The following is a 46,727-nucleotide window of genomic DNA, read 5'->3' on the forward strand; positions in this document are numbered from 1 at the left end:
GTTGTCTTGCAGATGAAAGACAGCACCGAACGGGCCATTGGCGTGATCGATTCTGAGGGAACGGTTGTGGCCTGCAATGAACTCAGCTGCATCGGGGAGCATTGGCCCGGTGCGGTTGAGGCGGTGAACCGGGGCGAGGGCGATACCGTCCGCTTTGATGGCCGCACCTTCAAGGCGCTGGCCGGATGGGGGTCTCAGTTTGACTATGCGGTTTTTGCCAAGGGCGAGGACACCGAGGCAAACATGGTATGTTCCATGGCCGCAGTGGCCCTTAATGGCGCCAAGACCTATTATGAGGAGAAACACGACAAAGCCACCTTTGTCAAAAATATTATCTCCGATAATATCCTTCTGGGCGACATCTATGTCCGGGCCAAAGAACTGCATTTTGTTTCCGAGGCACCCCGGGCGGTCTTTTTGATCCGCCAGGTGGAATCTACCGATCCCGCCCTGATCGACGTTCTCCATTCCCTCTTCCCTGACAAGCAGGTGGATTTCGTCCTCTCCATCAGCGAGACCGACGTGGCCCTGATCAAGCAGCTCAACGATGGGGCGGAGACCCGGGATCTCCACAAGATTGCCAAGCAGATCGAAGACAAGATCAATGAGGAACTCCATATCCGTGTGGTCATCGGCATCGGTACCATCGTAGGCCACATCCGGGAACTGGCCCGGGCCTATAAGGAGGCCGGAATCGCCATCGACGTGGGTCGGGTGTTCGACACCGAGAAGAGCATCATCAACTATGAGAACCTGGGGATTGGCCGGCTGATTTATCAGCTGCCCACCACCCTGTGCGAGATGTTCCTCCAGGAGGTTTTCAAGAAGAATCCCATCGACGCCCTGGACCAGGAGACCCTGTTCACGATCAACAAGTTCTTTGAAAACAACCTGAACGTGTCCGAGACGGCCCGGAAGCTCTTTGTCCACCGGAATACCCTGGTGTACCGGCTGGAGAAGATCAAGAAGCTCACCGGCCTGGACCTGCGGGAGTTTGACGACGCCATCACCTTCAAGGTGGCATTGATGGTCAAGAAGTATCTGATCTCCCGGGGCATCGATAACTGAACAAACTGCGTCAGCCGCAGAGGCTGCCGGTAACGGCGGCTTCTGCGGCACGTGAGTTTGTACCCAATCCTATAAAAGAGGTATACAGCGTGATACGTCTGATCGACATTCAAAAGTCCTATGACAACGGAACCAAGGCCCTGAAGGGGGTCAATCTGCGCATTGACGACGGTGAATTCGTCTTTCTGGTGGGCCCCTCCGGATCTGGCAAGTCCACCATATTGAAGCTGATCACCGCTGAGATCGCCCCCACCGCCGGCCGGCTGATGGTCAACGGTTATAATTTGAACAATATTACGCCCCGCCAGGTGCCCTATATGCGGCGTACGCTGGGGGTCATATTCCAGGACTTCCGCCTGATCGAAAAAAAGACAGTGAAGGAGAACCTGATCTTTGCCATGCAGGTGGTGGGCGCCTCCTCCCGGGAGATCCGCAAGCGGGTGGCTTATGTGCTGGACCTGGTAGGCCTGCTGGATAAGGGCGATCAGCGTCCCGACCAGCTTTCCGGCGGTGAGCAGCAGCGTGTGGCCATTGCCCGCGCCCTGGTGAACAATCCCCAGATGATCATTGCCGACGAGCCCACCGGCAACCTGGACCCCATGCGCTCCCTGGAGATTATGATGCTGCTGGAGCGCATCAATGAGCTGGGCACCACCGTGCTGGTGGTCACCCACGAGCGGGAGCTGGTCAACCGCTTCTCCAAGCGGGTTGTGGCCATCGAGAACGGCAGGATCATCAGCGACGAGACAGGCGGGTATTACAACAATGAGACAACGATATAACTTTAAATATCTGTTTTCCGAGGGCTTTCACAGTATTTTTACCCACGGATTCATGTCCTTTGCAGCAGTGTGCATGATCGTGTGCTGTCTGCTCATTATGGGTTCTTTCTCCCTGGTGGCGGTGAATGCCCAGCATAATTTCAGCGACCTGGAGAAGGACAACCAGTTCTCCGCATACATCGACGAGACCCTGTCTCAGGAGGAGGCACGCGCCCTTCAGGATGAGATTGAGGCGATCCCCAATGTGGCTCGGGCGGAGTTCGTCACCAAGGAGCAGGCCCAGGCCGACTTTGAGGCCGACTATGAGGGCAATCCTCTCTTTGAGGACTTGCCGTCCACCGTCTATCGGGATCGGTTCCATGTCTATCTGGAGGATCTCAGCAAGCTGACAGAGACTGAGGCGGCGGTGAAGCAGGTGGCGGGTGTGGCCGATACCTACTCTGCGCCTGAGATCGCCGAAGGTTTTACCGTCATCCGCAACATTGCCGGCGGCGTGGCCCTGATCCTGGTGGCCATTTTGCTGCTGGTGAGTTTGTTCATCATCTCCAACACCATTAAGCTGGCTACCTTCAATCGGCGGGAGGAGATCGCCATCATGAAGATGTGCGGCGCCACCAACGCCTTTGTACGCTGGCCCTTTGTTTTTGAGGGCATGATCCTGGGCGTGACAGGCGCCCTGGTCGGGTTCTTCCTGCAGTGGGGGGTATACGCTTTGGTAGGCCGGGCCGTCGGCGGTACCGATACCATAGATCTCATTAAAGTGCTGCCCTTCCAGCCGATGGCGCTGTGGGTGCTGCTGGCCTTCCTGATTACCGGCTTGCTCATCGGCGTGGTAGGCTCTATGCTGGCCATCCGTAAGTTCCTGCAGGTGTGATACATCTGCCCCGTTAGAAAATAAGGAGTCCTTATGAAGCGGAAACATCCCAAACTCCGGCTTTTGTGCGGTATCCTGATTCTGGCGCTCTTCACATCCGCCGCCAGCCAGGCGGGGGCTGTGACCCAGAGCGAGATCGACGCGCTGAAGAAGGAACAGCAGGAGAGTCAGGCCAAGCAGCAGCAGCTGAAAGAGCAGCTGGCTGGCGTAAAGGAGGACCAGGCCGCCGCCCAGCAGAAGCGGCAGATCCTGGCTCAGCAGCTGGATGCCATTAACGCCGAGATCGCCAACATCGACGCCCAGATCGCTTACTACGACGGAGAGATCGCCTTGAAGGAAGTGGAGCGCGGGGAGGCGGAGAAGCGTGAGGCGGAGCAGTACGAGTTGTTCTGTCAGCGGGTGCGGATGATGGAGGAGCAGGGGACGGTGTCCTACTGGTCCATCCTCTTCAATGCCGGCAGCTTTTCCGACCTGTTGGATCGTATTGCCGATGTGGATGCGGTCATGGCTTATGACAATAAGATCATGGATCAGCTCATTGCCACCCGGCAGGAGCTGGAGCGGCTTCAGGGGGAACTGGAGAGCGCCCGGGCGGAGGAACAGGAGGCCCGTGAGCAGCAGGAGGCAAAAAAGGCTGAGCAGCAGGCTAAGGTAGCGGAAGCGCAGAAGCTGCTGGATCAGATCAACGCCGATGTGGCGGAGGTCAATCGACAGCTGGAAGCGGAGGATGCCGCCGCCGCCAGCTTGCAGGCGGAGATCACCCGGAAGCAGAAACAGCTGGAGGAGGAGCGCAAGCAGCAGAATGTGACTCTGCCCCCCACCGGCTCGGGGTACCAGTGGCCTCTGCCTGCCGGGAACCTGACCCTGACCTCCGCTTTTGGCTACCGGATGCACCCCATCGACCTGGTGCCGCACAGCCATACCGGCATTGATGTGTCGGCCGCCGGCGGCACCCCCATCTACGCCGCCAAGGGCGGACAGGTCATCATGTCGGAGTATGGCTCCGGTGTAAACTGGTCTTACGGCAATTTTGTGGTCATTGACCATGGGGACGGCACCACCACCCTCTACGCCCACATGAGATCCCGGGCGGTGAGCGAGGGCCAGCTGGTGACCCAGGGTCAGACCATTGGATATGTGGGCAATACAGGCAATTCCAAAGGCAATCACCTGCACTTTGAGGTGCGGGTAAACGGCCAGCGGGTAGACCCGGAGGGGTGCTTCCCCGGCCTGGACCGTTCTTTTGTACGGGCCTATAATTGGTGAGTGGCTGGCATACATAAAAAGGAGAAAAAACGTGGCGAAAAACGGAAAGAAACCCATTCAAAAAAATAGTTCCAAGAAGGTAGAGCCTCGGCGCATCGTAGTGGGTGTTCTGGCGGGATTGATGGCATTGCTCATGCTGCTGCCTATGGTCAGCATGATCATCGGCAGCGCCGACGCGGTGACCCAGAGCGAGATCGACGCACTGAAAAAAGAGCAGCAGGAGAGCCAGGCCAAGCAGCAGGAGCTGAAAGAGCAGCTGGCCGATATCGAGGAAGATCAAGCCGCTGCCCAGCAAAAGCGGGAGCTGCTGACCCAACAGCTGAATGCTATCAACGCGGAGATCGCCAACATCGACGCGCAGATCGCTTACTACGACGGGGAGATCGCCCAGAAGGAAGTGGAGCGCAAGGAGGCGGAGGAGCGTGAGGCGGAGCAGTACGAACTGTTCTGCCAGCGGGTGCGAATGATGGAGGAGCAGGGCACGGTGTCTTACTGGTCCATCATCTTCAATGCCGAGGACTTTTCCGACCTGTTGGATCGCATTGCGGATGTGGACGCGGTGATGGCCTATGACAACGCCGTCATGGAAGAGCTGATTGCCACCCGGCAGGAGCTGGAGCGGCTCCAGGGCGAGTTGGAGAGCGCCCGGGCGGAGGAACAGGCTGCCAGAGATCAGCAGGCGGCCAAGCAGGCCGAGCAGCAGGCCAAGGTGGCCGAGGCTCAGAAACTGCTGGATCAGATCAATGCGGATGCGGAAGAGGTGAACCGTCAGCTGGACGCGGAGAGCGCCGCCGCCTCTGAGATCCAAGCTGAGATCGCCCGCAAGCAGAAGCAGCTGGAAGAGGAGCGCAAGCAGAACAACATTGTGATCTCCTCGGAGACCGGCTACCTGTGGCCGCTGCCTGGATACTACCAGCTGACCTCTCAGTTCGGCTACCGGATCCATCCTATTACCGGCAAGCCTCACAGCCATACCGGTATCGACATTCCCGCGCCGGGCGGCACCTCCATCCTGGCGGCCAAGAGCGGCCAGGTGGTGACCTCCGCTTACCACTACTCCTATGGCAACTATGTGGTGATTGACCACGGCAACGGCAATTCCACACTCTACGCCCATATGAGTTCCCGGGCGGTGAGCGAGGGCCAGATGGTCACCCAGGGCCAGGTCATCGGCTATGTGGGCACCACCGGCAGTTCCACCGGCAACCACCTCCACTTTGAGGTGCGGGATAACTATACCCGTGTGGACCCGGAGAGTAAATTTCCGTCTTTGAATCTGACGCCTCCGTGGTAAAATCAAATAGGAAACCAGGGCGGAGGGGGTCACCCCTCCGCCCTGATCCATTTATTACGTTCGGAAAGGAAATGATCTGCTGTGCGTAAAAAACGCTTTTCCCTGCTCCATCTTGTCATTTTAGTGCCGGTCACCGCTGTACTGACGGCGGGTATCCTGCTGGGCGTGCTGTATGCGTTGGTAGGGAAGGAGGGGCTGTCCCTGCTGGAGGGACTCTACCTGGTGAACAGCCGGTTTGTGGGGGAGTACGACGAGACCCAGGTGGTAGACTCCGCCCTGTCCGGTATGGTGGATGGTCTGGGGGACCGGTGGAGCTATTATTTGACCCAGGAGGAGTATGAGGATCAGAACCAGCGCCGCACCAACAAGTATGTAGGGGTGGGCGTCACGGTGGACTATGGATCGGAGGAAGGGCTGCGGGTGGTCGCGGTGACTGCTGATGGCCCTGCTGAGAAGGCTGGCATCCAGGCGGGGGAACTCATTACCGCGGTAGACGGCTTTTCGCTGGCAGGTGAAGCCAGATACGAAGGGGCGGAGCGCATTCAGGGCGAGGAAGGAACTGTGGTTTCTCTGGAGATGCGCAGCGCCGATGGGCAGACCAGGACGGTGGAACTGACCCGTACCAGCCTGGACAGCGATCCGGTGACCGCAGAAATGTTGGAGGGCAACATAGGCTATGTGGCCCTGGCCAACTTTTACGACAACAGCGCGGAACGACTGGAGGAAGAGGTGACCCGCCTTCAGGAGGAGGGAGCCGTCGCCCTGGTATTTGACATGCGCAACAACGGCGGCGGATATCTCAGCGAACTGACCGATATGCTGGATTTCCTGCTGCCTGAGGGCCCTATTTTTATTACCAGGGATCGGGCCGGCAATGAGAAAGTGACAGAATCAGACGAGCAATGTGTGGATCTGCCGATGGCGGTGCTGGTCAATGCCAATACCTACTCCGCCGCCGAATTTTTTGCCGCCGAACTCCAGGAGCGCGGGGTGGCGGTGATCGTGGGAGAGCCCACCAGCGGCAAGGGCTATTCCCAGCAGACCTTTGCGCTGCCCCACGGCGGGGCTATGGCCATCTCCACCAGCGCCTATTTCACCGGCAGCGGTACCTCCCTCATTGGGACGGGGCTTACTCTGGATCGGGAGGTCTCCCTTACCGGAGAGGGGGACGCCCAGTTGGAGGCCGCACTGGAACTGCTGAAACAATGAAAGGGAACAGGGCCTGCTGCAAGCTGCAGCAGGCCCTGTTCTGAAGTTGAACTCAGGTATGATCTTTGCCACGCAGGTCGCGGAACAGCAGGGAAATGCACCAAATAGCCGCCAGACCCACCAGGGTGTAAATGATGCGGCTAAAGGTGCTGGCCTGTCCGCCAAACAGGAAGGCCACCAGGTCAAATTGAAAAATGCCGATGCTGCCCCAGTTCAGTCCGCCGATAATGGCAAGGACCAGGGCGATCTTATCCAGGAACATAGGATATGCTGCCTCCTCCAAATTGAGATACCGCTGTTAGCATATCCTCTTTTGCGCGCAATATACAAAAAATTTGAAAAGGAGGTCACTTGCCGTTGAGCAGCCGGCCCAGCCAATTGCGCTTGAGGTCCACCGCCTTGTGGGGGCACAGCTCATGACAGCAGTAGCACCGGATACAGGCGCGGGGATGGACCTTGGCTTTGCCGCCGGGGCCGGTCATAGTGATGGCCTTGCCGGGACAGGCGTTTTTGCAGATGGCGCATCCGATGCACTTGTCCGTCCGGATCCTGGGGGTCTGGGACAACAGCTGTTTGCACAACCGGCCCGCAGTACCTGTCAGCGGCCCCAGAAAGCCCATCAGGTTGTCCCGCACGTTGGCGGGGAACTGGTAATCAGGGATGCGCAGCTCTTCCAGCGTTGCGCCTACCAGTTCGATCTCCTCCCACCGGGTGGGAGAGAGTCCACGGGCCTGCGCGGCCAGCAGCAGGGCGTTGCGGTCCCGAGGCAGGCCCATGATCTCCCCAGCGATCACGTCCAGCGCCAGAGGACTGTCGGACAACAGCAGCAGGCCTACCTGCCGCGGGGTGCCCGATGCGCCGGGTCCTTCCCCTTCCATCGCCAGCACAGCGTCCATGACGCAAAGCCGGGGGGCCATAAAACCGATCAGATCCAGCAGCACCTGGGCGAACTGGGTCTTGTCCGGGTGGGAGCCGTGGAAGCCCACCTTGGTCAGGCCCGGGATGAGCCCGAAGCTGTTTTTCACCGCTCCGGTCATGCCCATAAAGACATGGGTTTTCATCTTGCACAGATCAAAGATCCCGTCGCAGTCCAGGGCGGGGGAGATGATCTCGGCCTGACGGAGTACCTGGCCGTCCGGCAGATTGACCAGACGGGCGGAGGGGTCCAGGCAGAGTTCCGCCTCTGCTTCCCTGGCGGCCTGGGCGGTTCCGGTCTTTTCATAGAGATTGCGCAGTACCGACTCCTTCTGTAAAGCCCCGCCGGGGCTGTCGGCGATCACAGCTGTGCCGCCGGCCTCCCGCACCAGCTTGGCGACTGCGCCTGTCACCGCCGGATGGGTGCATACCGCCGCCTCCGGCGGCGCCGGGCGCAGCAGGTTGGCTTTCAGCAGAATGCGTTCCCCCGGGCGGACGAATCGTCCCATGCCGCCCATGCGCTCCACCGTGTCCCGCAGGGCCGCTTCCGCCCCGGCGTAGTCGCCGCAGGGCACGGCATGAACCTGATATCCCATCAGTCAAGAGACCTGGGCCCGAAGCCGTGGGGAAGCAGCTCATGGAGAGAGAGCCGGACGAACTCCCGGTCGCCCCGGGCCACCAGCACCGTCAAGTCGGGGGCAAATTCATAGAGCATCTGCCGGCAGGAGCCGCAGGGCCAGCAGTAGTCGGTGGAATTGCCCACCACCGCCAGGCGCACAAGGTCGTCCTGATGACCTTCACTCACAGCTTTGACCAGTGCGGTGCGCTCAGCGCAGATGGTAGAGCCGTAGGCGGCGTTTTCCACATTGCAGCCGGTAAATACGGTCCCGTCGGCGCAGAGCAGGGCGGCGCCCACAGGGAAGTGGGAGTAGGGGACATAGGAACGCTCCAGCATGGTAAAGGCCAGATCCACCAGTTCCCGATCGGTCATAGCAATCCCTCCTGACAAATAAAAAAGGTGGTAAAACGAGATTGGGTTCTCATTTTACCACCTTTTTGAAAGAATGACAACCGAAATTCATACTTTGCCCGGGAAGGGTACCCGGTGGACCAGAAGGGTGGAAACTCCGCCGGTAACCGCGCCGGTGACCAGGGAGCAGAACAGCAGGGGGGGCAGATAGACCATGGGGGCGGGCGTACCCAGTACCACAATGGCGGCCAGGATCTGGCCGGTGTTGTGGGCGGCCGCGCCGGCAATGGATACCCCAAACAGGGACAGACCAGGGAGCCGCAGGAGCAGAGCCATCACTGCCAGGGCCAGCAGGCCGCCGGTGAGGGAAAATGCCAGCGCCATCAGATTGCCCCCCAGCAGGGAGCCCAACAGGCAGCGCGCCACCAAAATGAGCAGCGCCTCCCGCCCGGACAGGCGGCACAGGGCGTATACCGTCACCAGATTGGCCAGGCCCAGCCGCAGGCCGGGAAGGGGTACAAGGATCGTTAGCGGCGCCAATCCCTCCGCCACGGAGAGGGCCAGCGCCAGGGCGGTCAGGACCGCCGAGCGGGTGAGACGCTGGAGCGAAACGGACACAGGGCGGGCCTCCTTCCAGGAAAAAATAGACGCTGGTGGGGAACTTTTTAGCCTGTTACCGCGTCAAAGGGTTCAGGTTCCGAGCCGAACAGGGAGATGATCAGCCGATTGGGCAGGCAGATGATCTGCTGGCCCGGTTTGCTGATCCAGCCGGTGCGAACACAGTCCTGACTGGGACAGTCGCTGTGTTCGATGCAGATCCGGCCCTGTTCCGCCCGAATGGTCAGAGGATAGGTCCCCTCATCCACGGTCAGGGTGATGGGCTGATCCAGCTGGTCCAGCTGGTACTGAGCCACCTGCACGCCGTCTAGAGTTATGACGGCGGTGAGGTTGCTGCCCCCCGCCGGGCGCAGCAAAAATACCAGAAGGGCCGCCAGGGCCACCACGACCAGGGCCACCACCCCATCCCACAGGGTGGGGCGGCGGCGGTCAGCGGCGGGCGATCTCATAGGTATACCCCCGATCCTCACCCGCAGGGCGGTAGCCCGCCTCCAGACCTTCGGTAACGATGACCCTGTTATCCTGGGTACACAGCACCAGTTCAAAATCCTCCCTGCTCCGCCAGAAGTCCAGGGCTTCCTCCGGCCCGGCCACGAACAGAGTGGTGGAGAGGGCGTCGGCCAGCATATGGTCAGAGGAAATCACTGTCACGGACAAAAGACCGCTGTCAGCGGGGTAACCGGTTTCGGGATCGATGATGTGGTGATAGATCTGTCCGTTTTCCTCAAAATAACGCTCGTACCCGCCCGAGGTGGAGGCGGTCTGATCCTTCAGGGAGAGGACGCACAGCGCCTCCGAAGTGTTTTGCGGATCTTTGACCGCCACCTGCCAGGCTGAGCCGTCCAGCTTGCTGCCGATGGCGGTGACATTGCCGCCCAGATCCAGCAGGGCGGAGGTGACGCCTTCTTCCCGAAGGACAGCGTCGGCCCGGCCGGCGGCAAAGCCCTTGGCCACCGCGCCCAGGTCCACCTCCATGCCGGCCTGTTCCAGTCGGGCGGCAGAGGCGGCCTCGTCCACGGTCAGCTTGCCGCTGTCCACCAGGGCCATGGCGGCGGTCAGAGCCTCGGCTGTGGGGACGTGGCGCTCCTCGGTGGTGAAGCCCCAGGCGTCCATCACCGGGGCAATGGTGATATCAAAACAGCCGGGCAGCAGCTGGGAGACGGATTTGGCAAAGGTCAGCAGATCGGTTACCTGGGCGTCCAGAAGAACCAGGGTGCCGTCGCCGGCATGGCTGTTGAGAAGGGAGATCTGACTGTCCGGATCGGTACGGGAGAGGAGCTTGTCCAGCTTCTCAATCTCCTGTCGGGCGGCCTGGAGGGCATCCTCGCCGCCCTCGTTGTAAACGCGGATGGACATCAGGGTGTCCATGGAAAAGAACTGGGCCTGAGCAGGTTCTGGATTGGCTGCGGGCGCGGCGCAGCCGGTCAGAACCGTCAGGCAGCACAGAAGAAGAAAAAAACGCTTCATGGTAAACTCCATTCTGCAAAAAGTAAGCCTGTTCAAGGGCGGCAGAACTGCCGTCATACATCTGATGCGGATTTCATTTTAGCATAGATTTTGTTGCTTGAAAAGAGAAAAGGGATTCTTGACTTGCAAAATGCGGCGGATTCTGATAGACTATATGAGATTGATGACTTAAAAGAGGTGGGGGCTTTCCCCCCAAACTCAGCCACAGGAGATGGATACATGAACAAGAAAGAACAACAGAAAGCCCAGCGTGCCCGGGAAGAGGATATTGTTCTGACCAAGGTCCTCTGGTGGATTTTGGGCGCCGTAGTCCTGGAGACGCTGCTGCTTCTGCTGAATAAAGTATATGTGAACTTTGCCATTGAGCAGTTCTCTCTCGTCCTGGCGCTGCGGAGCATGTTCCGTGTTCTGGCCATTGTGCTGCCCCTCTGCTTTGTGGCGCTGCTGGTCTGGACGGTGCTGGCCCGGCGGGCGGGGAAGTCCATCCGGCTGCCCGGTGCGTTGAGCATTGTGGCGCTGGTTTTGGCCGTATGCGCGGTAGTGATCCGCCTCTATTATGATAAGGGCATCACCTTCCTGTATGTCGCGGTGCCTGCGGTGGCGGTACTGGCCCTGATCTACTATCTCTACCAGCGGGAATTTTTCTTTGCGGCGGTTCTCATTGCGCTGGGAATGCTTGGGGTCAAGGTAGTACCCCAGGGGGGAGCCGGCTCTGTGACCCGGTACGGCTATCTGGTGGTGCTGGCTGTGATCCTTGTGGCGTCGGCGGTATGCTTCCGTATGCTTCAGTCCCACAAAGGGGTGTGGGCCGTGAAGGGGAAGAGCGTGGAAGTGCTGCCCCAAAACGCAAATTACGCCATGCTCTATGTAACCTGCGCGCTGGTAGCTGCCGTGGTGATCGCGGCTTTGGTGCTGGGCGCGTTGACCCTGCTGTACGGCGTACTGGCGACGTGGCTGCTCATTCTGGCGGTTTATCACACCGTACGCCTGATGTAACCGAACAAGAGATTTTTGTGTAAAGCAGACGTCCGCATCTATGCGGACGTCTGCTTTTTTGCTGCGGATTCAGGCATACATATCCACCTTGACGGGCAGTGGAAGAGCCGGTATCATAGTGACATAGGAAGATGTCCCGGGTTGCCCAACGGTCGGAGGTGGAGCATGAGTATAACCATTGCGGAGATCCTGAAACTGCCGTCCATGAACGGAGCGGAGCTGCTGGCGGGCCGCGGCGGCCTGAGCCGGGCGGTGGAGGCGGTCAGCGTATTGGAATACGGGGATGTGACCGAGGAGCTGGAGCAGTTTTTCCAGAATAACCCCTTTGAGGGCAACGAACTGGTCATTACCGCCTTTGCCAGCATCCGGGGCGATGTGGATGCCCAATGCGCTAACATCCGGCGCTATCACAGCGTGGGAGCGGTGGGTTTCGTCCTCTACTATGTGGGTATTCTCATGCCGGAGATCAGCCCCAGGCTGATTGCGCTGTGCGACGAACTGGATTTTCCCCTGATCTGCATGCCCAAAGGGAAACTGAACCTGCGCTACAGCGAGGCCATCGGCGAGATCATGTTTGAGGTATTTCGTCACCGCCAGCGGGAGGGCTATTTTGTCAGCGACCTGTTGGATCGCATGTCGGGATTGCCGCCTCACCAGCGGAATGTGGACGCGCTGCTGCGGATGCTCAGCGATCATCTGCATGTGTCGGTGATCCTGGCCGATCCCGCCAATGAGGACGTCACCGCCGTGTTCTGGCCCCGGGCGCTGGAAGAAAGCGTGGCGGGCAGCCTGAAAGACTGGTTGGGAGGCATGGGCAGCCGCACCCAGCTGGAGGTCAGGCTGGCCGAAGGAACCGGATATTTGCAGCGGTGTCCGCTGCTCTCCGGCGATCCCGGCGATTACAGCGTCTACCTGTTGAAATACGGCGAAGTTGTGCCGGAGGACGTGCTGTGGCAGTCCAGCGAGTTGATCCGGCTGTTTATCCATATCTGGAACAAAGACCACGGAAAGTTTGTCACGTCGGAAATCGTGCGGGCCATTATCAACGATCAGGTGGTGCAGATGAACCGCCTGGCCAAGCTGTTCCATATCGAGGTGGCCCAGCTCAATCAGATGTGGCTGTTTCACCCCCGGCATTCCGGCCAAAAGTATGACGATGCGCTGATCCGCCGGCTGTTTGACCAGTTCCAGCGGTTCTCCGACCCGGTACTCATCAGCTACTATGAGGAGAATCTGGTGGTCTTTACCCATGCCTCCCAGCGATATGATGAGCGCAGCCAGATGGTGGAGGACATGAGCGGATTGGTAACGGAACAGGCAGGCCACTATGATATCGTCTGCTTTGACTGTCTGGCAACCACCGCCGATGTACGCCAGGCATATCTGGACAGTACCCAATATGTGGGCGCGGCCCGGAAGCTCTACCCCTCCAAGCAGGTACTCCGGGCCTCCGACATCCTGTTTGCGGGACAGTGCCAACAGATCCTGGCCGATGGGAAAAACGCCGCCCAGTACCTGCGTCTGCTCAGCCAGATGGAGGAGAGCAACCCCGTGCTGCTGCCCACGGCGGAGGCCTATCTGCTGGACGCCTCCTCCAATATGGCCTGTGCCGCCAAGCGCCTGTTTGTCCATCTGAACACCGTTAAGTACCGCCTGCACCTGATCCAGGATCTGTTGGGCTATGTGCCTGGAAAAATGCCGGATGCCTTTCCACTGTACCTGGCCGTTGCGCTGCACCGGCTGATGAATCAATAAGACGTCTTATAGATGCGCACCTTCTTATCCGCTGGAGACAAGAAGGTGCGCATGCTCTTTGTCCAAAAGGACAATTACAATCTGCACAATTTTCAATACAATATCCTTGTAACACTTGGTGAGAATCACCGGATTTTATGTGTTAGGAGGAGACATTATGGGACGCACTCTGAATCGGGAAGACATCATCGACATCATCTACGGCGCAACCTTCTTTGGCGCGGGCGGCGGCGGCTCCATTGCCAACGGCATGGAACTGCTGGATAAGTTCGATAAAAACGTGGAATTGATTGTAGACGACTTGAAGGACATGGACGAAAATGCCTATTCCGTCATGGCTGCGGGACTGGGGTCTCCTCTGGCCATGAAGGAGCGGGGATTCGGCCCGGAGGCCATCAGCGTTGTGGAGGGCATGATGAAGGTGGCCGCCGACAGCGGCAAGAAAGTCACCCACATCTATTCCGGCGAGCAGGGCGGCTTTAATACGATGGTACCCATCTATGCGGCCATCAGCCTGGGCCTGCCCGTGCTGGACCTGGACGGCAACGGCCGTGCGGTACCGGAACTGAACACCGGCCTGCTTCCCATCTACGACATTCCCATTGATCCTCTGGTGCTGGCCAACGCCAACGGCGACATCGTGGTGGGACATCCCAAGGAACCCCTGGACAGCGTGGCCTGCGAGACCATCGCCCGCTCCATCTGCATGGCCTACGGCATGAGCGTGGGCTTCTCCACCTGGATGATGAGCAAGGCCGACCATGAAAAGGCCTCGGCCGTGGGACAGCTCTCCCTGGCGAGGACAGTGGGCAGTCTCCTGCGGGCCTCGGACACCAAGGCGGACAATCTCTCTGCAAAGCTGACTGAGAAAGGCGTTCAGCACAAGGTTTTCGCCAAAGGCAAGATCAAGAAAATTGACGTGACGGTGGAAAACGGCTTTGATTTCGGCAAGACCGTTATCGAGACGGAAAAGGGCAAGCTCTATACCGTAGATTTCAAGAACGAGAACCTCATTATCCGGGATGCTGACGGCAAGGCCCTGCTGGTGGTACCTGAGATCATTACCATCATTGATACCGACACCATGAAGCCTCTGTCCAACGCGGACACCGCCGAGGGGCAGAACGTAATGCTGCTGGGCGTCAAGGCGCCCCAGCGGTGGTGGGACACCCCCAGAGGATACGACTGCTGGGCCCACATCCTGAAACTGATCGGCTACTCCAAGGCGGATAAGGCCGTTCCCCTGGAGTAATTGGTACATAACCCCTTGAAAGAGATCTGAGGGAGGGAAGTGCATATGGCAAAAAACGGAACCATTGAGTCTGCCGGCCTGAGCAAGGTCGGTCAGGAAGAGAAGAAAAGCTGGGGCAGCATCGCCTTTATCTGGGCCGGTTCGGTGTGCTGCGTGCCCGCGCTGATGGTGGGCGGCGGTATCACGATGGGGCTGACCTTCGGTGAGGCGGCATTGGCCATGTTCACCGGCTACGGGATCTGCGTGTTGTTGATGATCCTGCTGAGTATCCAGTCCTCCGACCTGGGTCTGCCCAGTGTGGCGGCCATTGCAGGCGCGTTTGGCAAAAAGGGGTCCAGCTATGTGATCTCCTCCATCATTGCCTTCTGCTTTATCTGCTGGTTTGGATTCCAGGCGGTGGTGTGCGGCGACGCCTTTGCCGCCATCATGCAGAATATGGGGGTACCGCTGCCCAGTACGGTATCCACCATCATCTGGGGCCTGGTTATGTGCATTACCGCTGTGGTGGGTATCAACTGGATCAAGATCCTGAACATTGTCTCAGTGCCTGCGCTGATTATTATCCTGGTATACGCCATGATCGTGGTCTTTAGGACGCCGGGCTCGGCGGCGCAGATCGCCAACTATCAGCCTGCCACAAACGCCTCCATGATCGTCTCCATCGGTACGGCTGTGGGCGGCTTTGCCTCGGGCAGCGTGCTGGCCGGCGACGTGACCCGCTACTGCAAGAGCAGACGGGATGTGGTCATTTCCAGCATCATCGGCGTCATCCCCATGGGCGTAGGTACCATGCTGGCCGGCGGCGTGCTGGCCATCCACTCCGGCGCTCTGGGCATGGATACCGGCAGCGTGGTGACCATGCTCTCCAGCGTGGGCAGCCCCATTCTGGGCCTGCTGGTGCTGGTACTGGCCACCTGGACCACCAATGTGTCCAACGCCTACTCCTCCGGCTTTGCCCTGCTCAACCTGACCGGAGCCAAGGATGATAAGCGGCCCATCTTTACCCTGGCGGCCGGCATTGTGGGTACCTTGCTGGCGGTATTGGGGATTACCAACTACTTCAATAACTTCCTCAACATCCTGTCGGTGGGTATTCCGCCGGTGGCCGGTGTGGTCATTATGGACTACTTTGTCATCAATAAGGCCAATCCGGCGACCTGGAAACCGACGGAGGGCGTCAACCTGGCCGGACTGCTGGCCTGGCTGGCCGGATCCGCTGTGGCTCTGGCATTCCCCTCGTTCCTGATCCCCTCTATCAATGCCATTGTCATTGGCTGTGTGCTGTATCTGATCCTCTATCCCCTGCTCTGCCGGAACAAAAGGACGGCGTGAGTATACCGGATCGTGAAAGGAGCGTTTTGATATGGGAGAACTGAGCGCCTTGCAGCCGACGGCGGTATTCCGTCACTTTGAGGAGATCTGCAAGATCCCCCACGGCTCAGGCAATGTGTCGGCGCTGGTGGACCACTGCATCGCCTTTGCCGAGGCCCACGGCCTGGCCTGGGAGCGGGATCAGGCGGACAATCTGATCATCCGCAAGCCTGCCAGCCCGGGGTATGAGGGGGCCGACGGCCTGATCCTCCAGGGACATACCGACATGGTGTGCGAAAAGGTGGCGGGATTGCCCTTTGATTTTGAAAAGGACGGCATCCAGCCCTATGCCGACGGAGACTGGCTCCGGGCCCGGGGCACTACCCTGGGAGCCGATAACGGAATCGCCGTGGCCATGTGTCTGGCACTGCTGGAGGATGACACGTTGGAGCATCCGCCGCTGGAAGTGCTACTCACCTCGGACGAGGAGATCGGTATGATAGGGGCCTTTGCCTTCGATTGTTCCAGGCTGCAGGGCCATAAATTGATCAATCTGGATTCTGAATATGAGGGTGTGCTGATGTGTAGCTGCGCCGGCGGCGCCACGGTGCGCTCCACCCTGCCGGTGGAGCGGGAACCCAAGGCCCTCCAGCAGATCAAGCTGGATATTACGGGGCTGAAAAGTGGCCACTCCGGCGTGGAGATCGACAAAGGCCGGGCCAACGCCAACGTATTGATGGGCCGACTGCTGGACGCGCTGGCCCATAAGGGGGATTATCGCCTGATCCAGCTGTCCGGCGGACCCCGTGAGACTGCCATCGCGTGTGAGGCCCACGCGGTGCTGGGCGTGGCGGCAGCCGAAGCAGAGCCGCTGTTGGCCGAAGTGAAGCGAATGGCGGCGGCGTATCAGAAGGAATATGCCACAACAGAACCGGGACTAACCGTTGACGCTGTATCTGAGGCGGCGGGGGAGTGCGAGGTTCTGACGGCAGACAGCACCCGCCGGGTACGGCAGCTATTGCTGGCGCTGCCCGACGGCGTACAGGTGATGAGTCCGGACATGCCCGGCCTGGTCCAGACGTCGCTGAATTTCGGCACCCTTCTTCTGGAGGATACCCAGCTCTGTATGGCCCATTCCGTACGCAGTTCCATCACCACCCAGAAGCAATGGATCGTGTCTCAGGTGCAGGCTGCCGTTGCGTTGGCAGGGGGCGCTAGCGAGGTAGCGGGCGACTATCCCGGCTGGTCCTATAACCCCCATTCCGTGGTGAAGGACACCATTCTGAAAGCCTACCAGGAGCTGTTCGGCCTGGAGGCAAAGGTGGATGCCGTCCATGCGGGTATTGAGTGCGGCCTGTTTGCCGACAGTATCGAAGGCCTGGACTGCGTGTCCATCGGCCCGGAGCTGGCCGACGTACATACCCCCAAGGAAAAGCTCAGCATCCCCTCCGTACAGCGTACCTATCAGCTGATGCAGGCGGTGCTGAAGGCCAGCGGGCCGGCATAAGCAGCATCAAAAGGAAAGCGTACGCGCTGCCTGTGGCAGCGCGTACGCTTTTTTGCTTGTTGGTTTGCGGACAACAGGGGACGCCGAGCGCAAATCGTTTGATTATGCCAGGCACCGCTGAGCGAATCGCGCCATCGGCCGGTTGACCTGTTTGGCGATCAGGCCTACGCAGAGGGCCGCGGCCACCGTCCCTTCCCGCACACCCTCCAGTCGCCCCACAAACAGGATGGACAACAGACTGGCGATGAGAACCAAGGTGACGTCAAAGCTAATTTTGACATTGCCGAATTTGAGCGGGAAGACACTGCAGATCGCCAGTACCATTCCCTCGCCGGCCAAGGTGACCACGTTGGCAGTCACCTCAAAGCTTACGCCGATTCCAACCAGCAGGATACCAATGATGCAGAACACCCATTGCGTGGCATAGCCGGAACACACAATCCCGTCGGTGATCCAGACACTGAGGTCTGTAAGCCGTCCGAACAGGATTGCCACCGGCAGCTGCATCAGTTGAATGGGCTGAAAGCGTTTGCGCAGCAACAGGATCTGCAGCAGGACCAGAAAGGCGTTCATTGCGGTGGTAGCGTTACCCACTGTGAGTGGAGTAAAACGGCTCAGTACAAAAGGCAGGCTGGAAATAGGAGAGGTGCCGAGACCGGCTTTGATCGAGAAGGCGACGCCGAAAGACATGATCAAAAGACCCAGGCACAACAGACAATAGCGGGCTGCAAGACTGCGTTTCATTGGACGGCCTCCTCTTCTGGCTGTACGGCGGTACACACCTTATTCAGCAGGGACAGAAGCTGGGCCTGTTCCTGCGGGGAGAGCAGGGCGGCAGCACGGGTATCTGCCTGGTGAAAGAGTTCCATCATCTGCCGGCCAAGCGCATCACCCCGGGGCGTAAGGGAGACGTAAAGGGAACGGCGGTCTCCATTCCGCTGCCGCCGGCGAACCAAGCCGTCCCGCTCCATCCGGGACAGGATGCTGCCTACTGTGGCCGGTTCAATTTCACAGCTGGAGGCAATGGCCTTCTGGTTGACCTCTCCATTTTGAATCAGGCACTCCAGTATTTTTGGTTGGCCCGGCGAAAGGCCAAGGGTAGATGCCTGGGCCATCAGCCACCGATTCAGATTGGTGTAGGCTTTCATCAACAGATAATGCAGCGTTTCCATCGGGATACCTCCGGCTCAGATCATTATAATAAGTATACTTATTGTATCTATGCTTATTATAATGCAAAATCTGAAAAGCGCAAATACTATTTATAAAAGCGGTCATGTTTCTGCGACAGTGGAGGCTGGCCGGTGTGGGTCGTTCAACAACAACGAGACCCGGCGCTGACAGCCGCCAGGTCTCGTTGTTAGCTGTGCTGGAGGAAAAACTACGTCAGGGGGATGACCCAGTCCAACTCCACCCACTGGCTCACCAGTCCCTCGTCCATATCGTCATAGGCATAGTAGATTTTCTGGATGCGCACAGCGGTAATAGGCCCTGTGTCCTGCGTGAGCAGGATCTCCTGGGGATACCCTGCCATATCGCCTGAACGGCGGGGGACGCCCTGATAACAGGCGCCGTCGGCGCCGATGAACTGAACCCCATACACGGCCTCCGCCCGCAGATCCACCAGTGACTTCCACCACTCCGCTTCGTGGGACATGGCGCCGTAGAGGGAGAGGCTGCGGCCGTCTTTGGATACCAGGGCTGTGACAAGGACTTCTCCCACCTCTCGTTCACTGCTGACGACCTCTATGGTTTCCGGCGGGGCCAGCCGCAGCTCCACTTCCTGCGCGGCGTCGGTAAGATAGTCCTCCACCGACAGTGTACAACAGCCGGAGTCCGCGTCCTTCAGCTCAAAGGTAAAGACGGCCTGGGCATAAGACTGATAGCCCTGCTCCAGGTAGCGCAGTCCCAGATACGGATGCTCCGAAAGGGGAGAAAAGGGGATGCGTTTTCGTTCCAGGGCGGTGTATTGCCCATAGGGGTAGGAGCCGTTGTTGGACAGATCGGTAAAAGGATTTTGTCCGGACAGGGTGTTCCCGTTTTGCTGCGCGGTAACTTTGACATACAGATTCTGATAGGTGGACTCGTTCAGACGCTCCTCCGACTTGGACACCACCTCCAGAGGGACAAATAAGATGCCATCCCGGGCATAGGCGCCTGAAATGAGGTAAGTGCGTCCGCTCAGGGAGAACTCCACTTCTTTGCTTTGGATCAGCATATTCTGCCGGGCTTCCATTGCGCCTACGCCGGAGAAATAGTCCACGATTCGTTTCACCCCCGCTGCCAGGGCCTGATAGTTGGCCAGGCACAGAATCAGGGCCAGGCAGGCCGCCGCCGTCCCAAGCCGCATCCAGGGGATGCGCCGCGCCGCGGAGAAGGCCATGGCCTCCTCCGTCAGGTCCATAAGGTCCTCCTCTTCCAGCAGTTCGTCCCAATGGTAGGCTTTCATTTGGTGTCCTCCTTTCCGTCCCAGCCCAGCCCCTGTTGGGCCAGCAGATGTTTCAACTTCTTGCGCAGGCGGGCCACCCGGGCATCCACCCCGTTGGGGGACAACCCCAAACTCTGCCCGATCCGGGCGGATGACCACTGATAGAGGAAACGCAGGGTAAAAAGCCGCCGCTCCTCCGGCCCCAGGGCCTCCAGAGCCCGACGGAGGCCGTCCCGGAGGGCGGAGCGTTCCGCGTGATCCTCCGCCCATAGGACGCCTTCATGCGCCTCCAGAGGGTCCTCACGCCGGGCGGCCAGCCTGCGGCGGCGGTCCCTGGCCCGGCTGCGGACCAGTACGCAGAGGTAGGTTTTTTCGCTGCCTCGGGCCGGGTCCCACCTTTGGCGGCCCTCCACATAGGCCCATACAGCGTCCTGGACACACTCCTCGGCCTCCTCCGGGTGTCCGGGCAGCAGGGCGTCCGCTATCGTATCCAGCAACTTGCCGTATTGTGTCAGTATCCGTTGCGCCTCCAGGTCCCGGTGCATAGCGGCATCCATACCTCTCCCCCCTTTCATCCAACAGTACGACGTACAGGCGGAATACCTGACGGTGTTCCGCTCCATTTTATCAAAAAAAGCCCCTGGACGGGGGAAAACCCGTTCAGGGGCTGAATAGAGTTGGATCGGATCAGGCCTGGTCCACCACCTGGCCGGTGAGGACGCTCTTGGCCTCCACGGTCAGTTCGCCATTGACGCAGTCCACGGTGAGGGTATCGCCGGGTTCCACCTGGTCGGCGATGATCTTCCGACTGATGAGGGTTTCCACCCCGTGCTGCACAAAGCGGCGCAGGGGACGGGCGCCAAAGGCTGGATCGTAGGCGCTGTCGATGATGAACCGCTTGGCTTCCTCCGTGAGGACCACCTTCAGCTGCTTCTCACTGAGGCGATGGTTGAGTTCATTGACCAGCAGGTCAATGATGTAGGTGATGTTGTCCTTGGTGAGGGGCTTATAGAACACGATCTCGTCCAGACGGTTGAGGAACTCCGGGCGGAAGGAGTGGCGCAGCAGATCCTGCACCGCACTCTTGGCTTCCTGGGTGATCTCGCCGTTCTGGTCGATGCCGTCCAGCAGGTACTGGGAGCCCAGGTTGGAGGTGAGGATGATGATGGTGTTCTTGAAGTCCACGGTGCGGCCCTGGCTGTCGGTGATCCGGCCATCGTCCAGTACCTGGAGCAGAATGTTGAACACGTCGGGGTGGGCCTTCTCCACCTCGTCAAAGAGGATGACGGAATAGGGGTGGCGGCGGACGGCCTCGGTGAGCTGGCCGCCCTCCTCATAGCCCACATATCCCGGAGGCGCGCCGATGAGGCGGGAGACGGAGAACTTCTCCATATACTCGCTCATGTCGATACGCACCATGTTCTTCTCGGAGTCAAACAGGGCCTCGGCCAAAGTCTTGGCCAGCTCGGTCTTGCCTACGCCGGTGGGGCCCAGGAACAGGAAGGAGCCGATGGGCCGGTCGGGGTCGGCGATGCCGGCCCGGCTGCGCAGGATGGCCTCGCTCACCAGGCGCACGGCCTCGTCCTGGCCCACCACCCGCTGGTGGAGGATGTCCTCCAGGTGGAGCAGCTTCTCCCGTTCGCCCTCCATCAGCTTGGCCACCGGGATGCCGGTCCAGCGTTCAATGATGCGGGCAATCTCCTCCTCGGTGACCTTATCCCGCAGCAGGGAACGGGCCTTGCCCTCGTTGGCGATGGCCTCCTCCGCCTCCAGCTGACGGCGCAGCTCGGGGATGCGGCCGTACTGCAGCTCGGCAGCCTTATTCAGGTCGTACTGCCGCTGGGCCTTCTCCAGCTCGGCATTGGCAGCCTCCAGGTCCTCCCGCAGCTTCTGTACCTTGCCGATGGCGTTTTTCTCGTTCTCCCACTGGGCGCGCTTGGCGTTGAACTCATCCCGCATCTCGGCCAGTTCCTTCTGGATCTCGGCCAGATGCTCGCGGGACAGGGCGTCGTCCTCCTTCTTGAGGGCGGCCTCCTCGATCTCATGCTGAATGATCTTCCGCTGGATGATGTCAAGCTCGGTGGGCATGGAGTCGATCTCGGTGCGGATCATGGCGCAGGCCTCGTCAATGAGGTCGATGGCCTTGTCGGGCAGGAACCGGTCGGTAATATAGCGGTTGGACAGGGTTGCGGCGGCAATGATGGCGCCGTCCTGGATCTTCACCCCGTGGAACACCTCGTAGCGTTCCTTCAGGCCGCGGAGGATGGCGATGGTGTCCTCCACCGTGGGCTCGTTGACCATTACCGGCTGGAACCGCCGCTCCAGGGCGGCGTCCTTCTCGATATACTGCCGGTACTCGTTGAGGGTGGTGGCGCCGATACAGTGCAGCTCGCCCCGGGCCAGCATGGGCTTTAAGAGGTTGCCGGCGTCCATAGCGCCCTCGGTCTTACCGGCCCCCACGATGGTGTGCAGCTCGTCAATGAAGAGGATGATACGGCCCTCGGACTTCTTCACCTCGTTGAGGACGGCCTTCAGCCGCTCCTCAAACTCGCCCCGGTACTTGGCGCCTGCGATGAGGGAACCCATGTCCAGGGCAAAGATGGTCTTGTCTTTCAGGGAACCGGGTACATCCCCCTTGACAATGCGTTGGGCCAGCCCCTCGGCGATGGCGGTCTTGCCCACGCCGGGCTCGCCGATGAGGACGGGGTTGTTCTTGCTCTTGCGGCTGAGGATGCGGATCACGTTGCGGATCTCGTCGTCCCGGCCGATGACCGGGTCCAGCTTGTTCTGCCGGGCCCGCTCCACCAGATCGGAGCCGTACTTCTTCAAGGCGTTGTAGGTCTCCTCCGGGTTGTCGGAGGTGACCCGCTGATTGCCCCGGACGGCGGTGAGGGCCTGAAGTACCCCTTCCTTGGTGATATTATAGGTACGGAAGAGTTCCTTCAGCTCCCGGTTGGCGGTGTCGATGAGGGAGAGCAGCAGATGCTCCACCGACACATACTCGTCCTTCATAGAGGAGGCGATGGACTCGGCGGTATTCAGACACTTGTCCACGTCCTGGGCCACATAGATCTTGCCCTGCTCCCGGCCGGAGCCGGAGACACGGGGCAGTTTTTCCACTTCCGCCTTGGTGGCGGCGGTGAAGGAGGGAACGGTAAGGCCCATGTTCCCCAGCAGCTGGGGGATGAGGCCGGACTCGTCGGTCAGCAGCGCCAGCAGCAGGTGAGGCTGCTCAATCTGCTGGTTGCCGTATTCAGTGGCCAGGCTCTGGGCGGTCTGCACCGCCTCCAGAGATTTCTGGGTGTATTTCTGTGCATTCATAAAAAACACTCCTTTCAAAGGGCAGCTTTTTGTTTGTACTCAGTATAGTCTCCTGCACACAAAAAATCATGAACGGAGTGTGAATTTTTAGCACTCAATAATTGAGAGTGCTAAAACCTTCGGGGAATGGAGTGATTGGATGGGATAGCCCCCTTTACGAGCGGGGAAAAAAGAGGTATAATGCCGTGGACTGTCTGAAGGAGGGGCGAGATGAAACGGACCAACGACTTGGGACATGACCCGGTGTTTCGCCTGGTGTGCAAACTGGCCATTCCCACCATGCTGGCCCAGCTGGTCAGCGTACTGTACAGCATTGTAGACCGTATCTATATCGGAAATATTCCTCAGATTGGGGACCTGGCTCTGGCGGGCGTGGGTGTGTGCGGCCCTATCGTCACGCTGCTCAGCTCCTTTGCCTCCCTGGTGGGGCTGGGCGGCTCTCCCATTCTGGCCATGCGGATGGGGGAGGGGAACCGGAAGGAGGCCAGCCGGGTGCTGTCCAACAGCTTTTTTATGCTGCTGGTGTTGTCGGTGGGACTGACGGGGCTGTTTCTGGCCATGAAAGGGCTTCTGCTCCAGTGGTTTGGCGCCAGCCAGGCTACCTTCGGCTACGCCGATACCTACCTGACCATCTATACCGCCGGTACCTTCTTTGCCCTGATGGCCACCGGCATGAACAGCTTTTTGATTGCGCAGGGCTTTTCCGGCCTGGGTATGGCCACCGTCATGCTGGGGGCCGTCCTCAATATCGTGCTGGACCCTGTCTTTATCTTTGTTTTAAAGCTGGATGTGGCGGGGGCGGCCCTGGCCACGGTGATCTCCCAGATGGCATCCTGCGCCTTTGTACTCTGCTCTCTGCTGCGGAAAAAGATGCCGGTGCGTCTGCGGTGGGGTGGATTTGACCGGAAGATCATGCTGCGGATTGTCACCTTCGGCCTGTCGCCCTTCCTCATCATCGCCACCGACAGCGTGCTGCTCATCGTACTCAATACCGTACTCCAGCGTTACGGCGGCCCGGAACTGGGCGATACGCTGGTGACCTGTGCCACCATTGTCCAGAGCTATCTGCTCCTCATCACCATGCCCATGGGCGGACTGACCCTGGGCACGCAGCCGGTGATCAGCTTCAATTACGGCGCGGGCAACGCCCAGCGGATCAAGCGGGCCATGAAGTCCATCGTGGGGCTGTGCCTTACCTTCTGCGGCCTGATGACGGTGGTGACCTATACCCTCTCCCCGGTATTTGTCCGGCTGTTCACCCAGAATCCGGAGCTGATTGACCGGTCGGTGGGGTATATCAAAGTGTTCACCGCCATGATCCTGCCCCTGGCTGTCCAGTACCCGCTGGTGGACGAGACCACCGCCCTGGGCCATGTGCGGCTGGCGCTGTTTTGCTCCCTGTTCCGCAAGAGCGTGTTTCTGGCCTGCCTGCTGCTGCTGCCCGCCCTGGTGTCGGCGGAAGCCACCTTCCTGTCCGAGCCCATTGCCGACGCCGTGGCGGCCACCGTTACCACCATCCTGTTCCTTCGTTTCTTCCCACGTATTTTGGCCGAGCGAAGCGGAACACCTGCTGCACAATAAGAAAAGTCCGCCGCGAAGAAGTTCTTCGCGGCGGACTTTTTTCATGTAAGCAGGGATCAATGCTCCTTGCGCTGGCACTTCTTGGGGGTCACGCAGGTACCCTCGGCAATGGCCACCACAATGGGCTCATCCAGGAAATCAGCGGCGGAGTCGCTGATGTCGGGGCGGGGAATGGCCACCTTGCGGGCCTCAAACTTCATCTTGCGGGAGGTATTGCCGATGTGAGTGATCTCACCATAGGCCTCGATAAAGTCGCCGGCATAGACGGGAGCCTTGAACTCAATGTTGTTGTAAGCGCAGAACAGGCCCTCGTCGCCGTCGCACTGGATCAGCAGCTCGGTGGCTACGTCGCCGAACAGATGCACCATATGAGCGCCATCCACCAGGTTTCCGCCGTAGTGAGCGTCCTTCGCAGACATCCGCAGGCGGATCATCGAGGTGTACTTTTTCTCTTCCATGTCGATTCCACTCCTTATTCATATTTGTGAAAAGAGAACAAAAGGGACAGGACAACTGGTAATATTGTACGTCTCTTTTGAAACCTTGTCAACAGTTGAAATTAAGAGTATAGTTTTTTGTTGCATTAGCGAAACAAAGCGACGGTCAGGATTTCAGCAGCGCCTCACCGGCGGTATAGATATCCCCCGCCCCCACAGTGAGGATCAGGTCGCCGGGCCGGGCCAGCTCCTTCAGCTGGGCGGTCACGTCGGCCAGGGTAGGGCAGTAGATGCTGCCGGGGATCTGGTCGGCCAGATCCTGGGAGGAGATGCCGATCTCGTTGGTTTCCCGGGCGGCGTAGATCTCGGCCAGCAGGGTGATATCGGGCTGACGCAGGACCTTGACAAAGTCGTCGAAAAGGGCCTTGGTGCGGGTATAGGTGTGGGGCTGAAAGGCGCAGATGATCCGCTCGTACCCAAGCGTGCGGGCGGCGGCCAGCAGGGCCTGCAGTTCGCCGGGGTGGTGGGCGTAGTCGTCAAAGACCTCGGCGCCGTGGTAGGTGCCCTTGTGTTCAAACCGGCGGCCGGCCCCCCGGAAGGCGCCCAGTCCCTCGCTCACCGCCTCGGGTGATACCGCCAGGGCAATGGCGGCGGCAGCGGCAGCCAGGGCGTTTTTCACGTTGTGTTCTCCGGGGACGTGCAGCCCCACCCGGGTAAAGACCTGGCCCCGGTAGATGATATCGAAGACAGGCAGGCCCCGGTTCCAGGTCAGATTGGCGGCGTGGACGTCGCCCGTCTCCAGACCAAAGGTGAGGACGGGGCGGGTCTCGCCCTCCAGGGTGTGCATGGTATTGGCGTCGTCAGCGTTGGCTACGATGAGGCCGTTTTCCGGTACCCGGTCGGCGAAGGCGCGGAAGGAGTGTTCCACGTCCTCCAGATCCTTGAAGAAGTCCAGGTGGTCGGCCTCAATATTCAGGATGACAGCCACGGTAGGGAAGAAGGAGAGAAAGGAGTTGCAATACTCGCAGCTCTCCAGAATGATGGTGTCCCCGTGTCCCACCCGGTAGCCGGAACCCAGCAGGGGCAGGGTACCCCCGATCATGACGGTGGGGTCCATCTGGGCGGCCATGATGATATGGGTACACATGGAGGTGGTGGTGGTCTTGCCGTGGGTACCCGAGATGCACAGGGCGTTTTTGTAGCCCCGCATGATGGACCCCCAGGCCTGGGCCCGCTCAAAGACGGGGATACCCGCCTCATGAGCCCGAGCGATCTCCGGATTGTCGTCGTGGACGGCGGCGGTACGAATCACCAGGTCGGCGCCCGCCACATTCTCCGCCCGGTGGCCAATGGCCACGGGAATACCCAGGGCGCGCAGATGCTCCACCGTGGCGCTGTCGTTCATATCAGAACCGGTGATCTCCACACCCATCTTGTGGAGGACCTCCGCCAGAGGAGACATGGAGACGCCGCCGATGCCGATCAGATGGGCCTTTCGGCCGGGCGTCAGATAGTCGTGAATGTTGGGAATTGACATGGGTTTACACACCCTTTGCTTCAGATTATAATAGTAGCATCATAATTATAAAGCATTATAGGCAAATAGCAAGGGAAAGATACCGGGGAGGCGGAGAAAATGGAAGAAAGGCCCATTCCGGCGGGGGTGGCCCGCTGCCTGGAGACCCTGCGCCGGGCGGGCCACGGCGCCTACCCGGTGGGAGGTTGTGTCCGGGACCTGCTGCTGGGCCGGACGCCGGGAGACTACGACGTATGTACCTCCGCCCGCCCGGAACAGGTGACCGCCCTGTTTGCACGCACCGTTCCCACAGGCATCAAGCACGGCACCGTCACCGTCCTGACGGAGGACGGGCCTGTGGAGGTGACCACCTTCCGTCGGGAGGGAGGCTATGCCGACGGACGCCACCCCGACGGGGTGGCCTTTGACGTGGGCCTCACCGAGGATCTGGCCCGGCGCGACTTCACCGTCAACGCTATGGCCCTGGGGGAGGAGGGGGAGGTGATCGACCCCTTCGGCGGTCAGGCCGATTTGGAGGAGGGGCTGATCCGCTGTGTGGGCGACCCGGACCGGCGGTTTGGGGAGGACGCCCTGCGGATGCTTCGGGCGGTGCGCTTTGCCGCCCAGCTGGGGTTTGCCATCCATCCGGAGACCGAGGAGGCCATCCGACGTAACGCCCCTCGGGTGGCCCTGGTGTCGGGGGAGCGGATCAAGGTTGAGATGGAAAAGACCCTGCTTTCCCCACGTCCGGAGCGGGCGGGCGATCTGCTCCGCTGGGGCCTGCTGGCCCACCTGTGGCCGGAGCGGAACTGTCCCGATCTGACAGGCCTGAGAGACCTGCCGCCTCTGCCCATCCCCCGGTGGCGGGGATTCTGTACCGCCACCGGCTTTCCCATCGAATGTCTGCCGGTGGAGCGCACCCTGCGCCGCGGCGTCCGCCACCCGGAGGAGGAAGTTCTGCATCGCCTGGCCCTGTCCGGCGGGGAACTGGCCGCCCTGGGCCTGGAAGGCAGGGAGATCGGCACGGCCCAGCGGAAGCTGGCCCTCCATGTGCTGGATCACCCGGAGGACAACCGGCGGGAAAGGCTGCTGGAAGTGTTGACAAAATTAGACTAGATGGTTTTCGTATTTGGCATGTTGTACAAAATAACGGCATAGAATTTAAGCGCATAGCCGAAATTGGAGTCTTTGACAAAAAGATGCTTGAAAATGGAAGCGGGAAGGAGTAAGATTCAGTTACGGGAAGCTGGAAACGTTTCCATGAAACGTTTCCAGCGGATACATGAAACCATTCTGACAGGAGGAACTTAGAATGAAGAAACGTCTGTTTGCGCTTGCTTTGACCGGCGTTATGACGGTCGGCCTGCTGGCCGGCTGCGGCGGCGGCGACACCACTCCCTCCGGCGGCTCTTCTCCCAGCGGCAACGGTGACGCCACCGGCGGCAAGGTCTACTATCTGAACTTCAAGCCCGAGCAGGACGCTCAGTGGCAGGAGCTGGCCGAGCTGTACACCCAGGAGACCGGCGTGGAGGTCACCGTGCTGACCGCCGCCTCTGGCAACTACGAGACCACTCTGAAGTCCGAGATGGCCAAGACCGACGCTCCCACCCTCTTCCAGGTCAACGGCCCTGTGGGTCTGGCCGCCTGGAAGGACTACTGCTATGACCTGACCGGCTCCAAGGTGGCCGGTGAGCTGTCCAGCGACGAGTTCGCGCTGATGGACGGGGACAAGATGGCGGGCATTGGCTACGTCATCGAGACCTACGGCATCATCTACAACAAGGCCCTGCTGGAGCAGGCCGGCTACACCGCCGACGACATCAAGAGCTTTGACGACCTGAAGAAGGTGGCCGAGGACATCACCGCCCGCAAGGACGAGCTGGGCTTCTCCGCCTTCACCTCCGCCGGTATGGACGGCTCCTCCGACTGGCGTTTCAAGACCCACCTGGCCAACCTGCCCATCTACTATGAGTACAAGGCCGACGGCATCGACAATACCGACGCCATCAAGGGTACCTACCTGGACAACTACCGCCAGATCTGGGATCTGTACATCAACAACGCCACCTGTGAGCCCGCGCTGCTCTCCACCAAGACCGGCGACGACGCCGTGGCCGAGTTCGTGACCGGTCAGGCTGTGTTCTATCAGAACGGCACCTGGGCTTACAACGACGTGGCCGAGCTGGGCGATGACAACCTGGGTATGCTGCCCATCTACATCGGCGTAGAGGGCGAGGATAAGCAGGGCCTGTGTACCGGTACCGAGAACTACTGGTGCGTCAACGCCAAGGCTTCCGAGGCCGACATCCAGGCCACCCTGGACTTCATGTACTGGTGCGTTTCCTCTGAGACCGGCACCAAGGCCATGTGCGGCGGCGAAGGCGCCATGCCTTCCGGCCAGGCCGGCATGGGCTTCGTGATCCCCTTCAAGGGCAACCTGGAGTCCACCAACCCCCTGGTGAACATCGGCAACCAGTATGTGGCCGACGGCTATGAGTCCGTGTCCTGGAACTTCTCCACCATGCCCTCCGAGGAGTGGAAGAACGGCGTGGGTTCCGCCCTCACCGCTTACGCTGCCGACCAGACCGACGAAAAGTGGGACGCCGTGGTGTCCGCCTTTGTGGACGGCTGGGCCTCCGAGGCTGCCGCCGTCAACGGCTGAGTCTCAGGCATCCATATCAACTGCTGAACAGGCAGCGGGCGGGCGTTCTGCCCGCCCGCTGCCTCTGCCTTTTTGAGCAACGAGAGAGGAGGTCGATCCTTTGGAAAAGGCAATCAAGCGGTATTTTCCCATCTTCCTGCTGCCCACCCTGATCGCATTCACCATCGGCTTTATCGTACCCTTTATCATGGGTATCTGGCTGTCCTTCTGTGAGTTTACCACCGTCACCGACGCCACTTTTGTGGGCCTGAGCAACTACATCAAGGCCTTCCAGGACCCCATATTCCTCCACTCCTTCTGGTATACCGCCCTCTTTGCGGTGGTCTCCCTGGTGGTCATCAATGTGATCGCCTTCGCCATCGCCCTGGCCCTCACCCAGAAGCTGCGGGGTACCAATATCTTCCGTACCGTGTTCTTTATGCCCAACCTGATTGGCGGCATCGTGCTGGGGTATATCTGGCAGCTGATCTTCAACGGCCTGCTGGCTCCTATGGCCACCGCCCTCAACCTCAACGAGTGGTACGGCTTTTGGGGCCTCATTATCCTGGTGGCCTGGCAGCAGATCGGCTATATGATGATCATCTACATTGCCGGCCTCCAGTCCATCCCCGGCGACGTGATGGAGGCCGCCGCCATTGACGGCGCCAGCGGTCCCCAGCGGCTCTTCAAGGTCACCATCCCCATGATGATGCCCTCCATCACCATCTGCACCTTCCTGTCGGTGGTCAATGGCTTCAAGCTCTTTGATCAGAACCTGTCCCTCACCGCCGGCGAGCCCTCCAAGATGTCCGAGATGCTGGCTCTGAACATCTACAACACCTTCTACGGCCGCACCGGCTGGGAGGGCGTGGGCCAGGCCAAGGCTGTGGTCTTCTTCATCCTGGTGGTGGCCATTGGCCTGATCCAGCTGAAAGCCACCCGCTCCAAGGAGGTGCAGCAGTAATGAAACGGAAACAACGAATGAATCGGCTGGGCACCGGCCTGTTCACCTTCATCAGTATCTTTTATGTGCTGCCTGTTGTGGTGGTACTCTTCAACTCTTTCAAAAAGAAGTCCTACATCAACCTGGAACCCTTCAAGCTGCCCAACGAGACCACCTTTACCGGTCTGGACAACTACGCCACCGCCATCAACCAGTATGACTTCCTGAAAGCGGTGGGATGGACGGTGTTCATCACCGTGGGCTCGGTGATCGTCATCCTGCTCTGCACCTCCATGTGCGCCTGGTTCATCACCCGGGTGCGGACCCGGGTCACCAGGGCCATCTACATCCTGTGTGTGTTCTCTATGGTGGTTCCCTTCCAGATGGTCATGTTCACCCTGTCCCTGGTCACCGACCGGCTGGGCCTGGGCACCCCCTGGGGCCTCATCATCATCTACCTGGGCTTTGGCGCAGGACTGGCGGTGTTCATGTTCTGCGGCTTTGTCAAGTCCATCCCCATTGAGATCGAAGAGGCCGCCATGATCGACGGCTGCTCGCCCATCCGCACCTTCTTCTCGGTGGTGCTGCCCATCATGAAGCCCACTTATATTTCCGTAGGCATCCTGGAGACCATGTGGATCTGGAACGACTTCCTGCTGCCCTACCTGACCCTGGATATCAAGAAGTACAAGACCATCTCCATTGTCATCCAGTACATGAAGGGCTCCTACGGACGGGTGGACATGGGCGCCATCATGGCCGCCCTCATCATGGCGGTGATCCCGGTGGTTATCTTCTATCTGTCCTGCCAGAAGCACATCATCAAGGGCGTGGCCGCCGGCGCGGTCAAGGGGTAATACAGACGCTGAGGGACAAGAGGTGAGTTCCTGTGACCATCAAAGATATCGCCAAGCTGTCTGGCTATGCGGTGGGTACCGTGTCCCGGGTACTCAACGACCGGCCGGATGTGTCTGAGGAGGCCCGCGCCAAGGTGCTGGCAGTGGTGGAAGCCCACCATTTTACCCGCAACAGCAATGCCAAGCACCTGAAGCAGCAAGTCAGCAGCGGGGTGGCCCTCATCGTCAAGGGCACCCAGAATATGCTCTTTGCCGATTTGGTGGAGCGTATCCAGACCCGTATCCGGGACAGTGGATACCCCAGCTTGATCTACTACATCGATGAGGATGACGATGAGATCGATCAGGCCATCCGGGTGTGCCGGGAGCGGCGGCCTTTGGGCATCCTCTTCCTGGGCAGCAACCTGAGCCTGTTCCAGGCGGGCTTTGCCCGCATCACCATCCCCTGCGTACTGGTGACCAACTCGGCGGCGGGGCTGGACCAGCCCAATCTGTCCAGCGTATCCACCGACGACACCGACGGCGCCTGCCAGGCGGTGGAGCGGCTGATGGATCTGGGCCACCGCAATATCGGTATTCTGGGCGGCCGGGCGGAGCAGTCCAACGCCGCCCAGGCCCGTCTGGAGGGTGTCCGTCAGGCCTTTGCCCGGCGGGGGCTGCCCCTGGACGAGGGACTCCAGTGCGAGACCGCCCGCTTCGATCTGTCGGGGGGCTACGCCGCGATGGAGCGGCTGCTGGACAAGCTGCCCGGCATGACGGCTGTGTTCGCCATGTCCGACGTGCAGGCCCTGGGGGCCATGCGGGCCCTCCATGACCGGGGGCTGCGGGTGCCGGAGGATATCTCCATATTGGGCTATGACGGCATCGAGCTGGGCCGGTACGCGGTGCCCCGGCTTACCACCGTCCGCCAGGACGCCCAGCGGCTGGCGGAGCGGAGCGTGGATCTGTTGATCCACCAGATCCAGGACGGCGCGCAGTCCGTCCACGAATTGCTTCCCTATACCTTCCTGGATGGGGAGAGCGTGAAGGAAAGGACGTGAAGCGATGCGGACGGGCGGCATTCTGATGCACATCACCTCCCTGCCCTCCCCATACGGCGTGGGCACGATGGGCGCCTGCGCCCGGCGGTTTGTGGAGTTTCTCCAGGCGGCCGGCCAGTCCTATTGGCAGATCCTGCCCATCTGCCCCACCAGCTACGGGGATTCCCCCTATCAGAGCTATTCCACCTTTGCGGGCAATCCCTACCTCATCGATCTGGACGATCTGGCGGCCGACGGCCTGCTGGAGCGGTCAGACTATGAGGGACTGGACTGGGGGAGCGATCCCCAGCGGGTGGATTACGGGAAGCTCTATCAAAATCGCTATCCGGTGCTGCGGAAGGCGTGCAAGGCGCTGCTGGCCGCGCCCACGGCGGATTACTGGACCTTCTGTGAGGAAAACTCTTTCTGGCTGGAGGACTACGCCCTCTTTATGGCCATGAAGGAGGCCAACGGGGGAGAACCCTGGACTGATTGGGAGCAGGCCGTCCAGGACAGGGATGTGGTGGCCCTCAACCGGGTGCGCCGGGCTCTGGCCGCCGACCTGGCTTTCTGGCGGGGGGTGCAGTACCTCTTTTTCCGCCAATGGCGGGCGCTGAAGGACTATGCCAACCGGCGTGGTATCCGCATCATCGGCGACCTGCCCATCTACGTCTCCGCCGACAGCGTGGATGTGTGGGCCCATCCGGAGCAGTTCCAGCTGGACGAGCATCGGCGGCCCACCGAGGTGGCGGGCTGTCCGCCAGACGGCTTTTCCGCCGACGGCCAGCTGTGGGGCAACCCTCTCTTTGACTGGGACTATATGGAGCGGGACGGCTTTGCCTGGTGGGTACGCCGCATCGCCTATCAGTTTGAGATCTACGACGTGCTGCGCATCGACCATTTCCGGGGCTTTGACGCCTACTACGCCATCCCCTATGGGGAGTCCACCGCCCAGAACGGGCGCTGGAGGCCGGGGCCTGGGATCAAGCTCTTCCGGGCTGTGGAGGGTGCGCTGGGGAAAAAGGAGATCATCGCGGAGGACCTGGGCTTCCTTACGCCGTCGGTCCACCAGCTTCGGGACGAGACCGGATTCCCCGGCATGAAGGTACTCCAGTTTGCCTTTGACAGCCGGGATGGGGAGGGGCCGGCCTATCTGCCCCACAATTACCCCGCCAACTGCGTGGTCTATGTGGGTACCCACGACAACGAGCCCGCTATGGGCTGGCTGGCCACCGCACGGCCGGAGGATGTGGCCTATGCCAGGGAGTATCTCCAGCTGAATGGCCAGGAAGGGGAGAACTGGGGCATGATGCGGGCGGCCTGGGCCAGCGTGGGCCGCTGCGCTGTGGTGCAGATCCAGGACGTGCTGGGCCTGGGTTCGGAATCCCGAATGAATACCCCATCCACTCTGGGCTGCAACTGGACCTGGCGGGTGACGGAGGGCTTTGACAGCCCGGAGCTGGCGGCCAAACTCCACCGACAGATGGAACTGTACGGGCGGCTGCCCAAAACAAAATAAAAGCAAGAAAAAAGTGCGCGTCAGCGCACTTTTTTCTTGCTTGTTTCCTATTACAGCATGGCATACAGCAGCTTGGCCACCTCGCCCCGGGTGATGGAGTCGGAGGGGCGGATCAGATTGTTGTTGCCGCTGACCACGCCCTGGGTCACCAGGATCTGTGTGTAGGAGAGGGCCCAGGAGGGGACCTGACCGGCATCGTCAAAGGTCAGGTCATTGGCGGTGAAGCCCCTGGCCTGGGTGCGGCCCAGAATGGTCATAGCCTCTGCCCGGGTAATGGTGGACATGGGGTTGGCCAGCAGCTGGCCGCCGCTGGAAGCGCCCTGGAGGATCCCCAGGCTGTACATGGCCTTGATCTCATTGAGGGCCCAGGCGGGGATGGCGTCGGTGTCGGCGAAGGACAGTTCCACGTCGGCATACTGCTCCAGATCCAGGCCCATCCACCGGGCCGTCAGGGCGAAAAACTCCGCCCGGGAGATGTTCTTGTTGGGCTCATACTGGGGGGTAGCCCCGCCGGTACCCTGGGAGATGCCCTGATCGTACAGGAAGGTGGCGTAGGGTTCGGCCCAGTGGCCGGTCATGTCGCCAAAGGGACTGGTCCGGCTGGCGGAGGGCCCCACGTCGGCGGAGGCCCGGGCGAGGTTGCCGCTGGCGTCGCAGGCGGTGACCGTGACCCGATGGTAGCCGCTGTCGGCGGCGGGCAGGGTGGCGGTGAGGGTGCCGGACGCCTCGTTCCAGCTGCCGGTCAGAACCTTGCCGTCATAGGTGAGGGTGACGTTGCCCTGGGGAATGGTCTGGTCCAGGTCGTCCTTTACCGTGGCGGTGAGCTGGGTACCCTTTACCGAGACAGAGACGGTGGGGGCGGTATTGTCGGTGACCTGCTGATTGGCGGTGACCAGCTGATCCAGCCAGATGGAGCCAATCTGCCGCTCCGCGCCGCCGCCATAGATTATATCCAGGCTGGAGAGAGAGACGGCGCCGGTGGGCAGCTGGACCATCACATACTTCCAACCGGTAAAGTCCAGTGTGGTCAGAAGGAATTGCTGGGTCTGGCCCTCCTGGTCGGCAGCAGTGGCCATCAGAGTGTTGCCCGAGCCGTTGCCGTAGACCCACATGCCCAGCCAGCTCTCCCCGTCGGGAATGGCAAGGGTGGTGGTCAAGCTGGCCGAGCCGCTGGTGGCGTCGTAGGACAGCTTCACACTCTGCCTGCCGTTGTGTACGAAGTCCAGGCCGGTCTCCGCCTCAACGGTGGCAGTGTCGGTGTTCTGGAAGGCGGACAGGTCGCCCTCGCAGGTCTCCAGCGTCTTGACATGGCTGGCGATGGTCACAGGAATGGTGACGCTCTTGCCGCCGGCGGAGACGGTGAGTTTACCGCTGCCGCTCTCCTGGGAGGCGGTCAGTACGCCGTTGGCGTCCACCGTGCCCAGCGAAGCGTCCAGAGACCAGGTAAAGCAGGTGTCCTGGGCGGTGAGGGCCAGGGTGCGGTAGGCGGCGGAGGCCTTCAAGTCGATCTGCTGGCCGGGGTTCAGATTCAGCGAGGTAATCTTGGCGCCGGTGGACTCGTTGGAGATGGTAATGGTATCGGGGGTAGCCACAGTGGTCAAATAGGCGGTGCCGGTGTGTTCTCCGTCAGAGGCGGTGATCTGGAAGGAACCGCTCTGGCTGCCGGCGGTGAGCAGGCCGGTTTCATCGATGGTACCGCCGCCGTCGGACACCGACCAGGACACTTCGCCGCCCTCCGTGGTGTAATAGTTGGTGTCCAGTCCCACGGCGGAGAGCTGCATGGTGGCGCCGGAGAGCAGCATGGCGTCGGTGGGGGTCACATAGTAGCTGTCCAGCTCGCCGGTAGGCTGGAGATCCGTGGTGAGGAAAATAGCGGTGCTGTTGGACCGCTGAGCGCCGTCGGAGGGCCGGTTGATTACCTGCATTCCATCGGTGGTGGGATAGGTGGCGCCGATGGTGGTGGAGCCGCCGCCGTCCATCGCAATGGCCTCCACACAGCCCAGTTCAATGAGACGCTGGGCCGCCTGGGAGAGGGTACAGCCCACGCTGTAGCCGGACTGCTTGCCGTCCAGGGTGTAGAAGATCACGGTGCCGTCGGCTTTCACACCCACCGCCGTCCAGGCGGTGCGCTCGGTGGGCAGCCCGGAGGAGACCACCTTGCCGTCGGTAACGATCTTGTAGGTGCCGCCGATGGCCTGATCCACCGTGTTCCAGCGTTCGTCGGCGCTGGTAATGGACAGGGTGACGGTATCGCCGGGCTGGAGGGTCCGCAGACTGGCCAGAATGTCGGCGTTGTCCTTGGCGTTCATGGTGAGGACTGCCTTGCCGTCGGGAATGGGAATGCTGCCGGTGGACTCCAGTACCTGATCCACCGTATACTGGACCTCCCGCCCAATGGTGGGTTGGGTGGCATAGACCCCTGTGCCGTCCTCCACCGGGGTGAGGATCACATCCACGCCGGGATCGGTATTCTGGGTGGTGGAAGAGAAATCGGAGGTGAGCAGAGTAAGCCCGCCGCTGGTGTCGCTGGCGGTGAGTTTGCGGACCTTGTTGATGGCGCCGCTGAGCTTATAGGTGGCGCCGCCGAAGGTGACGTTGGTGGAGAGGGTGGGCTGACCGATGAAGCCGGTGCCGTCCTCGTTGAAGCCGATGGCCCAGGCGTTGTTGTAGTAGGGGGTGGCCCGCACCACGCCGTCGGTGACCAGCAGGCCCACGGTAGAGCCGGTGGACAGCACATACCAGTCCCCGTTGATGCCGGAGATTACCCGCTTTCCCTGACTTTCCAGGTTTTTCGCCATGCTGGACAGGGTGAGCTTGTCCAGTACCTTGTTGCCGTAGGCTACGGTGGGTACCACATTCTCATTGGGTGTGTATGAGATATAATACTCATGCCGCAGATCGGAGTATGTATCGCTCCAGAAAATGTTCTTGCCCAGGGTGGCGCCCTGAGACAGCGGGACCTGGCCGGTGTGCAGGTCCCAGCCCAGGGCGTACGAGGCCGATGCCGCGGTGACCGTCAGGGCCAGAGCCAGGCCGGCCGCGGCGCTCCGCCGGAAAAAATGCTTCATAGTTGTCCTCCTGTGGTCGGGTCAAAGGTTACAAAGGTTATGTTAACACAAACGCTCCCGCTTGTAAACCAGCGGGAGCGTTTGATCAAAAAACTTTATTCCGCTTCTGTGGGGCGGCCCTGCTTCAGTCGGGGAAGGGTCTTTTCCAAAGTGGCCTCCTCCTGGACGGTGAGCAGATCGCCAATGAGCTGGTTGGAGATGAGAAAACCCTTGGGGGTCAGATTCCAGCGCCGCTCGTGGCGCTCCGCCCAGCCGTGGCGCTCATAGTCCTCCAGCTTTTGCTCAATGGGGTCGAAGTCCAGGAAAAACTCCCGGCGGTATTCCCATTCCTCAATGCCCCGGGTGGTACGCAGGCGGAGCATCAGATATTCGCTGCCCCGTTCCCGGGCGGGGATCAGGTCGGAGGAGTCAATGACGGTGCCGCCCTCCAGAACGCCGGAGATATAACCCTCCAGATCCCGGACAAAGGAGTAACGCCGTCCGCCGAAATCGGAGTGGGCGCCGGGTCCGAAGCCGATATAGGGCCGGCCCATCCAGTATTTCAGGTTGTGGCGGGACTGGAAGCCGGAACGGGCAAAATTGGAGATCTCATACTGCCGGTAGCCCTCTTTTTCCAACCGCTCCACCGTCCACAGATACATGTCCGCCTGGGCATCGTCGTCGGGCAGCTTCTCCCCCCGGGACACCCGGTAGTCCAGGGGCGTACCCTCCTCCACCTTCAGGCCGTAGCAGCTCAGGTGTTCCGGCTTGAGGGAGAGTATCTGCTCCACCGTGTCCTGCCAGCCGGCCAACTCCTGGCCGGGCAGGCCGTAGATCAGGTCCAGGCTGAGATTCTGAAACTTTGCCTTGCGGGCCAGAGCCACTGCCTGGACGGCCTGCTGAAAGTCGTGGGGGCGATGGAGACTCTGCAATTCCCGGTCGCAGGCGGACTGCACCCCCAGGGAGAGCCGGTTGACCCCCGCCCGACGGAGGGCCTGGAGCATCTTCAGATCCACGCTGTCCGGATTGCACTCCACGGTGATCTCGGCATCCTTAGCCAGATCAAACCGCTTGCCAATGAGCCGCAGCAGTTCCCGCAGCCGCTTTTCCCCGTAAAAGCTGGGGGTGCCGCCCCCAAAGTATACGGTGTCGATTTGCCAGCCCCTGGTTTGAGGGGCGGTCTCCTTCATGTGGGCCAATAAGGCCTTCTGGTAATCGTCCATCCGCCCCTCCTGGCCGGCCAGGGAGTAAAAATCGCAGTAGTCACACTTGCTGCGGCAAAAGGGGATGTGGATATAGATGCCCAGTTTCTCTGCCATAAACGGCGCCTCGCTTCCTGGAAGGGTACAATATAAGGTGCGCATATGGTCCGCAAAACGGCCAATATATTAAAAGCTATTATACTACAAAAAACCCGGTTTGAAAAGCACAGACGGCCATGCTATACTGAAAAAAACAGGAAGGAGAGGGTATCGTGACCGGAAAAACCTGCCGCCGGCTGACATTGCGGGTGGAACCGGCGTGGGACGGGGAAAAGATCGACACCCTGCTGCGCCGGGAACTGGGCCTGTCGGGCACCGTCATCAAGCGGATCAAATGGCTGGAGGACGGTATCCTGCTGGACGGCGTCCGGGCCATCACCGGCCAGCGGGCGGCGGCAGGGCAGGTTCTCTCTGTCCGGGTGGACGATGGGGGGCAACCCGACACCGTATTTCCCACGCCGGGCAAGGTGGATGTGGTCTATGAGGACGACGACCTGCTGGTGGTCAACAAGGCCCCCGGCCTGCCGGTCCACCCCGGGCCGGGCAACGGCAGGGATACCCTGTGCAACTATATCGCTTATGATTACCAGCAGAAGGGGAAAACGGCGGGGATCCACCCGGTCCACCGGCTGGATAAAGGTACTTCGGGACTGCTGGTGGTGGCCAAGCATCCCCACGCCCAGGAGAAACTGAAAGGTCAGATGCACACCGGGGCCTTCCGGCGGATCTATCTGGCGGTGTGCGACGGGGTGCCGGAGCCGGAACAGGGCAGGGTGGAGGCCCCTATCGGGCGGGTACCCGCTTCCCTGATTATGCGGCAGGTGGACCCGTCCGGCCGGCCTGCGGCCACCCGCTACCGGGTGGTGGAGCGGGCAGGGGACCGGGCGCTGGTGGAGCTGGAACTGGAGACGGGCCGCACCCATCAGATCCGGGTCCATATGGCCCATCTGGGCTGTCCGCTCACCGGCGATTTCCTCTACGGCAGGGAGGACAGAACCCTCATTGCCCGGCCCGCTCTTCACTCCGCGGAGCTGTTTCTCACCCATCCCATCACCGGGGCACATCTCCACCTGACCTGCCCGCTGCCGGAGGATATGGCGGCGCTGCTGAGGTGATGGGCGGCGAACACTATGCAGAGGGGATATTGTAATGCCGATTTTTTATGCTACACTTGGTTCAGAAGTTCCGTCAGGGGCATATTGGCCCCAATTTTGCAAGGAAAGGAATGGATGAACATGAAGAAATGGATGGCAGCCCTGCTGGCAGTGGCGATGATGTGCGCTCTGGCCGCGTGCGGCGGCGGAGGGAGCGGTGAAACCACCCAGTCGCCCACTGGGAATGAGGTCGTAGAAAATTCTCCGTCCCCCGCAGTGGAACCCTCGGAGAGCCAGCCGGTGGAGGAGACCACCAAGCCGGCGGCGGAGTCCTTTGCTATTGGCGATACCATCACGCTGGACTTTGTGGAGATGACCTTCACTGAAACCGGGATCGCCGAGGATATCAGAACCTCCATCACCACCAACAACGGCGTACAGATTACCCGCACCACCGGCCCTGAGCCGGAGAGCGGCAAGCAGTTTGTGTACATCAAGGGTACCATCAAGAATCTGGCCACCGATGCCCTGCCGGTGTACGATTTCTTTGTGGGCAACTTTATGGTGGATCAGTATAACTTCGAGGTGGACGCCACCAATTGTGATGTCATTACCGCTGAGGGGGAGAGCCTCAGCAGTATCGACCCGCTGACCACCGGCTCCTTCACCCTCTATGCGGCCATCCCCAATGAACTGGTGGAGAGCCACAGCAGCAGCAGCTTCACCTTTGGCTTCTACGATCTGTTCGACAACGAGGAACTGGCCAGGAACCGGGCCTTTGAAGATGATCCCATCTCCCTGTGTCCCTATCAATATACCGTGGATCTGGGCGTGTAAAAATGGAAAGCGGGCCTGCTGTGCAACAACGATGCGCAGCAGGCCCGCTTTTTATCTCAGGAAAGACGGGCGAAGAGGTTGACCATCTCGATGGCGGACAGGGCGCAGTCGTAGCCCTTGTTGCCCGCCTTGGTGCCGGCCCGCTCGATGGCCTGCTCGATGGTGTCGGTGGTAAGTACCCCGAAGAGGACCGGTCTGCCGCTCTGCATGGAGGCCTGGGCCACCCCCTTGGATACCTCGGCGCATACATAGTCGTAGTGGGAGGTGGAACCCCGGATCACGGCGCCCAGACAGATCACCGCGTCATACCTGCCGCTCTGGGCCAGGCGGAGGGCGGCCACCGGGATCTCGAAGGCGCCGGGCACCCACGCTACGTCAATGTTTTCCGTGGGCACACCGTGGCGCACCAGGCCGTCCTCCACGCCGGAGAGCAGTTTGCTTACGATGAACTCGTTGAACCGGGATGCTACAATGGCGATATGCAGGCTTTCGCTGCCAATCAGTTTGCCTTCCAGAATATTCATGTCAAATACCTCCCTAAATCTTGTCGTCGTCGGTCACCTGCTCCAGCAGGTGACCCATTTTTTCACGCTTGGTCCACAGATAGAAATGGTCGTGTTTCTGAGGGGCAATCTCGATGGGTACCCGCTCTGTGATCTCCAGGCCGAAGCCGGACAGGCCGTAGATTTTGTCCGGATTATTAGTCAGCAGGCGCAGTTCCTTGACTCCCAAATCACGGAGGATCTGAGCCCCGATCCAATACTCCCGCAGATCGGGTGCAAAGCCCAGCTTGAGGTTGGCCTCCACCGTGTCGTAGCCCTGCTCCTGGAGGGTGTAGGTTTTCAGCTTGTTGATGAGACCGATGCCCCGGCCCTCCTGCCGCATATAAAGTACCACGCCCCGGCCCTCTTTCTCGATGCGCTCCATAGCGGCGGAGAGCTGCTGACCGCAGTCGCAGCGCTGGGAGCCGAACACGTCGCCGGTGAGGCATTCCGAGTGGACCCGGCACAGCACCCCTAAGCCGTCCCCGATGTCCCCCTTCACCAGGGCCACATGACTCTCGCCGGTGAGGTCGTTGGTGTAGCCGTAGATGGTGAAGTCGCCATACTTGGTGGGCATTTTGGCCGTGGCCTCCCGCACAACGTGCTTGTCGTGGAGGCGGCAGTAGTCCTGGAGATCCTGGATGGTGATGACTTTGAGGCCCCAGGCCTCGGCGTTTTCCAGCAGTTCGGTGGTGCGCATCATGGTGCCGTCCTCCCGCATGATCTCGCAGCACAGGCCGCACTCGGCAAGGCCTGCGTGGCGGCACAGATCCACCGTGGCCTCGGTGTGACCGTTGCGGGCCAGCACCCCGCCCCGGCGGGCCACCAGGGGAAACACATGGCCGGGCCGCCGAAACTCCTCCGGCCTGGCGTCGGGGGCGGCGCACCGGCGGCAGGTGAAGCCCCGCTCCTCAGCGGAGATGCCGGTGGTGGTATCCACATGGTCGATGGACACGGTGAAGGCGGTCTGATGGTTGTCGGTGTTCACCTTCACCATTTGTTCCAGCCCCAGCCGGGTGGCCACCGCCTCCGACATGGGGGTGCAGATGAGGCCCTTGGCATGGACCGCCATAAAGTTTACGTTTTCGGTGGTGGCAAACTGGGCGGCGCAGATCAGATCACCCTCGTTCTCACGGTCGGGGTCGTCGATGCACATGATGAGGTGTCCGGCCCGCAGCTCCTCCAGGGCCTCCTCAATGGTGGCAAATCCCATACTATGTATCCTCCTTTAAAATCCGTGTTGGGCCAGAAATTCCATGGTAATGCCGGAAGCCTTGGAAGTCTCCCGGCCCAGCAGTCTGGCCACATATTTGCCCAAAATATCGGTCTCCAGGTTGACGGTATCCCCCGCCTTCCGGTCCAGCAGGGTGGTGTGGCCCCCGGTGTGGGGGATGATGGAGACGGAGAAATCCCGGTCGGTGACGGCAGCCACCGTCAGACTGATGCCGTCAATGGCGATGGAGCCCTTCTCCACGATGCCGGAGAGTAGCTCCGGGGGGGCGGAGATGGTGACCCACACCGCGTTGCCCTCCCGCCGGAGGGAGGTTACCGTGCCGGTGCCGTCGATGTGGCCGGTGACGATGTGGCCCCCGAAACGGCCATCCGCAGCCATCGCCCGCTCCAGATTGACCTGAGAGCCGGGATGCAGCCCGCCCAGGCCGGTGCGCCGGAAGGTCTCGGGCATCACGTCGGCGGTAAAGCCGGTGGGGGAGAGGGCGGTCACCGTCAGGCACACCCCGTTCACCGCGATGGAGTCACCCAGCTTGGTACCTTCCAGCACCGTGTGGGCGGCCAGTTCCAGACTACCCGGCCCCACCCTGCGGATGGTGCCTAGTTCCTCAATGATCCCTGTGAACATGTTGTATCACCTCGTATTCCAGCAGCAGATCCTCCCCCATGGGGGTGCAGGTGGGAGGAGAGAGCCGCCAGCAGTCCTCCGGGCGGTCCACCCCCCGGCCCTCCACCGGGCTTTTGGCCTCCGCGCCGCCGAACAGCTTGGGGGCCAGGTAGCAATAGACCTTCTGCACCAGACCCTGCCGCAGCATGGACTCGTTGAGGCCGCCGCCCCCCTCCAGCAGTACGCCGTCAATCTCCCGTTTTCCCAGCTCCGCCATCAGGGCGGGCAGGTCCACTCTGCCGTCGGGGCCGGGCAGGTCCAGCACCGTGATCCCCAGGGCCTCCAGCGCCGTCCGTCTGTCCGGCGGGGGAGAGGCGCAGGCCACGATGGTGGGCACCTCCCTGGCGGTGCGGCACAGGTTGGAGGTAAGGGGGATGCGCAGCTGGGAGTCGCAGACAATCCGCACCGGATTGCGGCCGCCCGACCTCCGGCAGGTGAGCATGGGGTCGTCCTGGAGTACCGTGCCGATGCCCGCCAGGATACCCCGGTACTGGTGTCGCAGCGTGTGGACGTGAGCGCGGGCAATCTCGCCGGTGACCCACTGGGACAGACCGGTATGGCAGGCGATTTTGCCGTCGGCGGTCATGGCGTACTTCATGGCCACATAGGGGGTCTTGTGGGTGATGTAGTGGAAGAATACCGGGTTGAGGGCGTCGCATTCCCAGCGCATAAAGTCCTCCTCCACCTGGACTCCGGCCTGCCGCAGCAGGGCCGCCCCCTTGCCATGGACCAGGGGATTGGGGTCCCGGGAGCCGATAACCACCTTGGCGATACCTGCGTCCAGGATGGCCTGGGTGCAGGGCGGCTGACGGCCCTGGTGGCAGCAGGGTTCCAGTGTGACGTACAGGGTGGCCCCCGCCGGGTCCTCCGTGCAGGCGGCCAGCGCCTCCCGCTCGGCGTGGAGACCGCCGCAGCGACGGTGCCAGCCCTGGCCAATGACCCTGCCCTCCTTTACCAGCACCGCCCCCACCAGGGGATTGGGGCTGGTCCAGCCGGCGCCGCGTCTGGCTAATTGGATAGCCAGCGCCATATAGTCAGTGCCGTTCATTTTTGCTTGTCCCTCCTTTCTCGGGACGAAAAAAGCGCCCCGAAGCAACTTCGGGGCGCTGAGAAAGCAACTGCTGGGCAGGAAAACGATACCAAAAGAAAAGGGGTACGTTCATTCCCGCCGGCGTCTTCTTCCATCCAGACTTTAACTGTCGGTTTTGGAATTGCACCAAATCCTGCGCCTGCGCGCTCGCGGACTTTACCGCCGATCGGGAATTTCACCCTGCCCTGAAGACTGCATATGAACTTGTCGGCCTTATCATAGCACTGTGAAAAAGGGTTGTCAACTATTTATCCACGCTGGGGATCTCGGTGGTGTCCACCTCGTCCAGGTGATGCAGATAGTGCTTGGTTTCCCTGGCGATCACACCGGAGAGAAGGAGTACCGCGATCAGGTTGGGGATGGCCATGAGGGCGTTGAGGATGTCGGCGATGGTCCACACCAGATCCAGGGCCAGCACCGGGCCGATGACCACCACAGCCACAAAGAGGATCTTGTAGGGCAGGATGGCCTTCTTACCCCACAGATACTGGGCGCACCGCTCGCCGTAATAGGACCAGCCCAGAATGGTGGACCAGGCGAAGGTGATGATGCCGATCACCAGGATCACCGGCCCCAGAACGGGAATCTGGGCGAAGGCCAGGGTGGTCAGCTGGCCGCCGTCGGTGACGTGGATCATGTCGATATCGGGGTTTTTCATGATGGTGGATACAAGCACCAGGCCGGTCATGAGGCACACCACTACGGTGTCCCAGAAGGTGCCGGTGGCGGAGACCAGGGCCTGGCGCACCGGGTTGCGAGTCTGGGCGGCGGATGCCACCAGGGGGGCGGAACCCATACCGGACTCGTTGGAGAACAGGCCCCGGGCCACGCCGAAGCGCATGGCGATCATCAGGCCCTGGCCCACCAGACCGCCGGCCACCGCGCCGGGGGTAAAGGCCAGACGCACGATGGCCTCAATGGCGGGGAGGATGAAATCGTAGTTGAAGCCCAGAATGATGATGCAGCCCAGCACATAAAAGATGGCCATGAAGGGTACCAGCTTCTCGCACACGCTGGCGATGGATTTGATGCCGCCGATGATGACAATGGCGGTGAGCAGGCCGCCCACGATGCCGATGACAATGGGGGGGATAGGCACGGGAATATTGTTCTCAATTACTTCAGCAATGGCGTTGATCTGGGTGCCGCAGCCGATGCCGAAGGAGGCCAGAGCGGCCAGGGCGGCAAAGAGGACACCCAGCCACTTGAGGCCCAGCCCCCGCTCCAGGGCGTACATGGCGCCGCCCTGCATCTTGCCGTCGGGGGTGCGCACCCGGTACTTGACGGCGATGAGGGACTCGGCGTACTTGGTGGCGATGCCGAAGATACCGGCGATCCAGCACCAGAACACCGCGCCGGGGCCGCCCAGGAAGATGGCGGTGCCCACGCCGATGATGTTGCCGGTGCCGATGGTGGAGGCCAGGGCGGTGGTGAGAGCCTGGAACTGGCTCACGTCGCCGGGAGCGTCCGGGTCACGGGTCACCGACAGGCGGACGCCGGTGAAGGTCTTGCGCTGGATGAAACCGGTGCGTACCGTCATGAATAGGTGAGTACCCAGCAGCAGCACGATCATGGGAATGCCCCAGATAAAGTCGTCCAGCCAGTTGATGAAGGAAACAAACGCATCCATAGAAATCTCTCTTTTCTCTCTGATTCTCTCTTATTTGTTCTGTTCCAGCCACTTTTTCAGCTGTTCTGCCATAGCGGAGTTGCCGGTATCCTTTTTCTGCTCCTGCTGCTGGAGGTAGCGGCGCACGTCCCCCTTGCCGGCGGATTTACTCTCCCGCCGCTTCTTGAAATCGCTGAGCCGTTCCCGGTAGCCGCACACGCAGGCGAAGAGCTGTTTGTCCCCCTCGCCCCGCAGCTCCATCTTTTTGTGGCAGTTGGGGCAGCGGGCATTGGTGGTCTGGGTCACCGAGCGGCGGTAGCCGCACTCCCGGTCGGGACACACCAGCATCTTGCCCCGCTTGCCCTGGACGCTGAGCAGGAATTTGCCGCAGTCGGGACACTTTTCGCGGGTTACGTTGTCGTGGGTGTAGCTGGCCTGGCTGGCTTTCACCTCGGCCACCAGATGGGAGGCGTACTTCCGCATCTCGCCCACGAAGGCGTCCTCTTTTTCCCGGCCCTGGGCGATGTCCCCCAGCCGCTTCTCCCACTTGGCGGTGAGGGAGGCCGAGCGCAGGTCGGCGGGGGCCAGCCCCACCACCTGGACCCCCTTGGAGGTGGGTACCAGTTCCTTGCCCCGCCGCTCGATGTAGAAGGCGGAGAATAGCTTCTCAATGATGTCCGCCCGGGTGGCGGGGGTACCCAGGCCGCCGGTTTCCTCCAGAATCTTACTCTGGTCCCGGTCCTGTACCTGAGCGGCAGGGTGCTCCATCGCTGTCAGCAAGGTGGCTTCGGTATACCGCTTGGGCGGGGCCGTTTTGCCGGTGTTGGCCCTGGCCGACTGCACCGTCAGCCTGTCCCCCTGACGCAGATCGGGGAGGGTCTGCTCCCGCTCTCCCGTCTCGTCCTCCTCCTCGTCCTCCAGGGCAAAGGCGTGTCCGTAGGCCGCCTTCCAGCCCTGCTCCTTGACGATTTTCCCACGGGCGAGGAAGGTCTCGCCGTCGATGGTCAGCCGGAGAGAGACCTCCTCATACTCGAAGGGAGGCAGCAGCACCGCCAGGAACCGGCGGGCCACCAGATCGAAGATGTTGCGCTCCGGGCCGGACAGCCGCCACAGATCCACCTGCTCCTCGGTGGGGATGATGGCGTGGTGGTCGCTCACCTTGGCGTTGTTCACCAGAAACCGGGTCTGGAGCGGGCGGCGGGTCATGATCTGCCGGGCCAGGGGGGCGTACTCGTCGATCATAACGCTGCGCAGCCGCTCGGGCAGGGTGGGCACCACGTCGTCGGAGATGTAGCGGGAGTCGGTGCGGGGATAGGTGAGGATCTTGTGAACCTCATAGAGGTTCTGCATGATGGACAGGGTCTCCTTGGCGGAGTAGGCGTATTTCTTGTTGGCGTCCCGCTGCAATTCGGTCAGGTCGTAGGCCGCCGGAGGGGGCGTCTGCTTCCAGGTGCGCTTTACTTCGGAGAGGAGGGCCGGCTTCCCGTTCATACGGGCGGCCAGAGCCTCCGCCTGGGCCTTGTCAAAGATACGGGCCTGGCCGTTTTTGTCCCGCCAGGTAGCTGTGAAGCCGGGCAGTTTCACCGACACCGTCCAGAATTCCTTGGGCTGGAACTTGCGGATCTCCTCCTCCCGGTCCACGATGAGGGCCAGAGTGGGGGTCTGGACCCGGCCGGCGGACAGCTGGGCGTTGTACTTGCAGGTGAGGGCCCGGGTGACGTTGAGGCCCACCACCCAGTCGGCCACGCTGCGGGCCCGGGCGGAGTGGTACAGGTTGTCGTAGTCGGCGGCGGGGCGCAGGTG

At 60.8% G+C, this 46,727-nt stretch carries 41 protein-coding genes and 1 riboswitch; of the genes, 20 read left to right on the top strand and 21 right to left on the bottom strand.

All coding sequences use genetic code 11. From position 1 onward, the window contains the following. The 6 genes from Q0K43_RS01865 to Q0K43_RS01890 all read left to right on the top strand — a co-directional run. Positions 1–1,068 (top strand): PucR family transcriptional regulator (locus tag Q0K43_RS01865; RefSeq protein WP_297288869.1); only part of this gene is annotated, 1,068 nt, incomplete at its 5' end. 89 nt (positions 1,069–1,157) lie between these two features. Beyond that, a complete protein-coding gene (gene ftsE / locus Q0K43_RS01870) occupies positions 1,158–1,850 on the top strand; it encodes a cell division ATP-binding protein FtsE (protein WP_297288870.1) in 693 nt (230 codons plus the stop codon). Then, on the top strand, positions 1,834–2,724 hold the full coding sequence (gene ftsX / locus Q0K43_RS01875) for a permease-like cell division protein FtsX (protein ID WP_297288871.1): 891 nt from the start codon (positions 1,834–1,836) through the stop codon (positions 2,722–2,724). Before ftsE ends, ftsX begins: the two co-directional genes overlap by 17 nt. A gap of 33 nt (positions 2,725–2,757) precedes the next feature. Continuing rightward, the gene (locus Q0K43_RS01880; RefSeq protein WP_297288872.1) at positions 2,758–3,990 is read left to right on the top strand and encodes a murein hydrolase activator EnvC family protein; all 1,233 of its coding nucleotides are present in this window, start codon (positions 2,758–2,760) and stop codon (positions 3,988–3,990) included. Positions 3,991–4,021: 31 nt separating this feature from the next. Then, the gene (locus Q0K43_RS01885; RefSeq protein WP_297288873.1) at positions 4,022–5,284 is read left to right on the top strand and encodes a murein hydrolase activator EnvC family protein; all 1,263 of its coding nucleotides are present in this window, start codon (positions 4,022–4,024) and stop codon (positions 5,282–5,284) included. 81 nt (positions 5,285–5,365) lie between these two features. Next, the gene (locus Q0K43_RS01890) at positions 5,366–6,493 is read left to right on the top strand and encodes a S41 family peptidase (RefSeq protein WP_297288874.1); all 1,128 of its coding nucleotides are present in this window, start codon (positions 5,366–5,368) and stop codon (positions 6,491–6,493) included. A gap of 52 nt (positions 6,494–6,545) precedes the next feature. Here the strand turns inward: Q0K43_RS01890 and Q0K43_RS01895 are convergent, their stop codons facing one another. The 6 genes from Q0K43_RS01895 to Q0K43_RS01920 all read right to left on the bottom strand — a co-directional run bounded on the left by Q0K43_RS01895 (position 6,546) and on the right by Q0K43_RS01920 (position 10,463). Next, complete coding sequence (locus tag Q0K43_RS01895; protein ID WP_297288875.1) at positions 6,546–6,755, bottom strand: DUF378 domain-containing protein; 210 nt, start codon at positions 6,753–6,755, stop codon at positions 6,546–6,548. Between the two features lie 85 nt (positions 6,756–6,840). Next, positions 6,841–8,004: a DUF362 domain-containing protein gene (locus Q0K43_RS01900; protein WP_297288876.1), complete on the bottom strand. Its 1,164-nt coding sequence runs from the start codon at positions 8,002–8,004 to the stop codon at positions 6,841–6,843. Beyond that, a complete protein-coding gene (gene cdd / locus Q0K43_RS01905) occupies positions 8,004–8,399 on the bottom strand; it encodes a cytidine deaminase (RefSeq protein WP_297288877.1) in 396 nt (131 codons plus the stop codon). Before cdd ends, Q0K43_RS01900 begins: the two co-directional genes overlap by 1 nt. 87 nt (positions 8,400–8,486) lie before the next feature. After that, positions 8,487–8,996 (bottom strand): Gx transporter family protein, encoded by a 510-nt coding sequence (locus Q0K43_RS01910; RefSeq protein WP_297288878.1) that lies wholly within the window; start codon positions 8,994–8,996, stop codon positions 8,487–8,489. A 47-nt stretch (positions 8,997–9,043) separates the two neighbouring features. Next, a complete protein-coding gene (locus Q0K43_RS01915) occupies positions 9,044–9,445 on the bottom strand; it encodes a NusG domain II-containing protein (protein ID WP_297288879.1) in 402 nt (133 codons plus the stop codon). After that, positions 9,426–10,463 carry an FAD:protein FMN transferase gene (locus Q0K43_RS01920; protein ID WP_297288880.1) on the bottom strand — a complete coding sequence of 346 codons (1,038 nt, stop codon included), beginning with the start codon at positions 10,461–10,463 and terminating at the stop codon, positions 9,426–9,428. The genes Q0K43_RS01915 and Q0K43_RS01920 overlap by 20 nt, the downstream gene beginning before the upstream one ends. A gap of 219 nt (positions 10,464–10,682) precedes the next feature. Between Q0K43_RS01920 and Q0K43_RS01925 the strand changes: the two genes are divergently transcribed. The 5 genes from Q0K43_RS01925 to Q0K43_RS01945 all read left to right on the top strand — a co-directional run bounded on the left by Q0K43_RS01925 (position 10,683) and on the right by Q0K43_RS01945 (position 17,284). After that, positions 10,683–11,459: a hypothetical protein gene (locus Q0K43_RS01925; RefSeq protein WP_297288881.1), complete on the top strand. Its 777-nt coding sequence runs from the start codon at positions 10,683–10,685 to the stop codon at positions 11,457–11,459. A gap of 165 nt (positions 11,460–11,624) precedes the next feature. Continuing rightward, positions 11,625–13,214 carry a PucR family transcriptional regulator gene (locus tag Q0K43_RS01930; protein WP_297288882.1) on the top strand — a complete coding sequence of 530 codons (1,590 nt, stop codon included), beginning with the start codon at positions 11,625–11,627 and terminating at the stop codon, positions 13,212–13,214. Positions 13,215–13,371: 157 nt separating this feature from the next. Further along, the gene (locus Q0K43_RS01935) at positions 13,372–14,466 is read left to right on the top strand and encodes a DUF917 domain-containing protein (protein WP_297288883.1); all 1,095 of its coding nucleotides are present in this window, start codon (positions 13,372–13,374) and stop codon (positions 14,464–14,466) included. A gap of 45 nt (positions 14,467–14,511) precedes the next feature. Beyond that, positions 14,512–15,798 (top strand): cytosine permease, encoded by a 1,287-nt coding sequence (locus Q0K43_RS01940; protein ID WP_297288884.1) that lies wholly within the window; start codon positions 14,512–14,514, stop codon positions 15,796–15,798. A gap of 31 nt (positions 15,799–15,829) precedes the next feature. Continuing rightward, a complete protein-coding gene (locus Q0K43_RS01945) occupies positions 15,830–17,284 on the top strand; it encodes an aminoacyl-histidine dipeptidase (RefSeq protein ID WP_297288885.1) in 1,455 nt (484 codons plus the stop codon). A gap of 102 nt (positions 17,285–17,386) precedes the next feature. Here the strand turns inward: Q0K43_RS01945 and Q0K43_RS01950 are convergent, their stop codons facing one another. The 5 genes from Q0K43_RS01950 to clpB all read right to left on the bottom strand — a co-directional run bounded on the left by Q0K43_RS01950 (position 17,387) and on the right by clpB (position 23,033). Next, positions 17,387–18,028: a YczE/YyaS/YitT family protein gene (locus Q0K43_RS01950; RefSeq protein WP_297288886.1), complete on the bottom strand. Its 642-nt coding sequence runs from the start codon at positions 18,026–18,028 to the stop codon at positions 17,387–17,389. Beyond that, positions 18,025–18,456: a MarR family winged helix-turn-helix transcriptional regulator gene (locus Q0K43_RS01955; protein WP_297288887.1), complete on the bottom strand. Its 432-nt coding sequence runs from the start codon at positions 18,454–18,456 to the stop codon at positions 18,025–18,027. Before Q0K43_RS01955 ends, Q0K43_RS01950 begins: the two co-directional genes overlap by 4 nt. 209 nt (positions 18,457–18,665) lie before the next feature. Beyond that, on the bottom strand, positions 18,666–19,733 hold the full coding sequence (locus Q0K43_RS01960; RefSeq protein ID WP_297288888.1) for a hypothetical protein: 1,068 nt from the start codon (positions 19,731–19,733) through the stop codon (positions 18,666–18,668). Further along, positions 19,730–20,269, bottom strand: coding sequence for a sigma-70 family RNA polymerase sigma factor (locus Q0K43_RS01965; RefSeq protein WP_297288889.1), 540 nt, complete (start codon positions 20,267–20,269; stop codon positions 19,730–19,732). The genes Q0K43_RS01960 and Q0K43_RS01965 overlap by 4 nt, the downstream gene beginning before the upstream one ends. Positions 20,270–20,399: 130 nt before the next feature. Further along, positions 20,400–23,033, bottom strand: a complete 2,634-nt coding sequence (gene clpB, locus Q0K43_RS01970) for an ATP-dependent chaperone ClpB (RefSeq protein WP_297288890.1) — start codon at positions 23,031–23,033, stop codon at positions 20,400–20,402. A gap of 210 nt (positions 23,034–23,243) precedes the next feature. On the opposite strand from clpB, the gene Q0K43_RS01975 reads away from it, so the two are divergent. Then, on the top strand, positions 23,244–24,614 hold the full coding sequence (locus Q0K43_RS01975; RefSeq protein WP_297288891.1) for an MATE family efflux transporter: 1,371 nt from the start codon (positions 23,244–23,246) through the stop codon (positions 24,612–24,614). A gap of 56 nt (positions 24,615–24,670) precedes the next feature. On the opposite strand, the gene Q0K43_RS01980 is transcribed toward Q0K43_RS01975, so the two are convergent. Together Q0K43_RS01980 and murC are read right to left on the bottom strand one after the other, a co-directional pair. Next, entirely contained in the window at positions 24,671–25,072 is a 402-nt protein-coding gene (locus tag Q0K43_RS01980; protein WP_297288892.1) for a hotdog fold domain-containing protein, read from the bottom strand. A gap of 145 nt (positions 25,073–25,217) precedes the next feature. Continuing rightward, positions 25,218–26,588, bottom strand: a complete 1,371-nt coding sequence (murC, locus tag Q0K43_RS01985; RefSeq protein ID WP_297288893.1) for a UDP-N-acetylmuramate--L-alanine ligase — start codon at positions 26,586–26,588, stop codon at positions 25,218–25,220. A 99-nt stretch (positions 26,589–26,687) separates the two neighbouring features. Between murC and Q0K43_RS01990 the strand changes: the two genes are divergently transcribed. The 6 genes from Q0K43_RS01990 (at position 26,688) to malQ (ending at position 33,546) form a co-directional block, all read left to right on the top strand. Beyond that, positions 26,688–27,683 carry a CCA tRNA nucleotidyltransferase gene (locus Q0K43_RS01990; protein WP_297288894.1) on the top strand — a complete coding sequence of 332 codons (996 nt, stop codon included), beginning with the start codon at positions 26,688–26,690 and terminating at the stop codon, positions 27,681–27,683. A 196-nt stretch (positions 27,684–27,879) separates the two neighbouring features. After that, positions 27,880–29,229 (top strand): ABC transporter substrate-binding protein, encoded by a 1,350-nt coding sequence (locus Q0K43_RS01995; RefSeq protein ID WP_297288895.1) that lies wholly within the window; start codon positions 27,880–27,882, stop codon positions 29,227–29,229. Between the two features lie 100 nt (positions 29,230–29,329). Continuing rightward, positions 29,330–30,172 carry a carbohydrate ABC transporter permease gene (locus Q0K43_RS02000; protein WP_297288896.1) on the top strand — a complete coding sequence of 281 codons (843 nt, stop codon included), beginning with the start codon at positions 29,330–29,332 and terminating at the stop codon, positions 30,170–30,172. Further along, positions 30,172–31,008, top strand: coding sequence for a carbohydrate ABC transporter permease (locus Q0K43_RS02005; protein ID WP_297288897.1), 837 nt, complete (start codon positions 30,172–30,174; stop codon positions 31,006–31,008). The genes Q0K43_RS02000 and Q0K43_RS02005 overlap by 1 nt, the downstream gene beginning before the upstream one ends. A 32-nt stretch (positions 31,009–31,040) precedes the next feature. Beyond that, the gene (locus tag Q0K43_RS02010; protein ID WP_297288898.1) at positions 31,041–32,048 is read left to right on the top strand and encodes a LacI family DNA-binding transcriptional regulator; all 1,008 of its coding nucleotides are present in this window, start codon (positions 31,041–31,043) and stop codon (positions 32,046–32,048) included. A 4-nt stretch (positions 32,049–32,052) separates the two neighbouring features. Continuing rightward, on the top strand, positions 32,053–33,546 hold the full coding sequence (gene malQ, locus Q0K43_RS02015) for a 4-alpha-glucanotransferase (protein WP_297288899.1): 1,494 nt from the start codon (positions 32,053–32,055) through the stop codon (positions 33,544–33,546). Between the two features lie 50 nt (positions 33,547–33,596). Here malQ and Q0K43_RS02020 read toward each other — a convergent pair whose 3' ends face one another. Together Q0K43_RS02020 and hemW are read right to left on the bottom strand one after the other, a co-directional pair. Continuing rightward, a complete protein-coding gene (locus tag Q0K43_RS02020; protein WP_297288900.1) occupies positions 33,597–36,614 on the bottom strand; it encodes a phosphodiester glycosidase family protein in 3,018 nt (1,005 codons plus the stop codon). A gap of 95 nt (positions 36,615–36,709) precedes the next feature. Next, positions 36,710–37,912 carry a radical SAM family heme chaperone HemW gene (gene hemW, locus Q0K43_RS02025; protein WP_297288901.1) on the bottom strand — a complete coding sequence of 401 codons (1,203 nt, stop codon included), beginning with the start codon at positions 37,910–37,912 and terminating at the stop codon, positions 36,710–36,712. A 155-nt stretch (positions 37,913–38,067) separates the two neighbouring features. On the opposite strand from hemW, the gene Q0K43_RS02030 reads away from it, so the two are divergent. Together Q0K43_RS02030 and Q0K43_RS02035 are read left to right on the top strand one after the other, a co-directional pair. Further along, positions 38,068–38,970 (top strand): RluA family pseudouridine synthase, encoded by a 903-nt coding sequence (locus Q0K43_RS02030; RefSeq protein WP_297288902.1) that lies wholly within the window; start codon positions 38,068–38,070, stop codon positions 38,968–38,970. A 114-nt stretch (positions 38,971–39,084) separates the two neighbouring features. Beyond that, complete coding sequence (locus Q0K43_RS02035; protein WP_297288903.1) at positions 39,085–39,786, top strand: hypothetical protein; 702 nt, start codon at positions 39,085–39,087, stop codon at positions 39,784–39,786. A 56-nt stretch (positions 39,787–39,842) separates the two neighbouring features. On the opposite strand, the gene ribE is transcribed toward Q0K43_RS02035, so the two are convergent. The 6 genes from ribE to topB form a co-directional block, all read right to left on the bottom strand. Continuing rightward, positions 39,843–40,310 (bottom strand): 6,7-dimethyl-8-ribityllumazine synthase, encoded by a 468-nt coding sequence (gene ribE, locus Q0K43_RS02040; protein WP_297288904.1) that lies wholly within the window; start codon positions 40,308–40,310, stop codon positions 39,843–39,845. Between the two features lie 13 nt (positions 40,311–40,323). Beyond that, positions 40,324–41,541 (bottom strand): bifunctional 3,4-dihydroxy-2-butanone-4-phosphate synthase/GTP cyclohydrolase II, encoded by a 1,218-nt coding sequence (locus tag Q0K43_RS02045; protein WP_297288905.1) that lies wholly within the window; start codon positions 41,539–41,541, stop codon positions 40,324–40,326. Positions 41,542–41,556: 15 nt separating this feature from the next. Further along, positions 41,557–42,186, bottom strand: coding sequence for a riboflavin synthase (locus Q0K43_RS02050; protein ID WP_297288906.1), 630 nt, complete (start codon positions 42,184–42,186; stop codon positions 41,557–41,559). After that, positions 42,167–43,273 (bottom strand): bifunctional diaminohydroxyphosphoribosylaminopyrimidine deaminase/5-amino-6-(5-phosphoribosylamino)uracil reductase RibD, encoded by a 1,107-nt coding sequence (gene ribD / locus Q0K43_RS02055; protein WP_297288907.1) that lies wholly within the window; start codon positions 43,271–43,273, stop codon positions 42,167–42,169. The genes Q0K43_RS02050 and ribD overlap by 20 nt, the downstream gene beginning before the upstream one ends. 121 nt (positions 43,274–43,394) lie before the next feature. Next, positions 43,395–43,512: riboswitch (FMN riboswitch) on the bottom strand. A 47-nt stretch (positions 43,513–43,559) separates the two neighbouring features. Next, positions 43,560–44,945, bottom strand: coding sequence for an alanine/glycine:cation symporter family protein (locus Q0K43_RS02060; protein WP_297288908.1), 1,386 nt, complete (start codon positions 44,943–44,945; stop codon positions 43,560–43,562). Positions 44,946–44,975: 30 nt separating this feature from the next. Then, positions 44,976–46,727, bottom strand: a 1,752-nt coding sequence (gene topB / locus Q0K43_RS02065; protein WP_297288909.1) for a DNA topoisomerase III, incomplete at its 5' end; no start/stop codon positions are given.

It is taken from the genome of uncultured Flavonifractor sp. (genome assembly GCF_944383115.1).
Taxonomy (GTDB): domain Bacteria; phylum Bacillota; class Clostridia; order Oscillospirales; family Oscillospiraceae; genus Flavonifractor.

Coding starts and splice junctions, on each gene's coding strand:
- ftsX (WP_297288871.1), top strand. CDS start 1,834: ATGAGACAACGATATAACTTTAAATATCTGTTTTCCGAGGGCTTTCAC.
- Q0K43_RS01880 (WP_297288872.1), top strand. CDS start 2,758: ATGAAGCGGAAACATCCCAAACTCCGGCTTTTGTGCGGTATCCTGATT.
- Q0K43_RS01895 (WP_297288875.1), bottom strand. CDS start 6,755: ATGTTCCTGGATAAGATCGCCCTGGTCCTTGCCATTATCGGCGGACTG.
- Q0K43_RS01900 (WP_297288876.1), bottom strand. CDS start 8,004: ATGGGATATCAGGTTCATGCCGTGCCCTGCGGCGACTACGCCGGGGCG.
- cdd (WP_297288877.1), bottom strand. CDS start 8,399: ATGACCGATCGGGAACTGGTGGATCTGGCCTTTACCATGCTGGAGCGT.
- Q0K43_RS01915 (WP_297288879.1), bottom strand. CDS start 9,445: ATGAGATCGCCCGCCGCTGACCGCCGCCGCCCCACCCTGTGGGATGGG.
- Q0K43_RS01920 (WP_297288880.1), bottom strand. CDS start 10,463: ATGAAGCGTTTTTTTCTTCTTCTGTGCTGCCTGACGGTTCTGACCGGC.
- Q0K43_RS01925 (WP_297288881.1), top strand. CDS start 10,683: ATGAACAAGAAAGAACAACAGAAAGCCCAGCGTGCCCGGGAAGAGGAT.
- Q0K43_RS01930 (WP_297288882.1), top strand. CDS start 11,625: ATGAGTATAACCATTGCGGAGATCCTGAAACTGCCGTCCATGAACGGA.
- Q0K43_RS01935 (WP_297288883.1), top strand. CDS start 13,372: ATGGGACGCACTCTGAATCGGGAAGACATCATCGACATCATCTACGGC.
- Q0K43_RS01940 (WP_297288884.1), top strand. CDS start 14,512: ATGGCAAAAAACGGAACCATTGAGTCTGCCGGCCTGAGCAAGGTCGGT.
- Q0K43_RS01945 (WP_297288885.1), top strand. CDS start 15,830: ATGGGAGAACTGAGCGCCTTGCAGCCGACGGCGGTATTCCGTCACTTT.
- Q0K43_RS01950 (WP_297288886.1), bottom strand. CDS start 18,028: ATGAAACGCAGTCTTGCAGCCCGCTATTGTCTGTTGTGCCTGGGTCTT.
- Q0K43_RS01955 (WP_297288887.1), bottom strand. CDS start 18,456: ATGGAAACGCTGCATTATCTGTTGATGAAAGCCTACACCAATCTGAAT.
- Q0K43_RS01960 (WP_297288888.1), bottom strand. CDS start 19,733: ATGAAAGCCTACCATTGGGACGAACTGCTGGAAGAGGAGGACCTTATG.
- Q0K43_RS01965 (WP_297288889.1), bottom strand. CDS start 20,269: ATGGATGCCGCTATGCACCGGGACCTGGAGGCGCAACGGATACTGACA.
- clpB (WP_297288890.1), bottom strand. CDS start 23,033: ATGAATGCACAGAAATACACCCAGAAATCTCTGGAGGCGGTGCAGACC.
- Q0K43_RS01975 (WP_297288891.1), top strand. CDS start 23,244: ATGAAACGGACCAACGACTTGGGACATGACCCGGTGTTTCGCCTGGTG.
- Q0K43_RS01980 (WP_297288892.1), bottom strand. CDS start 25,072: ATGGAAGAGAAAAAGTACACCTCGATGATCCGCCTGCGGATGTCTGCG.
- murC (WP_297288893.1), bottom strand. CDS start 26,588: ATGTCAATTCCCAACATTCACGACTATCTGACGCCCGGCCGAAAGGCC.
- Q0K43_RS01990 (WP_297288894.1), top strand. CDS start 26,688: ATGGAAGAAAGGCCCATTCCGGCGGGGGTGGCCCGCTGCCTGGAGACC.
- Q0K43_RS01995 (WP_297288895.1), top strand. CDS start 27,880: ATGAAGAAACGTCTGTTTGCGCTTGCTTTGACCGGCGTTATGACGGTC.
- Q0K43_RS02005 (WP_297288897.1), top strand. CDS start 30,172: ATGAAACGGAAACAACGAATGAATCGGCTGGGCACCGGCCTGTTCACC.
- malQ (WP_297288899.1), top strand. CDS start 32,053: ATGCGGACGGGCGGCATTCTGATGCACATCACCTCCCTGCCCTCCCCA.
- Q0K43_RS02020 (WP_297288900.1), bottom strand. CDS start 36,614: ATGAAGCATTTTTTCCGGCGGAGCGCCGCGGCCGGCCTGGCTCTGGCC.
- hemW (WP_297288901.1), bottom strand. CDS start 37,912: ATGGCAGAGAAACTGGGCATCTATATCCACATCCCCTTTTGCCGCAGC.
- Q0K43_RS02035 (WP_297288903.1), top strand. CDS start 39,085: ATGAACATGAAGAAATGGATGGCAGCCCTGCTGGCAGTGGCGATGATG.
- ribE (WP_297288904.1), bottom strand. CDS start 40,310: ATGAATATTCTGGAAGGCAAACTGATTGGCAGCGAAAGCCTGCATATC.
- Q0K43_RS02045 (WP_297288905.1), bottom strand. CDS start 41,541: ATGGGATTTGCCACCATTGAGGAGGCCCTGGAGGAGCTGCGGGCCGGA.
- Q0K43_RS02050 (WP_297288906.1), bottom strand. CDS start 42,186: ATGTTCACAGGGATCATTGAGGAACTAGGCACCATCCGCAGGGTGGGG.
- ribD (WP_297288907.1), bottom strand. CDS start 43,273: ATGAACGGCACTGACTATATGGCGCTGGCTATCCAATTAGCCAGACGC.
- Q0K43_RS02060 (WP_297288908.1), bottom strand. CDS start 44,945: ATGGATGCGTTTGTTTCCTTCATCAACTGGCTGGACGACTTTATCTGG.